The 57,126-nt window shown below is 62.3% G+C and carries 50 protein-coding genes (1 of these 50 only partly in view); 22 read left to right on the top strand and 28 right to left on the bottom strand.

The genetic code is table 11. From position 1 onward, the window contains the following. Nucleotides 1-164: 164 nt before the first annotated feature. Nucleotides 165-1,205, bottom strand: a complete 1,041-nt coding sequence (locus ACQ66J_RS10000; RefSeq protein ID WP_430431516.1) for a P1 family peptidase — start codon at nt 1,203-1,205, stop codon at nt 165-167. Nucleotides 1,206-1,356: 151 nt separating this feature from the next. Continuing rightward, the gene (locus ACQ66J_RS09995) at nt 1,357-3,777 is read right to left on the bottom strand and encodes a TonB-dependent receptor plug domain-containing protein (protein ID WP_430431515.1); all 2,421 of its coding nucleotides are present in this window, start codon (nt 3,775-3,777) and stop codon (nt 1,357-1,359) included. A gap of 170 nt (nt 3,778-3,947) precedes the next feature. Between ACQ66J_RS09995 and ACQ66J_RS09990 the strand changes: the two genes are divergently transcribed. Together ACQ66J_RS09990 and ggt are read left to right on the top strand one after the other, a co-directional pair. Continuing rightward, nucleotides 3,948-4,898, top strand: coding sequence for a LysR substrate-binding domain-containing protein (locus ACQ66J_RS09990; protein WP_430431514.1), 951 nt, complete (start codon nt 3,948-3,950; stop codon nt 4,896-4,898). A 48-nt stretch (nt 4,899-4,946) separates the two neighbouring features. Then, nucleotides 4,947-6,689 carry a gamma-glutamyltransferase gene (gene ggt, locus ACQ66J_RS09985; protein WP_430431513.1) on the top strand — a complete coding sequence of 581 codons (1,743 nt, stop codon included), beginning with the start codon at nt 4,947-4,949 and terminating at the stop codon, nt 6,687-6,689. 57 nt (nt 6,690-6,746) lie between these two features. Here the strand turns inward: ggt and ACQ66J_RS09980 are convergent, their stop codons facing one another. Genes ACQ66J_RS09980 through ACQ66J_RS09970 form a run of 3 tightly spaced genes read right to left on the bottom strand, consistent with a single transcriptional unit; the run spans nt 6,747 to nt 10,416 of the window. Then, nucleotides 6,747-8,213 (bottom strand): ATP-binding protein, encoded by a 1,467-nt coding sequence (locus tag ACQ66J_RS09980; RefSeq protein ID WP_430431512.1) that lies wholly within the window; start codon nt 8,211-8,213, stop codon nt 6,747-6,749. A 26-nt stretch (nt 8,214-8,239) separates the two neighbouring features. Next, nucleotides 8,240-9,661 carry a dihydrolipoyl dehydrogenase family protein gene (locus ACQ66J_RS09975; protein ID WP_430431511.1) on the bottom strand — a complete coding sequence of 474 codons (1,422 nt, stop codon included), beginning with the start codon at nt 9,659-9,661 and terminating at the stop codon, nt 8,240-8,242. Further along, on the bottom strand, nt 9,658-10,416 hold the full coding sequence (locus tag ACQ66J_RS09970) for a TVP38/TMEM64 family protein (RefSeq protein WP_430431510.1): 759 nt from the start codon (nt 10,414-10,416) through the stop codon (nt 9,658-9,660). The genes ACQ66J_RS09975 and ACQ66J_RS09970 overlap by 4 nt, the downstream gene beginning before the upstream one ends. A 371-nt stretch (nt 10,417-10,787) precedes the next feature. Between ACQ66J_RS09970 and rpmH the strand changes: the two genes are divergently transcribed. The 10 genes from rpmH to ACQ66J_RS09920 all read left to right on the top strand — a co-directional run bounded on the left by rpmH (nt 10,788) and on the right by ACQ66J_RS09920 (nt 20,261). Next, on the top strand, nt 10,788-10,922 hold the full coding sequence (gene rpmH, locus ACQ66J_RS09965) for a 50S ribosomal protein L34 (RefSeq protein WP_022701434.1): 135 nt from the start codon (nt 10,788-10,790) through the stop codon (nt 10,920-10,922). A gap of 23 nt (nt 10,923-10,945) precedes the next feature. Continuing rightward, the gene (rnpA, locus tag ACQ66J_RS09960) at nt 10,946-11,341 is read left to right on the top strand and encodes a ribonuclease P protein component (protein WP_133723932.1); all 396 of its coding nucleotides are present in this window, start codon (nt 10,946-10,948) and stop codon (nt 11,339-11,341) included. A gap of 15 nt (nt 11,342-11,356) precedes the next feature. Further along, entirely contained in the window at nt 11,357-13,378 is a 2,022-nt protein-coding gene (gene yidC, locus ACQ66J_RS09955) for a membrane protein insertase YidC (RefSeq protein ID WP_430431509.1), read from the top strand. Nucleotides 13,379-13,474: 96 nt separating this feature from the next. After that, nucleotides 13,475-14,041, top strand: coding sequence for a ribosome biogenesis GTP-binding protein YihA/YsxC (gene yihA, locus ACQ66J_RS09950; protein ID WP_430431508.1), 567 nt, complete (start codon nt 13,475-13,477; stop codon nt 14,039-14,041). Nucleotides 14,042-14,104: 63 nt separating this feature from the next. Then, entirely contained in the window at nt 14,105-15,082 is a 978-nt protein-coding gene (locus tag ACQ66J_RS09945) for a DUF1036 domain-containing protein (RefSeq protein ID WP_430431507.1), read from the top strand. Next, nucleotides 15,079-15,798: a pyrimidine 5'-nucleotidase gene (locus ACQ66J_RS09940; protein WP_430431506.1), complete on the top strand. Its 720-nt coding sequence runs from the start codon at nt 15,079-15,081 to the stop codon at nt 15,796-15,798. The genes ACQ66J_RS09945 and ACQ66J_RS09940 overlap by 4 nt, the downstream gene beginning before the upstream one ends. Further along, nucleotides 15,795-16,625 carry a 2,3,4,5-tetrahydropyridine-2,6-dicarboxylate N-succinyltransferase gene (gene dapD, locus ACQ66J_RS09935; RefSeq protein WP_430431505.1) on the top strand — a complete coding sequence of 277 codons (831 nt, stop codon included), beginning with the start codon at nt 15,795-15,797 and terminating at the stop codon, nt 16,623-16,625. Before ACQ66J_RS09940 ends, dapD begins: the two co-directional genes overlap by 4 nt. A 146-nt stretch (nt 16,626-16,771) precedes the next feature. Further along, entirely contained in the window at nt 16,772-17,935 is a 1,164-nt protein-coding gene (gene dapE, locus ACQ66J_RS09930; protein ID WP_430431504.1) for a succinyl-diaminopimelate desuccinylase, read from the top strand. Then, a complete protein-coding gene (locus ACQ66J_RS09925) occupies nt 17,932-18,507 on the top strand; it encodes a hypothetical protein (protein WP_375549919.1) in 576 nt (191 codons plus the stop codon). The genes dapE and ACQ66J_RS09925 overlap by 4 nt, the downstream gene beginning before the upstream one ends. A 50-nt stretch (nt 18,508-18,557) precedes the next feature. After that, a complete protein-coding gene (locus ACQ66J_RS09920) occupies nt 18,558-20,261 on the top strand; it encodes an amidohydrolase (RefSeq protein ID WP_430431503.1) in 1,704 nt (567 codons plus the stop codon). 2 nt (nt 20,262-20,263) lie between these two features. Here the strand turns inward: ACQ66J_RS09920 and ACQ66J_RS09915 are convergent, their stop codons facing one another. Further along, a complete protein-coding gene (locus ACQ66J_RS09915; protein WP_430431502.1) occupies nt 20,264-21,076 on the bottom strand; it encodes a glucose 1-dehydrogenase in 813 nt (270 codons plus the stop codon). A 99-nt stretch (nt 21,077-21,175) separates the two neighbouring features. Then, complete coding sequence (locus ACQ66J_RS09910) at nt 21,176-21,550, bottom strand: Kazal-type serine protease inhibitor family protein (protein ID WP_430431501.1); 375 nt, start codon at nt 21,548-21,550, stop codon at nt 21,176-21,178. Nucleotides 21,551-21,694: 144 nt separating this feature from the next. Here ACQ66J_RS09910 and ACQ66J_RS09905 point away from each other — a divergent pair, with 144 nt between their 5' ends. The 3 genes from ACQ66J_RS09905 to truA all read left to right on the top strand — a co-directional run bounded on the left by ACQ66J_RS09905 (nt 21,695) and on the right by truA (nt 24,411). After that, nucleotides 21,695-22,654, top strand: a complete 960-nt coding sequence (locus ACQ66J_RS09905) for an SDR family NAD(P)-dependent oxidoreductase (protein WP_430431500.1) — start codon at nt 21,695-21,697, stop codon at nt 22,652-22,654. 66 nt (nt 22,655-22,720) lie between these two features. Further along, entirely contained in the window at nt 22,721-23,653 is a 933-nt protein-coding gene (gene fmt, locus ACQ66J_RS09900; RefSeq protein ID WP_430431499.1) for a methionyl-tRNA formyltransferase, read from the top strand. A 2-nt stretch (nt 23,654-23,655) separates the two neighbouring features. Continuing rightward, nucleotides 23,656-24,411: a tRNA pseudouridine(38-40) synthase TruA gene (truA, locus tag ACQ66J_RS09895; protein ID WP_430431498.1), complete on the top strand. Its 756-nt coding sequence runs from the start codon at nt 23,656-23,658 to the stop codon at nt 24,409-24,411. 48 nt (nt 24,412-24,459) lie between these two features. On the opposite strand, the gene ACQ66J_RS09890 is transcribed toward truA, so the two are convergent. From ACQ66J_RS09890 to rmuC, 3 genes are all read right to left on the bottom strand, one after another. After that, nucleotides 24,460-25,041: a hypothetical protein gene (locus ACQ66J_RS09890; RefSeq protein WP_430431497.1), complete on the bottom strand. Its 582-nt coding sequence runs from the start codon at nt 25,039-25,041 to the stop codon at nt 24,460-24,462. Beyond that, nucleotides 25,038-25,565, bottom strand: coding sequence for a peptide deformylase (def, locus tag ACQ66J_RS09885; protein WP_430431496.1), 528 nt, complete (start codon nt 25,563-25,565; stop codon nt 25,038-25,040). Before def ends, ACQ66J_RS09890 begins: the two co-directional genes overlap by 4 nt. Before the next feature lie 61 nt (nt 25,566-25,626). Continuing rightward, nucleotides 25,627-27,114 carry a DNA recombination protein RmuC gene (gene rmuC / locus ACQ66J_RS09880; RefSeq protein WP_430431495.1) on the bottom strand — a complete coding sequence of 496 codons (1,488 nt, stop codon included), beginning with the start codon at nt 27,112-27,114 and terminating at the stop codon, nt 25,627-25,629. A gap of 102 nt (nt 27,115-27,216) precedes the next feature. Between rmuC and ACQ66J_RS09875 the strand changes: the two genes are divergently transcribed. Then, nucleotides 27,217-28,347 carry a GNAT family N-acetyltransferase gene (locus tag ACQ66J_RS09875; RefSeq protein WP_430431494.1) on the top strand — a complete coding sequence of 377 codons (1,131 nt, stop codon included), beginning with the start codon at nt 27,217-27,219 and terminating at the stop codon, nt 28,345-28,347. 76 nt (nt 28,348-28,423) lie between these two features. After that, nucleotides 28,424-29,551 carry a PQQ-dependent sugar dehydrogenase gene (locus ACQ66J_RS09870; RefSeq protein ID WP_430431493.1) on the top strand — a complete coding sequence of 376 codons (1,128 nt, stop codon included), beginning with the start codon at nt 28,424-28,426 and terminating at the stop codon, nt 29,549-29,551. A gap of 90 nt (nt 29,552-29,641) precedes the next feature. Here the strand turns inward: ACQ66J_RS09870 and ACQ66J_RS09865 are convergent, their stop codons facing one another. The 4 genes from ACQ66J_RS09865 to ACQ66J_RS09850 all read right to left on the bottom strand — a co-directional run bounded on the left by ACQ66J_RS09865 (nt 29,642) and on the right by ACQ66J_RS09850 (nt 36,121). Further along, nucleotides 29,642-32,290, bottom strand: coding sequence for a TonB-dependent receptor (locus ACQ66J_RS09865; protein WP_430431492.1), 2,649 nt, complete (start codon nt 32,288-32,290; stop codon nt 29,642-29,644). Between the two features lie 306 nt (nt 32,291-32,596). Further along, nucleotides 32,597-33,556: a zinc transporter ZntB gene (locus tag ACQ66J_RS09860; RefSeq protein ID WP_430431491.1), complete on the bottom strand. Its 960-nt coding sequence runs from the start codon at nt 33,554-33,556 to the stop codon at nt 32,597-32,599. A 140-nt stretch (nt 33,557-33,696) separates the two neighbouring features. Continuing rightward, complete coding sequence (gene ctrA / locus ACQ66J_RS09855; protein ID WP_022701410.1) at nt 33,697-34,398, bottom strand: response regulator transcription factor CtrA; 702 nt, start codon at nt 34,396-34,398, stop codon at nt 33,697-33,699. A gap of 277 nt (nt 34,399-34,675) precedes the next feature. After that, complete coding sequence (locus ACQ66J_RS09850) at nt 34,676-36,121, bottom strand: KamA family radical SAM protein (protein ID WP_430431490.1); 1,446 nt, start codon at nt 36,119-36,121, stop codon at nt 34,676-34,678. Between the two features lie 351 nt (nt 36,122-36,472). On the opposite strand from ACQ66J_RS09850, the gene fliI reads away from it, so the two are divergent. The 3 genes from fliI (at nt 36,473) to ACQ66J_RS09835 (ending at nt 39,007) form a co-directional block, all read left to right on the top strand. Then, nucleotides 36,473-37,783 (top strand): flagellar protein export ATPase FliI, encoded by a 1,311-nt coding sequence (fliI, locus tag ACQ66J_RS09845; protein WP_375549935.1) that lies wholly within the window; start codon nt 36,473-36,475, stop codon nt 37,781-37,783. A gap of 9 nt (nt 37,784-37,792) precedes the next feature. After that, nucleotides 37,793-38,212, top strand: a complete 420-nt coding sequence (gene fliJ, locus ACQ66J_RS09840) for a flagellar export protein FliJ (protein ID WP_430431489.1) — start codon at nt 37,793-37,795, stop codon at nt 38,210-38,212. 126 nt (nt 38,213-38,338) lie between these two features. Further along, nucleotides 38,339-39,007, top strand: a complete 669-nt coding sequence (locus ACQ66J_RS09835) for a hypothetical protein (RefSeq protein WP_430431488.1) — start codon at nt 38,339-38,341, stop codon at nt 39,005-39,007. Nucleotides 39,008-39,014: 7 nt separating this feature from the next. Here ACQ66J_RS09835 and ACQ66J_RS09830 read toward each other — a convergent pair whose 3' ends face one another. The 7 genes from ACQ66J_RS09830 to ACQ66J_RS09800 all read right to left on the bottom strand — a co-directional run bounded on the left by ACQ66J_RS09830 (nt 39,015) and on the right by ACQ66J_RS09800 (nt 45,634). Then, complete coding sequence (locus tag ACQ66J_RS09830; protein WP_375549937.1) at nt 39,015-39,845, bottom strand: CheR family methyltransferase; 831 nt, start codon at nt 39,843-39,845, stop codon at nt 39,015-39,017. After that, a complete protein-coding gene (locus ACQ66J_RS09825) occupies nt 39,842-40,918 on the bottom strand; it encodes a protein-glutamate methylesterase/protein-glutamine glutaminase (protein ID WP_430431487.1) in 1,077 nt (358 codons plus the stop codon). The genes ACQ66J_RS09830 and ACQ66J_RS09825 overlap by 4 nt, the downstream gene beginning before the upstream one ends. Nucleotides 40,919-40,931: 13 nt before the next feature. Next, nucleotides 40,932-41,297, bottom strand: a complete 366-nt coding sequence (locus tag ACQ66J_RS09820) for a response regulator (RefSeq protein WP_375549939.1) — start codon at nt 41,295-41,297, stop codon at nt 40,932-40,934. A 15-nt stretch (nt 41,298-41,312) separates the two neighbouring features. Next, nucleotides 41,313-41,762, bottom strand: a complete 450-nt coding sequence (locus ACQ66J_RS09815) for a chemotaxis protein CheW (RefSeq protein ID WP_375549940.1) — start codon at nt 41,760-41,762, stop codon at nt 41,313-41,315. 12 nt (nt 41,763-41,774) lie between these two features. Continuing rightward, entirely contained in the window at nt 41,775-44,549 is a 2,775-nt protein-coding gene (locus tag ACQ66J_RS09810; protein WP_430431486.1) for a chemotaxis protein CheW, read from the bottom strand. 102 nt (nt 44,550-44,651) lie between these two features. Next, nucleotides 44,652-45,329: a histidine phosphotransferase family protein gene (locus tag ACQ66J_RS09805; protein ID WP_430431485.1), complete on the bottom strand. Its 678-nt coding sequence runs from the start codon at nt 45,327-45,329 to the stop codon at nt 44,652-44,654. Nucleotides 45,330-45,394: 65 nt separating this feature from the next. Next, a complete protein-coding gene (locus ACQ66J_RS09800) occupies nt 45,395-45,634 on the bottom strand; it encodes a hypothetical protein (RefSeq protein WP_430431484.1) in 240 nt (79 codons plus the stop codon). Between the two features lie 228 nt (nt 45,635-45,862). Here ACQ66J_RS09800 and ACQ66J_RS09795 point away from each other — a divergent pair, with 228 nt between their 5' ends. Then, a complete protein-coding gene (locus ACQ66J_RS09795; RefSeq protein ID WP_430431483.1) occupies nt 45,863-47,353 on the top strand; it encodes a peptidoglycan DD-metalloendopeptidase family protein in 1,491 nt (496 codons plus the stop codon). 6 nt (nt 47,354-47,359) lie between these two features. On the opposite strand, the gene ACQ66J_RS09790 is transcribed toward ACQ66J_RS09795, so the two are convergent. Further along, nucleotides 47,360-48,199 carry a dienelactone hydrolase family protein gene (locus tag ACQ66J_RS09790; protein ID WP_430431482.1) on the bottom strand — a complete coding sequence of 280 codons (840 nt, stop codon included), beginning with the start codon at nt 48,197-48,199 and terminating at the stop codon, nt 47,360-47,362. Nucleotides 48,200-48,486: 287 nt separating this feature from the next. Between ACQ66J_RS09790 and ACQ66J_RS09785 the strand changes: the two genes are divergently transcribed. After that, nucleotides 48,487-48,921, top strand: a complete 435-nt coding sequence (locus ACQ66J_RS09785) for a glyoxalase superfamily protein (RefSeq protein WP_430431481.1) — start codon at nt 48,487-48,489, stop codon at nt 48,919-48,921. Nucleotides 48,922-48,957: 36 nt separating this feature from the next. On the opposite strand, the gene ACQ66J_RS09780 is transcribed toward ACQ66J_RS09785, so the two are convergent. From ACQ66J_RS09780 to ACQ66J_RS09755, 6 genes are all read right to left on the bottom strand, one after another. Beyond that, a complete protein-coding gene (locus ACQ66J_RS09780) occupies nt 48,958-50,745 on the bottom strand; it encodes a PAS domain S-box protein (protein ID WP_430431480.1) in 1,788 nt (595 codons plus the stop codon). 154 nt (nt 50,746-50,899) lie between these two features. Then, entirely contained in the window at nt 50,900-53,521 is a 2,622-nt protein-coding gene (gene clpB / locus ACQ66J_RS09775) for an ATP-dependent chaperone ClpB (RefSeq protein ID WP_430431479.1), read from the bottom strand. A gap of 208 nt (nt 53,522-53,729) precedes the next feature. After that, nucleotides 53,730-54,617: a polyamine aminopropyltransferase gene (gene speE, locus ACQ66J_RS09770; RefSeq protein WP_430431478.1), complete on the bottom strand. Its 888-nt coding sequence runs from the start codon at nt 54,615-54,617 to the stop codon at nt 53,730-53,732. Nucleotides 54,618-54,773: 156 nt separating this feature from the next. Further along, a complete protein-coding gene (gene speD, locus ACQ66J_RS09765) occupies nt 54,774-55,223 on the bottom strand; it encodes an adenosylmethionine decarboxylase (RefSeq protein ID WP_430431477.1) in 450 nt (149 codons plus the stop codon). A 56-nt stretch (nt 55,224-55,279) separates the two neighbouring features. After that, nucleotides 55,280-56,335, bottom strand: coding sequence for a 1,9-bis(guanidino)-5-aza-nonane synthase (locus tag ACQ66J_RS09760; RefSeq protein ID WP_430431476.1), 1,056 nt, complete (start codon nt 56,333-56,335; stop codon nt 55,280-55,282). A 2-nt stretch (nt 56,336-56,337) separates the two neighbouring features. Beyond that, a protein-coding gene (locus ACQ66J_RS09755) for a type III PLP-dependent enzyme (RefSeq protein ID WP_430431475.1) crosses the window boundary here: on the bottom strand, nt 56,338-57,126 show its 3' portion. It continues 465 nt past the right edge of the window; only the last 789 of its 1,254 coding nucleotides appear in the window; the start codon falls outside the window, past its right edge — the gene reads right to left on this strand; the stop codon is at nt 56,338-56,340.

Raw genomic sequence — 57,126 nt, 5'->3', positions numbered from 1 at the left:
CACCCCAACAAAGTATAGTGAACCTATTCATTGCAGGGATGGAGCAAAGCGGTGAACAGCCTCTTAATCGAGTGCTCCCCACACAGGGGAAATGGGGTAAAAACTATTAAAAAACAGACGCATATAATTATGTTTTTTTATTTGGAGAGTTATTGTCGCATTCATCAAGGTCGTGCTTGATGCACCGCACGCGCGATTGAACGCGTTAAGCAATCGGCCGCGAGATTCCCGAGACGCGTCAGTGTGATCGGTCGCGGCGACTCAATTTCTCGTGCACCGCTTGCAAGACCGAACACCACATCGCCATCAACGGGAGCGTGTACCGGCCGAATCGCCCGCGCCAGTCCATCTTGCGCCATGACTGTCAAACGCCGCGTTTCGTCACGGGTCAGGGCCGCGTCCGTCGCCACCACAGCCAGTGTTGTTTGCGTCCGCAGTCCGGGATTGAGTTTGGCGGCGCCCCAGTCTTCAAGATCAGCCAGCTGGCTGACATCCGGACGCCGTCCGCCAAATTCATCGCCGACCTCGAACGGCCAGGCCCAGTACACATCGTCCTGGCCGGGCATGGTGACCGAGCCGAAACAGTTCACGGCGACCAGGGCCGCTACGGTGATTCCATCCTCTCCGCGCCAGCTGGCGGAGCCGACCGCCCCCGGCAAGGTTCCCGCGCTTGCGCCATACCCCGCGCCATGAGCGCCGATCATGACGGGACCGCCCCGATGCGCGTCTTCAAGCGCAGCAAAGCCCAGATCACGATAAGGCGGCGTGCGTCCCCAGTCTTTCCCGCCTCCATTAGCGAGATCATACAAGCAGGCCGCCGGGACGATCGGTGACGCCGGAACGCCCGGCATGTCAAACAGGGCGTATCCGCGACCGCTGTCACCCAGCGCAGCGGTGACCGCATCCGCCGCCGCCAGACCATAGACAGAGCCCCCCGACAGCACGATGGCGTCGACGGTCTCCACAAGCCCGCCCGGGTTCATCACATCGGTCTCACGCGTGCAGGCGCCGCCGCCGCGCACATCGACCGCCGCAGTGAAAGGCTGGTCACAGAGCACGACGCTGACCCCGGTCTTCACGCTGGCGCTTTCGGCCCGCCCCACGCGCAATCCTTGAATGTCGGTGATATCGTTTCGGCTGGCCGGTCCGCCCATGGCGCTGGCTCCTGTCGTAGCGACGCACGCCAGGGTCGGCGCAAGCATCATGAAAGAACGTCGATCCAAATGCGGCACAGGCTCCCCCAGAGCGCTCGGTTCGCAATCTGGACACGGTATCCCAGCTTGCCCGGAAGACCGACAAAAAAAGACCCCCGCCGGAGCGATCCGGCGGGGGTCGATGCTTCACAATCGCATCAGCTTACCAGGCGTAGCGAATACGTCCGTAGACATAACGCCCCGAGAAGCCGAACGGGCTGAACCCCGAGAACGGGAAGATGTCGGAGAACGTCCCCGCCAGATTGGGATCGAGCGACGTGGCGTCAGGGTACTCGTCAAACAGATTGTTCGCGCCGAAGGACACGGTCAGCCCTTCAAACACATCAGCGGAGACTTCCGCGTCCACAATGGTCTTGGGATCCAGCACTTCATCGCCGGAGCCGTCCGCCGCCGAGCCCGGATCGACCGTCTCGCCAAAGCGGGTGGCGCGCAGCACGCCGCCAAAGGCGCCGCGGGTCCAGTTGACCGAGCCGATCAGCTTGTCGTCCGGCTGGCCTTCTTCAAAGCGGGCGATCTCGCGGCGCGCGAACAAGGTGACGCCCGGAAGCACTTCAGAGCTGGGCGCCTGAGTGACTTCGGTCTCGTTGCGATTATAGCCCAGGGTGAAATTGAAATCGCCGTAGCGGTCGGTGTCCACGCCATAGGTCGCGACGATGTCGACGCCCCGCGTTTCAGTCTCGACCCCGTTGATGAAGAAGCGCGCGCGGGTCACCCCGTTGACGCCCGCCGCCTGCAGGAGGCTCTCCACTGTCGCGCCCGAGAGGTTCTCGGACAGGACGATGCGGTTATCGATATCAATGGCGTAAGCATCCACGGTCAGGCTGAACGCGCCTTGAGTGAAGACGACGCCGCCCGAATAGTTCATCGACTCTTCAGCATCGAGCGGCTCACCGCCCAGCGCCGCGGCGACGGCGCTGTCAGCGGGGAAGGTGCCCACTTCAACAGGCGTGGGCGGCGTACCAACAAAGACAGTGGATGTGGAGGTGAAATAGGCCTGCTGCAGCGACGGCGCCCGGAAGCCATTGGAGATCGCCCCACGCAGGGCGACACTCTCGCTCAGCTCATAGCGCGCAGACACCCGGCCCGTTACGGTTTCGCCGAAGTCGGAATAGCTCTCCGCCCGCACAGCGCCTGTCAGCAAGAGCCGATCCGTGACATCGGCTTCCAGGTCGAGATAGACGCCGATGGAATCGCGGTCTTCATCAACCGCATTGCCCGGCTGGAAGCCCGGGAACACTTGGCTGCCGCCGGCTTTGGTGGGATCGCCCGTGATATAGCTGGCTTCCTCACCCGCTTTGATTTCATACCCTTCAAGGCGGTATTCAGCGCCAAACGCCACAGAAAGCGGGCCGGCGAACCCATCAAGATCATAAGAGCGCACGAAATCGAGATTACCGGTGATCTGGTCATAGATCAGTGAACCGGCGTCAAACGATGTCGGGCTGGCCGCCCCCAGAGACGTGTTGAGCGAGTTCTCCACGCCATAGGCCAGCTCGTTGCGGCCATAGCCGAGGGACGCGTCCCAATCCCAGCCGCCAATCACGCCGCGGGCGCCGCCAACCGCGGAGAAATCCTCAATGTCGGTGGTGATCAACGGCAGGAAGCCGTCCGGATAGATCGCCAATACATTGCGGCTGTCCTGAGCGCGGCGATAAAAGCCGGCCGCTTCACCCTCGCGGGTTTGATAGCCCGCCCAGCCGTAAAGCTCGGTGGTCGCGTTGATCGGCAGGCCCGCATTCGCGAAGAAGGAGAACGCTTCCGCATCCGCCAGGCCAAACCGGTGATTGATGCGATCAAAGGTCTGCTCACGCGGATCCAACCCGCCGCCGGACAGGCTGGGATATTGCTGGCGCGGATCGGGACCGGCCCGGTTGGTGGGCGCGCGATCAAGATATTCCGCCGACAAGGTCAGGAACCCGTCTGCGCCCAGCGGCAGCCCCACCCAACCGGACAGGTTGACGGTTTCGCCGTCGCTGGCTGTGCGCTCGCCGGTGGTCAGCGGGATGTCGGTGGCGTAGCGGCCATAAGTGGCGCTGACCTGTCCGCCTTCGCTGGCCTCACGCAATTGAACATCGATCACGCCGGCGATGGCGTCCGAGCCATATTGCGCCGAAGCGCCGTCGCGCAGCACCTGCACCTGACCGATCGCGGCGGTCGGGATGGTGTTGAGGTCCACAGCGGCGGAGCCGCGCCCGACGGAACCGCCCAGATTGACCAGAGCGGAGGCATGACGGCGGCGCGAATTCACCAGCACCAGCGTCTGGTCCGGCCCCAGGCCGCGCAAGGTCGCCGGGCGCACATGGTCGGTGCCGTCGGTGATCGAGGGGCTGGGAAAGTTGAACGAGGGCAAGGTGTAAGCAAGCGCCGCGTTGAGCTCGGTGATGCCGGTGTTTTCTAGCGCGCTGACATCGACAACATCGACGGGAGCGGTGGTTTGAAGCGCGGTCCGACCCTCGGACCGGGTTCCCACCACCACGATGGTGTCTTCGGTATCAGCGGATTGTGCGTAAGCCGTCGCAGCCGTCAGTGCAGCTAATGATACGGCGCCCAAAATCTTCTTCATTGTGTCACACCCTTTTGCTCAAAAGACACAAAACCAGTGCACCCCTCAATGCACGCACGACTTCGTCATAATTTATACCTGCTATATCAAATGGCAGATTTCCATACGACGATATGTCGAGCGAAACGCTGAACGATGTCGCAGCGCAACACAATTGAGCAACACTGAAGATGGATTTAGAAAATCTAACCCCTAGCCATTCACCGCCCTTGCCGCTCAACGCCTTGAGAGCGTTTGAGTGCGTCGCCCGTCATGGCAGCGTGACCCAGGCGGCTGCGGAATTGGGGGTGACAAGCGGCGCGGTGTCTCAACAGATCCGGCTGCTAGAAGAGCTGATCGGAACGAAACTCACGGTGCGCGCCGGGCGCGGCATGGCGCTGACCGCTCAGGGACGCGCCACAGCCGAAATGGTCCATGACGCATTTCAGCGACTGCGCGAAGCCAGCATCCGGTTGAGCGCGCATCATGACCCCGGACTGATCCGGCTGGGCGCGCCCGGAGCGTTCGCCGCCCGCTGGCTGTCCTCGCGCATCAACCGCTTTGAAGCCGAACATCGCGACTACCGTGTGCAATTGGTCACCGATCCTGCGCCCGAAAGCCTGCACCGGTTCCAGCTGGACCTTGAAATCCGCTTCTCGGATACGCCCCCGACCGGCGTGCAGTCGCTGGAATTGTTGAGCGAAAGCCTGACGCCTGCGGTCTCCCCGGCGCTTCTGGGATCCAAGCCCGATCTCGTGAACTGGCGCACCGCCGTTGAGACCTTGCCGCTGGTCCATCATGAACGCACGGGCGGCGAACCGGTAGGGCCCAGCTGGGCGCAATGGCTGGCCCAACGCGGCGTGAAACGCACCGACACGCTGAGCGGTGACCGCTATAATCGCCACGACCATGTGCTGGAGGCCGCCGCCCACCAGCGCGGCCTGGTGCTGGCGCGACGCAGCCTGGCGGAACCCGATATCGCCGCCGGTCGACTGGTGTTCTTGATCGGCTCTGGCGTGACCCCACTTGGCTGGGGATATCATATCGTCTGGCCGGAAGGCCGGGCGCTTCATAGCGCTGCTCGGCGATTGAAAGATGACTTGATGGACGAGGCCCGTCCGTTTGAAACTCCCGGCCTGTAAACCGGCCCAGACGCGAAACCGGCCTCCAAAGGGCTGTGAAAGGACTCCATGACCCGCTTCACCCTGCTGACCGCCGCCTCCGCCTTTGCTCTGATGGGCTGCAATGCGCCGTCTGACACCGAGGCCGCGCCCGCACCGGAAACACAGGCGCCAGCCGCCGCGGCGCCAGCCTCAGGCATGGTCGCCGCCGCAAACCAGGACGCGGTCGAAGCCGGGCTCGCCGCCCTGCGCGCCGGAGGAGACGCGGTCGACGCCGCGATCGCGGTTCAGACCGTGCTCAGCCTTGTGGAACCGCAAAGTTCCGGCATTGGCGGCGGCGCCTTCATGGTCCATTACGAGGCGGATACGGGCGAGGTCAGCGTCTATAATGGTCGTGAGCGCGCGCCGATGAGCGCAGACGAAGACCTGTTCATCAATCCCGAAACCGGCTCGCCTTATCCTTATGTGCAAGCTTGGCGCTCAGGTCTGTCCACGGGCGCGCCCGGCGCCATCGCCATGCTGCACATGGCCCATTCAGACCATGGCGCGCTGGACTGGGCGGAGAATTTCACGTTCGCCATCAACCTCGCCGACCAAGGGTTCGAGGTCGCCCCGCGCCTGAGCAATATTTCCCAGCGCATGGCCGGTTTCACGGACATGGAAGAGTCTGGCGCGGCCGCGAGCTATCTGTTTGACGCCAATGGCGAGGCTTGGCCGGTCGGTCATGTGCTGACCAATCCCGACTATGCCGACAGCCTGCGCCTGATCGCGCAGGACTGGCGCAATTTCTATGAAGGCGATCTCGCCCAGGCCATCGTCGCCACCGTCAATGAAGCGCCGCGCCCCGGTTATCTGACCGAAGACGACCTGGCGAACTATGAGCCTGAAAAGGTCAGCGCGTTGTGCTCGCCCTATCGCAGCTATCAGATCTGCTCGGCCCCGCCGCCCGCCTCGGGCGGCATCGCGGTCGGCGCCATTCTGGGCATGCTTGAAACCTTCGACATGAGCGCGCACGGCCCCGAAACGCCGGACGGCTGGGCGTTGTTTATCGAGGCCAGCCGCCTCGCCTATGCCGATCGCGATCATTATGTGGGCGATACGGCGTTTGTGGACGTGCCGGTCGAGGGACTTCTGGATCGCGACTATCTCGCGGCGCGCGCCGGGCTGATTGATCCGGCCCAGGCCATTCCCGCCGTCACCCACGGCACGCCGCCGGGCGCCGACGAGCAGCCCGAAGACGCCACGAACGACCAGCCGGGCACCAGCCATTTCGTGATCATGGACGCAGATGGCGATGTGGTCTCGATGACCACCACGGTGGAAAGCCCGTTCGGCTCGGGCCGCATGGTGGGCGGCTTCTTCCTCAACAATCAGCTGACCGACTTCTCCTTTGTGGCGCGTGACGAGGACGGCCGGTTGCGGCCTAACGCCGTCCAGCCGGGCAAGCGCCCGCGCTCGTCCATGTCGCCCACCATTGTGCTCGATTCAGACGGCGCGTTCGAACTGGCCACCGGGTCGCCGGGCGGTAATTCGATCATCGCCTACACGGCCAAATCCCTGGTGGGCATGCTCGACTGGGGTTTGAACCCTGCAGACGCCGCCGCCCTGCCCAATGTGGTCGCGCGTGGCGATACGGTGAATATCGAAGAGGGCTTTGATGAGACCCTGATGGCCGAACTGCGCGCCCGCGGCTTCACCATCCAAGGCGGACGCGGGGAGAATTCCGGCATCCATATCATCCGCGCGCTGGAAGACGGCACGCTGATCGGCGCCGCTGATCCGCGCCGCGACGGCATCGCCGCCCAACCCTGAGCGCTGACACAAACCTCAAGATGAAAAGGGTCGCGCAGTGCGCGGCCCTTTTTGTGTCTAGCCACCCATGGCCGGAAGGCGCACTTCAAACACGGCGCCGGGTTCGGAGCGGGTCTTGAGATAGACATCGCCACCCATGACCCGCGCCAGCTCGCGCACGATAGACAGACCGAGTCCGGACCCGCCCTTGGACCCCGTCCGTCCGAACGGCTCAAACAGGGTTTCTGCAATCCGGTCCGGCACGCCTGGCCCGGCATCACAGACCTCGACCAGAACATGCTCGCCCTCCCGAGACAGGCGCGCGCGGACCTGGATTAGAGGCGAGTCAGATTTCTCCATGGCCTGCAACGCATTGCGAAACAGGTTGAGGAAAATGCGGTGCAGATGGTCCGGATCCGCCTGGACCTGCAGACTCTCTTCGATTTCATTGCGCCAGTCCGCTGCGCCCGTGGCTGCAAAGGCGTCGCCCGCCGCGTCATCCAGCGCCGCGCGCAGCCAGACCGGTTGCAGCTCAGGCGGACGCTCTTCTGAGCGGCCATATTGCAGCGTGTCCTCGCACAGCCGGATGCCGCGATCGACCGCGCGGACCAGGCGCGCGCCCATGGCCGCCACCCGGTCATCGGCGTTCGTGGCCAAGCGGTCGGAGATCAGCTGAGCGCTGGTCAGCACATTTCGCAAATCGTGATTGATGCGGGCCACCGCCCCGCCCAGCGCCGCCAGACGTTCACGCTGACGAAAAGCGGTGCGCACTTCGTCCTGCATCGCCGCCAGCGCGCTTTCCGCTTCGCCGATCTCGTCAGAGCGATGCGACACCGACACCGTGCAAGCGGGATTGCCGGGGTCTTGCTGGAACTGGGTCATCGCCTGGGCCAGCTTGCGCATGGGCCGCACGAACATGAACATCAGGCACAGATAGATCAGACCGCCCGTCATCATCGCGATGAAGATCGACAGCCAGAGCACCCGCCCCGAATACTCCAGAAGATCAGCCTTCAGACCCGCTTCCGGCACCACCACGCTGACCAGACCCACATCGCCCGCCATGGGTTCGTCGATGATCAGCAGATACCGCCCTTCCGGCGCCAGAAACACACCGATGGTGTTGAAAATGCGCTCAAAGAGGTTTTCCTCCGCCAGCATCACCTCCCTCACCGGCGCCGCGCCGATGCCGCCGGGGCGCGCCAGCAAGGGCACGTTCATGCCGTCATACACCCGGCCGACGATCACCGCGTCCGCGCTGGTGAGAAGATTGGCGATCATCTCATCGCCCAGCCCCATTTCATCCGCGGTCTCAACGGCGAGGGAGGCGAGATAGGCGTCATCGGTGCGCTCGATCAGCCAATCCGAGCGGTAATTGGCGGCGGAGGGGAAGAAGATCAGGATTTCCGCCAGCATCACAAAGCCGATGGACAGGCCCAGCAATTTGCCCGGCATGGACAGGACCGCCTTGCGCACGGCCTTGATCGCCTGGATCGCAGCGGCCTGGCGCGCGGCGCCGTGCTGGTTGTTGACCCTGATCTCCACGCCGCCTCCCCAGCCGGTTTCGAGCTTTAGTGAAAGGCGCTGAGCACGCGGGCGAGCAGTTTCGCCATCGCGCCGAACACCACCGGTTCATAATAGGATCCCGCCGCACGCTTGAAGATTTCGCCGCGGGTCGGGTATGGCGCCACCGGGCTGGTGAGATCGCGCACCGTGCCGCCGCGCGCCATCACGCCGCCTGCAATCTGGATCAGATCATCAGCGCGGGCGCCGGCCGCATGCGCGCCCAGCACCTTGCCGCCCTTGCCCAGGATCAGCTTGACGCCGCCGCGCACATCGGATTCGGCGATGGCGCGGTCGTTATCGTCAAACCCCCAGCTCGCGATTTTGATTGTATCGCCATGCTCGGCCCGCGCCTGCGCTTCGGTCAATCCGACCTGGGCGATGGGCGGATCGGTATAGACCGCGCCAGGAATGGGCTGAGAGGACTGGGCGGTGCTGAGGCCATAATAGAGATTGCGCAAGATCACGCTGCCATGCCAGCCCGCCAGATGCGTGAGCCCGCCCTTGCCCGCGATGTCGCCCGCCGCCAGCACGCGCTTGTTCGAGGTGCGCAGACGATCGTCGCAGACAATGCCGCGCGCATCGGTTTCAACACCGGCGGCCTCCAGATTGAGCCCGTCGAGCACCGGCTTGCGACCCGTCGCGACCAGGATATGGCTGCCAGTGACGCTCTGGCCGTCAGACAGGTTCACCGTGACGCCCTTATCGTCATGGCTGACCTTTGTGGCGCTGAGGCCTGCATGCAGGGTGACTTCGTCGCTCATCAGGGCGTCGGTCACCAAAGCCGCGTGTTCGGGTTCGAACCGGGCCAGCGGAACCCCCGCCTCGATGATCGTGACGTCAGAGCCCAGACGCCGGAACGCCTGTCCAAGCTCTGCGCCGATCGGCCCTGCGCCCAGAACGATCAGATGCGCGGGCAAGGTCTCGAGCGACCAGATGGTTTCATTGGTCAGATAGGGCGCGCCGGACAGGCCCTCGATCGGCGGAATGAAAGCGCGCGTGCCGGTGGCGACGACGATGCGTTTGGCTTTCACTTCGACGCTGTCTGAAACGAGGGTGTCCTCGTTTTCAAAGCGCGCGTATTCGCGCACCACTTTGACGCCGAAGCCTTCAAACCGCTCCTGGCTGTCATTGGGTTCGATGGTGGTGATGGCGGTCTGGATCGTCTCGCGCACCTTCGCGAAATCCACGCTGGGTTCGCCGACGCTGATTCCATACTTCGACGCTTCACGTATGGCGTGGACCTTGTGTGCAGCGGTCAGGATCGCCTTGGACGGCACGCAGCCGTAATTGAGGCAGTCGCCGCCCATCTCGCCCGCTTCAAACAATACGACCTTGCGGCCCAGCTGCGCGGCGCCCGAGGCGGTGACGAGACCCGCCGCGCCTGCGCCGATAATGGCGAGATCGGCCTTGATGCGTTCGCGGCTCATGCGGCGTCTCCCTTGGACTGGGTCATCCGGCGATAGACCACCGGCAGCACCGCCAGAACGGCGAACGCCACCATGGCGAAAATCAGTTCAGGCGTCAGAAGCGACCCGAAGGACGGCACCCCGGTGTCCGCGGCCCGTTTGATGGTCGCGCCGACCGTCGCATACACATAGGCGCCGGGAATGACGCCCACCAGCGTGCCCAGCGCATAGGCGCGCACGGGAACGTTGAGCAAAGCGGTGGCGATATTGATGCCGAAGAAGGGCAAGACCGGAATCAGGCGCAAGATCACAACATAGGTGAAGGCGTCGCGTGAGAACCCGTCCTGCAGCTTCTTCACATAGCCGGGAAATTTCTCTCGCACCCAGTCTGCGAAGGCGTATCGGGCGGCGAGGAAGATGATCGTCGCGCCTGCGGTCGCCCCGAATACGGCGACGCCGGTGCCCAGATAGGGGCCGAACAGGAAGCCTGACCCGATGGTGAACCACAGCGCGCCCGGCACCGAAATGGCGACTGCAAGCGCGTAGAAAATCAGGTACGCTGCAAGCGCCAGCATCAGGTTCTCCTGAACCCAGCCGTCCACGCTGCGCAAAACGCCCTGTGCGCGCTCCGCATCCAGATATTGCGGCCCGCCCAGAGCAAAAAAGGCGACCAGACCCGCAATCAGAACGACCAGCGGCGCCAACCGACGCCAGAGCGGCTTGGCGGGCTTCGCCGCAGTCGGCGCGGCTTCAGAGGTGTGCGACTCAGTTTCCATGGGGAAACCCCTTTTCTCATCTCAGCTGTGAGACCGCATATAGACTGACGTGTCGAGTAGGGGAAAACCACATCCCCATGAGCAAGCATCACCTTGGTGTGAAAGTTTATTTCAAAATCACGCGCTTATGGCGCCCTGTCTGTATTTCTACGGGGTGAGGCAAGGCGATAGCGTGCGTCCTTTGAATGCGTCCGCACTGAAAGTGCGCTGACAATGTGCGCACAGGCACGATAAATATGCTAAAACAACAGCACATGGCCGCCCTCAAAGGCGGTGGGGCGCTTGACTCAAGGTCCTACCTCCCGTATCCACCGCGGCTCGAATTTTGAAGCGCCGGGGGCCCGGCCGCTGATCCCAATGGGAGCCGAACCGTGAAACGTACATTCCAGCCGTCCAATCTGGTCCGCAAGCGCCGCCACGGCTTCCGTGCCCGCGCCGCCACCAAAGCCGGTCGTCAGGTTCTGGCGCGTCGCCGCGCCAAGGGCCGCAAGCGTCTGTCCGCCTAATTCAGGCGACAGTCGACACGACGATGTATCCAGATCGCGCCGCACGGATCACCGAGCGGCGCGATTTTTTACGCGCGCGTGACGCGCCGCGGATCGCCAGGCCGTCTGTTGTCATTCAGATGCTTGCGCGCAAGGATGACCCTGACGGGCTGACCCGCGCGGGGTTCACCGCGACCAAGAAAATCGGCAACGCCGTGGCGCGCAATCGCGCCAAGCGCCGGTTGCGCGCAGCAGCGCGCCTGTTACTGCCCCTCCACGGGCGGCCCGGAACCGACTATGTGTTCATTGCGCGCGCTCAAACGGCGAACCGGTCCTGGCCGGCCTTGCTTGACGATGTCAAAGCCGCGTTGATAAGCCTCGCGCGGCGTGAGCGTGGATCGACGGGCGATCTGCGGGATCACACGCCCTCAAAGACGTAAGGGATCGTTCCTCCCATGGGTGAGAACCGCAACTTCCTGCTCGCAGCCGTCATCGCGATCGGCATCCTGCTGCTGTATCAGGTGTTCGTGCTGGATCCGATGGCGCGCGACCGGGAGGCCGCTGAAGCGGCCAGAGTCGCCAGCCAGGCTGAAACCACAAACCCCGATGACGCGCCCCAGGCCGAGCCCAGCGCGTTTGCGCCCGGCAGCGGCGAGAACGGTCTCAGCCGGGAAGACGCGCTGGCCCGCTCCCAGCGCATCGAAATCCGCACCGAGGCGGTGTCTGGCTCGCTCTCGCTCTCCGGCGCGCGACTCGATGACCTGCAATTGCTGCGCTACGACACCGAAGTGGATTCCGGCGAGCCTGTCACAGTACTAAGCCCGGAAGGCTTTGACGGGTATCAGTTCGCCGCCTCCGGCTGGCTGGGCGACGCCAATGCGCCCCAGGGTCTTCCGGGCCTGAGCACGCAGTGGAGCCTGGCTGAAGGCGATGTGCTGACGCCGGACACCCCCGTGGTCCTCGAACACCAGGCGGGCGACCTGACCTTCCGCCGCACCATCTCTGTGGACGATAATTACCTGTTCACCGTGTCTGACCGAGTCGTGAACAACGGCTCCGCCGCCGTGTCGCTGCGTCCGTATTCGCTGGTGCGCCAGCATGGGGTGCCGCAAGATCTTCAGAATTTCTTCGTTCTGCATGAAGGGGCTGTCGGCGTCGTGGACGGCACGCACTTCTCGCGCAAGTTCAAGAAATGGGAAGATGAAGGCCTGATCGAGCGCTCCGGCCCTGGCGGCTGGATGGGCATCACCTCCAAATACTGGCTCGCCGCCGTCGCCCCGCAGGACCAGGGCAATGTGCGCGCCCAGTTCCGCGTCGTCTCACGCCCTGACCGTCCCGTCTTTGAAGCCAATTATCTCAGCGATGCGCAGACCCTCGCGCCGGGCGCCAGCCTGGAAGCGTCGAGCTATGTGTTCGCCGGCGCCAAAGCGCAGCCCATCCTGGCCGCCTATGAAAACGAGCTGGGCATAGACCGGCTGACCATGGCCATCGACTGGGGCATGTTCTGGTTCATGACCCGGCCCTTCTTCGCCGCCCTGCACTTCTTCTACGGGCTTCTGGGCAATTACGGCCTGGCGATCATGGTCGTGACCTTGTTGATCAAGCTGGTGCTGTTCCCGCTGAACAACCGCGCCTTCGCGTCCATGGCCAAGATGCGCTCCGCCGCGCCGAAGATGAAAGAAATCCGCGAGCGCCATAAAGACGACCCGCAGGCCCAGCAAAAGGCCATGATGGAGCTCTATCGCAAGGAGCGGATCAATCCGGTGGCGGGCTGTCTGCCCATCCTGCCGCAAATTCCGATCTTCTTCGCGCTTTACAAGACGGTGTTCATCTCGCTGGACGCGCGTCATGCGCCCTTCTTTGGCTGGATCCAGGACATGTCGGCGCCCGATCCGACCATGTTCGGCAATCTGTTTGGCCTGTTGCCCTACGATCCGTCCGGCATACCGCTGATCGGTCAGATTCTGGCGATCGGCATCTGGCCGCTGCTGATGGGTGTGACCATGTGGGCGCAGCAATCGCTAAACCCGCCGCCGCCGGACAAGATCCAGCGCCAGATCTTCGCCTTCATGCCGATCATCTTCACCATCATCATGGCGCCCTTCCCGGCGGCCCTGATCATCTACTGGTCGTGGAACAACACGCTGACCATCGCCCAGCAATACCTCATCATGCGCCGTCAGGGCGTGGTGACCGAGCTGGACCGCAACTTCTTCAAGGTCCGCGCCAAGCTGACCGGCTCGGCCGTACCCGCCAAATATCAAGGTGAGGACACCCCGACCGCCACCAATCAGGTGATCGAGGGCAAGGTTGAAGAAGCGGTCGGAGAGCTGGCCGAGGACGCCAACGCCGACGCTGCGATCACAGACGGCGAAACCCCGGCCAACCCCGAGACGCCGGCCAAGCCCGCAACCCCGGGTCGCCGGGTCAGCTCCAACCCCGCGGCCAAAAAGCCGCGCGGCGGCAAGAAGAAATAGGAGGCGGCCCTGACCGAGCCCTCTCCAGACGCCCAGGCTGAAAATGCGGCCCGCCTTGCAGCGGGCCGCAAGCTGTTCTCCGGTGAGATCGACTTCATGCTGGGCGTGGTGTCCTTGGACACGCTGCCGGACTCAGACGTGCCCGAAATTGCGTTTGCAGGCCGCTCGAATGTGGGCAAATCCTCGCTGATCAACGCCCTGACCGGCCGCAAACAGCTCGCCCGCGCCTCGACCGAACCGGGCCGGACGCGGGAGCTGAACTTCTTTGACATGCAAGGCCGGCTGCGGATCGTCGACCTGCCGGGTTATGGCTTCGCCAAAGCTCCCAAGGAGGTCGCTGCGCGCTGGACGCGCCTGACGCAGAACTATCTGCGCGGACGGGTCAATCTCAAGCGGGTCTTCTTGCTGATCGACTCCCGGCACGGCATCAAGCCCTCTGACGAAGCGATCATGAAGGTTCTTGATAGCGCCGCCGTAGTGTACCAGATCGTTCTGACCAAGACTGACAAGCTCAAGCCCAATGAAGCGCAAAAGCGCCTTGAGGAGACCTCGCAGAAAATCGCCCGGCGGCCTGCCGCCTTCCCGGTGATTTCCGCGACTTCAAGCGCCAAACGCGACGGGCTGGACGAGCTGCGCGGGGAAATCTCCACCCTGGCTCTGTAGCGGACCGGGGCCACGCCCTATTATGTAAGTGAAACGGGCGTGTGGAGCGACGGGAGCCTTGAGATGCTGAACCGGATCATTCTGGCCCTGGTGATGGTGTTGGGCCTGGGCGGCGCCGCCCAGGCGGGCCAAGTCTGCAATGAGACCAGCTTCATGGTGGAGGCCGCCAAGGCCTGGCGCACGCCGACCGGGCTGGCGGTGGAAGGCTGGGCGCGGATCGCGCCGGGCGGCTGCGCCGAGATCGGCCCGGCCACCGACACCGAGCAGTATCTCTATGCGCGCACGACCCGCGCCTATCTGGGCGGCGTGCGCGAATGGCGCGGCAGCCTGGACATCTGCGTGGATGAGGCGGATTTCTCGTTCGAAGGCGTCGCTGATTGCGACTTGCTGGGGCTTGAAACCCGAAAATTCCGGCAATTGAGCGACGCGGAACGCGAGAGCGCCGTGCTGGTTGAGGTCGCCGATTTTGGCGACCGGGCCGAAGAAGCGGGGCTCCAGCGCCTTTTGCAATCCGCCGGATACGACATCAATGTCATTGATGGATATGCCGGACGCCGCACCCGCCGTCAGGTCACAGCCTTTGAATCAGATCTGGGCCGCAGCTTTGGCGCAGAGCGGAGCGAGCTGATCGAAGCACTGCATCAGCGAGCGCTGGAACGCAATTCCGGACTGGGACTTCAGGTCTGTAACGACGCCAATCTGCCGGTCGGGGTCGCGGTGGCGCGGGCGGTTGGAGACGGGTTTGAAACCCGCGGCTGGTGGCGCATTGCGCCGGGCGGCTGCGCCCAGACGCTGTCCGCCCAACTGACCGGAGACGAAACCTATATCTACGCCCAGCTGATCGACGGCGACGCGCTGCGCCCGCTGGCGTCCGGCACGGAAGCGTTTTGCATCACGCCCGCGCGGTTCACCAGCCAGGCGCGCGGGGAGTGTGAGACGTCCGGCTTTCAACCCGCTTTGTTCCGCGCCGCGCCCGCCGCAGAGAATGGCGGCAGCCTGATGCGGCTTGATCTTGATGACTTTGAGGAACCCCTTCCGTGATCCAAACCCCTGACCTGCACCATGTGGACACCTGGGTGTTCGATCTGGATGAAACGCTCTACCCCGCCGACGCGGCGGTGATGAGCCAAGTGATCGAGAAGATGACGGACTGGGTGCAGCGCGAATTCTCGATGACGCGCGAAGAAGCCCACGCCCTGCAGCAGCACTATTACACCACCCACGGCACCACGCTGAACGGGCTGCTCGTCAACAATCAGGTGCGCGATCTCGCCGCGTTTCTCGATTTTGTTCACGACGTGGATCACTCCGTGATCACGCCCGACCCTGAACTGGCCGACCATGTGGCCGCGCTTGACGGTCGACGCATCGTCTACACCAACGGCTCGCGCAAGCATGCCGAGAAGGTCATCGACCGTCTGGGGCTCAACGGCCTGTTTGAAGACCTTTATGATATCGAGGCCGCAGACTTTACGCCCAAACCGCACCGCGCCGGATTTGAGCGCTTCACCGGGCATTTCTCGATCACGCCGACAAGCACGGTGATGTTTGAGGATTCCGTCAAAAACCTGCAAACCGCTCATGAGATCGGCTTCACCACGGTTCTGGTGCACCCGCCGGTCGAAGCGCTGGCGGATGGCGCGACGCCGGAACCGCTGATCCATCCCGATCATATTCACTACGCCGTGGACTGCCTGCGCACCTTTCTGGGCGACTGGCATGGTGCTGCGGACACAGCAAAGAAGACGACGCCATGAATCCTGATGCGCTGAAATCGGTTATCGACGCCGCCTGGGACATCCGCGACCAGCTCACCCCCCAGACCCAGGGCGAGATCCGCGATGCGGTCAATACCGCCCTCAACCAGCTCGACAGCGGCGAAGCCCGCGTCGCCAGCAAGGGCGAAAACGGCGACTGGGTGGTGCATGAATGGCTGAAGAAGGCGGTTCTTCTGTCTTTCCGCCTCAACCCCAACCGGATCATTCCCGGCGGCGCTGATCATGGCCCGTGGTGGGACAAGGTCGCCTCGAAATTTGAAGGCTGGGACGCCGCCGAGTTTGAACGCGCCGGCTTTCGCGCCGTACCGCCCGCCGCCGTGCGCCGCGGCGCCTTCATCGGCAAGGGCGTGGTGCTGATGCCGTCCTACGTCAATATCGGCGCCTATGTGGATGAAGGCACCATGGTGGACACCTGGGCCACCGTCGGCTCCTGCGCCCAGATCGGCAAGAATGTGCATATCTCCGGCGGCGCCGGCATTGGCGGCGTTCTCGAGCCGCTGCAGGCTAATCCGGTGATCATCGAGGACAATTGCTTCATCGGCGCCCGCGCCGAGGTCGCCGAGGGCGTGATCGTACGCGAGGGTGCGGTGCTGGCCATGGGCGTCTATCTCAGCGGCTCCACCAAGATCATCGACCGGGCGACCGGCGAGATGTTCCGCGGCGAGGTCCCGCCCTATGCCGTGGTGGTGCCGGGCAATCTGCCGGGCGAAGACGGCAAGCCGGGGCTGTACTGCGCCGTCATCGTCAAACGCGTGGACGCCCAGACCCGCGCCAAAACCTCGATCAACGCGCTGCTGCGCGAATAGGGTTTAGCGCTTCCTCCCCTCTCCCCCTTGAACAAGGGGGAGAGGTTGGGTGAGGGGGTGCGCTGGACCGGGGTTTCAACACTTGGAACTCACCTCAGACAGACTTCCCCATGGCAAGCGCGGTGAAAACGCCCTAAATCTGCGCCATGCTTGATCTGTCTTCGCTTTCCGACCCTATCCCGCTCGCTCGCCGCCTGATCCAGGCGCCGTCCGTGACCCCCAAGGACGCAGGCGCGCTCGACGTGTTGTCAGAGGCGCTTGAAGCGCTCGGCTTCGTCTGCCAGCGGTTCAAGTTTGAAGAGGTCGATAATCTCTACGCAAGGCTCGGAAGCGCCGCGCCGGTGTTCTGCTTTGCGGGCCATACCGATGTCGTGCCAGCGGGCGATGACGCCGCCTGGAGCCGCGGTCCGTTCGAAGCGGAAATCGCCGATGACGTTCTGTGGGGGCGCGGCGCCGCAGACATGAAAGGCGCCATCGCCGCCATGGTCGCGGGCGTCGCCCGGCACCTGCAAAGCCAGGGCGCGCCTGCAGGCTCAGTCGCCTTTCTGATCACGGGCGATGAAGAAGGCCCGGCGATCAACGGCACCAAGAAACTGCTCAAGGCGATCACCGACAAAGGTGAACAGCTCGACCATTGCCTGGTCGGCGAGCCGACCAATCCGCATGTGCTGGGCGATACGATCAAGGTGGGCCGTCGCGGCTCGCTGAACGGGGTGATCACCGTCACGGGTCAGCAAGGCCATGTGGCCTACCCCGAAAAAGCCGAGAACCCGATCCCGGTCCTGATCGATCTGTTGAACCGGCTGACCACGCGCACGCTCGATGAGGGCGCGCCGCATTTTCAGCCGTCAAACCTTGAAGTCACGACCATGGATGTGGGCAACGCCCCCCATAATGTGATCCCGGCCAAGGCGAGCGCAAAGTTCAATATCCGGTTCAACACCGCCCAGTCCGGTGATGATCTGAAACAGTGGATACGCGAAGAAGCCGCCGCCGCCGAAACCGGCACATTCTGCGAGATTGATCTCGATCTCACCGTCACCGGCGATGCGTTTCTGACCAAGACCGGCCCGTTCACCAGCTTGCTCCGTGACGCGGTCAAGGCCTATACGGGGCGCGAACCGGCCCTGACCACGGGCGGCGGCACGTCCGACGCCCGCTTCATCAAGGATTACTGCCCGGTGGCCGAATTTGGCCTGGTGGGCGAAACCATGCACCAGGTGGATGAGCGCGTGCCCGTCAGCGATGTGACCGGGCTCGCCGCGATCTACGCAGACGTGCTCGACCGGTATTTCAAGACGTTTCCATGATGAACCAAGCCCTCAAGGATATGCGCGCGGGCGTCGACGGCGTGTTTGCGCTGTTGATGTTCAAACCCGACTGGCGCAAGCATTTCGACATGAGCGTGACCGGCGTCGGCCGGTCCTTCATCGGCGTTTTTCTGGGTCTGCCCGCCTTTATCTTCCTGATCTACGGCATCAATTACTTCATCGCCGATAACGCCAGCTATTTCGAAGCAGACGCGAGCTATTCGCTTTTGGACGCGATGCTGAGCTGGGCGCGATTCTGGCTGGTCTTCCCAGTGGTCGCCATGGGCATGGTGATCGTACTTGGGGTGAAGGACCGATACGCCAGCTGGCTTGTGACCCATAACTGGACCGTCTTGCTGCTGGTGCATGTTCAGGCGCTGATGCTGGCGCTCTACCCGGCCGGGCTGGCGGACGCCGGCGCCATGGGGCAAGTCACCTCGCTTTATAATTTCGTGCGTCTGTTCGTGCACTGGCGCGTGGCGCATGGCGCTTTGGGTCTGCCGCCCCTGCTGGCGGCGGCGGCGGCAGGCGTGCCTTTGATCATCGACTGGATGATCATGACCGTGACCTGAGGCCCGCACCGCGCTAGTTTCCCCGTCACATCGTCCTGGGGAGGGATTTCATGATCCGCACGTTTTCACTGGCCGCGCTGTCCTTAAGCGTTTGCACGCTGGCGCTCGGCGCCTGTTCTCAGCCGCTCGACCCGCAAGTTGCGGGAGCTGACGCCGCTGACCGGGTGTTCACCGGCGGGATGATCTATACCGGCGTCGAGGCGAGCCCCAATGCCGAGCTGGTGGCGGTTGATGACGGACGGATCGTCTTTGTCGGCAGCGCTGCGGACGGCGCGGCGTACATTGGCGAAGACACCCAGACCGTGGACCTGGCGGGCGCCACGCTGTTTCCCGGCTTCACCGACGCCCACGCCCATGTCATCGGCGTCGGCGAGCGCGAGCGCTCATTGAACCTTGAAGGGACCGCCTCCATCACTGACCTGCAGGAGCGCGTGGCCGAGGCCGCTTCGGACGCCAGCGCTTCGATCATCTCCGGCCGGGGCTGGATTGAAACCCATTGGCCCGAAGAGCGCTTCCCTAGCGCCGCCGATCTGGATGCGGTCGAAGCCGAGCGCCCCGTCATTCTGGTGCGCGCGGACGGTCATGCCCTGGTCGCCAACACCGCCGCCATTGAAGCGGCGGGCATCACCGCCGAAACCCCTGATCCTGAGGGCGGCGCCATCCTCAAGGACGACAGCGGCCAGCCCAACGGCATGTTCATCGACACCGCCATGGCGCCTTTCGCGGCGCTGGCGGGCGAACCGGACGCCGCTGAGCGTGAGACGCTCTATCGTCTGGGCGCGGAAGTGATGGCGTCTCAGGGCTGGACCAGCGTGCATGATATGAGCGTGCCCTATGCGGATGTGGACATCATGGCGCGCCTCGCCGAGGACGGCGCCTTCCCGATCCGCGTGTCGGTCTACGCCAATCCCGAAGACTATGACGCCGTCGCCGCTCAGGCGCCGCGCATCGAGGGGAATGGCCGGGTCGTCGCGCGCGGCGTGAAATTCTACATGGACGGCGCGCTCGGCTCTCGCGGGGCGGCTTTGCTCGCGCCCTATGACGATGCGCCCGACACCACCGGCCTGTTCCTGTCTGAAGAAGAGCGCGCGGAAGCGATGATGCAGCGCGCGCTCAATGACGGCGTCCAGCTCGCCATTCACGCGATCGGGGATGCGGGCAATCGCGAAGTGCTCAACTGGATGGAGGACAGCTTTGAGGCTGTCCCCGCCGAGGATCGCGCCGTGGCCGAACCGCGCTGGCGGGTGGAGCACGCCCAGGTGCTGCACCCCAATGACATTCCGCGCTTTGGCGAGATGGAAGTGATCGCCTCCATGCAGCCCAGCCACGCCATTGGCGACCTGCACTTCGCCGCCAGCCGCATCGGCCTGAACCGGCTGGAGGGCGCCTATGCCTGGCGCACGCTGGTTGAGGATGGCGCGATGATCGCGGGCGGCTCTGACGCCCCGGTGGAGCGGGGCGAAGCGCGGATCGAGTTCTACGCCGCCGCCGTGCGCCGCGATCTCAGCGGCTTTGCCGACGCGCACTGGAATCTCGATCAGGCGCTGGATCGCGAAACCGCGCTGAAGCTGTTCACGATCTGGCCAGCCTACGCCACCTTCCGCGAGGATGAGCTGGGCACGATCGAAGTGGGCAAGATCGCAGACTTCTCCGTCTTTGACCGCGATCTGATGACCGTGCCCGACGCCGATCTGGTCGACGCCCGCCCGGTAATGACGGTAGTCGACGGCGAAGTGGTCTGGCGCGCGGAGTAAGCTTAGTCCTCAGCCCGGCGCGGTGAGGACGCCGCGCCGGCGAGGATGCCGCCATCCAGATGCAGATCCGTGCCGGTCATGTAGCTGGAGGCGCTAGACGCGAGAAAGAGCGCCGCATCCGCCACTTCGTCCGGGCGACCGAACCGGCCCATGGGAATGCCGGCCTCCACCTCCGCGATCGCCTGGTCGCGCGCTTCGCCCTCGCCCAGCATGTCGTCCCACATGGGGGTCAGCACGGCGGCGGGCAGGATGGCGTTGCAGCGAATGTCATAGCCCGCCTGCGCGCAATACAGCGCCACCGTGCGGGTATGGTTCAGAACCGCCGCCTTTGACGCCGCATAAGCCGCAGCCGCGGGAATGCCCACCACGCCCGAGCGTGACGACAGGTTGATGATCGAGCCGCCCTTGCGCGCCTTCATCAGCTTGATCGCCCATTGGCAGCCCAGCATGACGCCATCGGTATTGACCCGATGCACGGCGCGCCAGTCCTCCAGCGTCACATGCTCGGGGTCGTGAAGGCCCTGCCCCGCCGCGCCGAACCCGGTGATCCCGGCGTTATTGACCAGAATATCAAGCCCGCCCCAGCTTTGCTCGATCCAGTCCGCCGCCGCCGCCCAATCGGCTGGCTCACCGACATCGAGCGTCCGGGCGTGCGCTCGCTCGCCCAGTCGTGCGGCCAGCGTCTCGACGCCGGCGCCGTCGACATCCGTAAGCAGCACCTGAGCGCCCTCTGCGACGAACAGCTCTGCGATCGCGGCGCCGATACCGCGCGCAGCGCCGGTGATCAAAGCGGTTTTGCCAGTCAATTTCGCCATGAGAAGCCTCCTGATTTCAGTCAGGCTGCTTACCCGGTTCCGCTTGGTCGTGGAACCGGGATTCCGGCACAAAACACGCCGTGCCCGCCTGCATCGCGCTTACTGACGCGAGGAACACGCGCCTTCATGTACGATGCTGACGCCAGCGGACGCAGCCGTACAGGCATTGCCATAGGTTTCGCCATCACACCCACAGACCGGGCGATATTCACGCGTACACATCTGCGGACGCGCGGTGCAAACCCCCATCTGGTCGGCCGCCCCGCATTGGGCCGTGGGCGCATAGGCGCAATAATTGGCTCCGGCGTCTGCGCCTTCGCATCTGACGCCCGCCATGCCGCCGCAGGCTTCGCCCAAGCCGACGACACGCCAATCGCCGCCATCAGGGCCGCCATTGACAGGGCCCGCATCCGGCGTCGCCGCGCTACAGGCGCCCAGCACCAGAACCGCCATTAAAATCAGAATACTGCGCATGGTCGTCCCCTTTTGAAAAAGCTCTGCCTGCGCCAGCCTAGCACGGCTTGCTGACCCGCGCCTGAAGGGCGCGCCATCAGAAAGCTGGCGTCTCGTGATGCGACGCGCGACACTGAAACGCACAATGAGAGGATAGGTTCGATTATGACCGATGATCGCCAGCAGCCCGTCGACAGCCCGTTTCACATGCGCTCCACCGTGGCCGAGGTCGCCAAAGCGGCCGACCTGGCCGGTAAGAGTGTTGTCATCACGGGCGGTTATTCCGGCATCGGGCTTGAGGCCACCCGCGCGCTGACAGACGCTGGCGCCCGCGTCATCGTCACCGTCAGAACGCCAGAGAAGGCCCGATCCGCTCTTGACGGACTGCCCGTCGAGACTGTGACGCTCGACCTGATGGAGCCCGACAGCGTCACGTCAGGCGCGCGCGACATTCACGCCCTGACGCCCGACGGCATCGACATCCTGATCAATAATGCCGGGATCATGGCGACGCCCTTGCGGCGCAACTCCAAGGGCTGGGAGAGCCAGTTCGCCACCAATCAGCTGGGCCATTTCGCCCTGTTCGCGCATCTGTCGGACTTGCTGCTCAAGCGCCTTGGTGCGCGCGTCGTGGCGCTGTCCTCGCTGGCGCACCGGATCAGTGATGTGAACCTTGAAGACTGGAACTGGGAGGCCGGCGCGTATGAGAAATGGGCCGCCTATGGCCGCTCGAAAAGCGCCAACGCCCTGTTCGCGCTGGAGCTGAACCGCCGTTATGAGGATCGGGGGCTGAAAGCCTATTCGGTCCATCCTGGCGGCATCATGACCGAGCTACAGCGTGACCTCGCCGAGGAAGAGATGCGCGCCATGGGCTGGTTTAACGAGGACGGCTCGCCCAAGGACGTCTTCAAGACGGTCGAACAAGGCGCCTCCACCACGCTGTGGGCGGCGACATCGCCCCTGCTGGACGATCGCGGCGGGGTCTATTGCGAGGATTGCAATATCGGCGCGCTGAACCCGCCCGAAGGCGCGTTTTATGGCGTTCAACCTCATATCCGCGATGCCCAGACCGCGCAAAAACTCTGGACGCTGAGTGAAGAGATTACAGGGCTGAAGGCGGTGTAAGGCTTTTACTCCGCCGCACTTCGGTCTAGGTGCAGGCCCGTAACCTGACAGCATTGATTTAGAGCCATGACCTTACGCCTCGCCTTTATGGGCACACCTGAATTCGCCGCCGCCTCGCTCGCCGAAATCGTCGGCGCCGGTCATGACGTGGTCGCGGTCTACACCCAGCCCGCTCGCCGGCGCGGACGCGGTCAGGCGACAGTGAAAACGCCCGTGCATCAGCTCGCCGAGCTGTTCGGCCTGACCGTCCATACACCCGAAAGCTTCCGCGACCCCGAAGTCATCGCTCAGTTCGAGAGCCTCGATCTCGATGCGGCGTGCGTCGTCGCCTATGGCCAGATCCTGCCGCAGCAAGCGCTCGATGCGCCGCGCCTGGGCTGTCTCAATCTGCATGGCTCGCTGCTGCCGCGCTGGCGCGGAGCGGCGCCGATCCAGCGCGCGATCATGGCGGGTGACGAGGTCACGGGCGTCCAGATCATGCAGATGGAGGCGGGGCTCGATACGGGCCCTGTGCTGATGAGCGAAGTGGTCCCGATCGCCGAGACCGAAACCGCGTCCACCTTGCATGACCGGCTGATGAGCACAGGCGCCCAGCTCTGGCCGCGCACCCTCGCCGCGCTGGAGCGTGGCTCGCTGAGCGCAACGCCGCAAAGCGAAGACGGCGTCACCTACGCCAAGAAGATCACCCGCGAGGACGCGCGCATCGATTGGACCAAGCCCGCCAGCGAAGTCGCCGACCAGATCCGCGGCCTGTCGCCTGTCCCCGGCGCGTATTTCGAGCTGGAGAGCGAGACCAAGCCCGTGCGTGTGAAAGTCCATTTCGCTCAGCCCGGAAAAGGCGATGGCGAGCCCGGTGAGGTGCTGGACGACGCCCTGCTGATCGCTTGCGGGCGCGGCGCGGTGCGTCTGACCCGGCTGCAGCGTGAAGGCAAGGGCGTGATGGACGCGAAGGCGTTCCTGAATGGTACGGACGTGTCCGCCGGGACGGTTCTTGCCTAGTCATGCCGCGCTATAAGCTCACTCTTGAATATGACGGCGGCCCGTTTGTGGGCTGGCAACGCCAGAAAAATGGGCCGTCGGTGCAGGGCGCGCTGGAGCGGGCGGCGGAAAAGCTTGATGGCGCGCCGCGTGAGATTTATGGCGCGGGCCGCACGGATTCCGGTGTGCATGCCTTGGGTCAGGTCGCTCATGTGGATCTGGACAAGAATCTGCCCGCCGACAAGGTCCGCGATGCGCTGAACCATCATCTCAAACCGCATCCCATCGCGGTGGTGGAGGCCCAGCGTGTCAGTGATGCGTTTCACGCCCGGTTCAAGGCAAACCGGCGCGGCTATATCTATCGCCTGCAGGCGCGCCGGGCGCCGTTGACCCTGACCCGCGGTCAGGTCTGGCGAGTCTCACAAGCGCTGGACGTTAAGGCCATGCACGCCGCCGCCCAGCATCTTGTGGGCACGCATGACTTTACGACATTTCGCGATTCCCAGTGCCAGGCGGACAGCCCCGTCAAATCACTCGATCAGATCGCCGTGTTTCAATCGGGCGCGGAAATCCATGTGACGGTGGACGCGATCAGCTTCCTGCACCGTCAGGTGCGCTCGATCGTGGGGTCTTTGGTGGAAGTCGGCTTCGGCAAATGGACGCCTGAAGATTTCAAGGCGGCGCTGGATGCAGCCGACCGCACGCGCTGCGGCCCGGTCGCCCCGCCGGACGGGCTCTATCTGGCGTTCGTGCAATATCCAGGCGGGTTTGAGCTCTAACTTCCTCTTTCCCGGCGCAGGCCGGGAAAGAGTATGGGGTGTCAGCCCCTATTCCTCAGCGCCCCAGGGCGCCGGCGGGGTATTGACCGGCTCGGTGAGATCAAACGCCACCGCGAAGTGCCGGTCCGGGCGATCCAGCGCGTAGATAAAGCTGTCTTCAGACAGCGTGATTGACCAAACATTGGCCATGGAGACCGGAATGCCTTCGCGCTCAAACAAGGCTTGGCTTTCCGCATCCGCGGGAAAATCAGCGCGGATGACGCCGGCCGGGCCAACGGTATCGCCGCCATATTGGGTCAGCACGTCTTCAGAGCCGTCTTCATGACGGTGATCATGCTTGAGGCGCAATCCGCCTTCAGCCAGACGCGTGATCACCCAGGTGCGTGACCGGTCCTCGCCCACATGAAACGGCACGCGCAGCTCGGTCTCGCCGCACTCACGCACATGCATGACAAGGCGCTCAGACGCAAAGTCCGCATCGCGTTCATCTTCGGACGTGACTTCGCCTTCAAAAGCCTGACCGCAATAGGCGCTGAGCCGGTCAAACAAATCCGGGTCTGACTGAGCGGCGGGCGCACAGGCGGCGAGCATGAGCGGCGCAGCCGCGATCAGGGCGCTAAGGCGGATCATTCCGCCGCCTCGGCAGGGTCGCCGCGCTGCTTGACGAGTTTCTGGACTTTCTTGACCGCACGCTCGCGCTTGAGCCGCGACAGATAATCAATGAACACCACGCCTTCGAGATGGTCCATCTCGTGCTGGATGCACACCGCGAACAGGTCCTCAGCGATCAGTTCGCGCTTTTCTCCGTCATAGTCGAGGAACTCGACCTTGACCTTTTTGGGCCGCTCCACGCTGTCATAAACATCGGGAACGGACAGGCAGCCCTCCTGATAGGGTTTGAGGTCTTCGGTCAGGGGCGTGATCAGCGGATTGACGAAGAAGCTCGGCGTGGTGCGCTCATCGGTCAAATCCATGACGATGACGCGCTTGTCCACGCCCACCTGGATCGCAGCGAGGCCAATGCCGTCCGCCGCATACATGGTCTCGACCATGTCATCCATCAGGTCGCGAAGTTCATCATCCACCGCGTCGACCGGTTTGGACACCAGCTTCAGGCGCGGATCAGGAACAGTGAGGATTTCTCGAATAGCCATAGCCGTTAGGTAATCGTGCAAAAGGTTAGGTTCAAGTTTGTCTCGCTGTCGCTGCGCCCGGTCAACCCTGATCGGTCTCCGGCGCAGACAGAAGACGCGGGGATTCATCGACCTGGGCGGGCGGCTCCACCAGCTTCATCTGTCCGTTGAGCTGGGCCATGTCGCGCGCCTTGGGCAGGACGCGGCTGTCAAACGAGCCCACGGCCTTGTTGTAATTGAGCGTCGCCGTCTTCAGGCCTGCGCCCACACGGCCCAGATGGTCAGTGAAGGTGGTCAGGCGGCTATACAGCTCATCCCCCAGCGCCGCGACTTTCTGGGCGTTGTGTTCAAGCTTTTCCTGGCGAAATCCGTAGGCCACAGCTTTCGCCAGCGCCAGCAAGGTGGCGGGCGTGGTGATGATCACATTGGCCTTGATGGCGTCGTCAAACAGGCCCGGATCTTCCTCGATGGCGGCGGAATAAAAGCTCTCGCCGGGGATGAACAGCGCCACAAAGTCGATCGCGCCGTCCACGCTGGCGGCGTATTCCTTCTTGGCGAGCTGTTTGACGTGGGTTTTCACCTGAGCGGCATGGCGACGCAAGGCGTCGCGGCGGGTCGCTTCGTCCTCGGCCTCCACCGCATCGAGATAGGCGGTCAGCGCCACTTTTGAGTCCACGACAAACCGGCCGCCGCCCGGCAGCTTGATCACAAAGTCCGGCCGTAACGCCGCGCCGTCCGTATCGCGGGTCTGGTGCTGGGCGTCGTAATCAATGTTCTTGGTCAGGCCCGCCAGTTCGAGAATATTTTCTACCGTCCGCTCGCCCCATTGGCCGCGCGTCGTGGACTTGCGCTGCAAGGCGTTCACCAGCTTGGAGGTTTCCTTGTGCTGGTCATTCAGACCTTGGCTCAGCTTGGTGATCTGCTCGGCGATCGCGCCGGAATTCTGGATCCGGTCACGCTCAAGCTTCTCCACCTGCTGACGGAACTGGCCCAATTGCTCCCGGATCGGATCCACAAGCGTCTTCACGCCGCCTTCCGCCTTTTCGTGCTGGGCCTTGAAGCTTTGCTGGGCCTGTTCCAGCAGTTTCTTGGAGGACGCATCCAGAGCCTCGCCCGCCAGCGTCTTGAAGCGATCCTGCATCTCCTGGCTCAGCGCCGTCAGACGATCACGCTCGGCTTTCACCGCCGCTTCGCGTTCTTCGAGACGTTCTTTCAACGCCCGGAGTTCTGACGACGCCCGGGTCTCCGCCTGGCGGGTCGCTTCAAGCTGCTCTTCCAGTCCGTCCACGCGCGACGCAGTGGTTCGCGCCTCCGCCAGGGCCTTCTCGGCGGCGTCGCGCATGGCGCGTTCGCTTGAGAGTTCCGCTTTCAGCTCATCCACCCGCCGCGCTTCGGTCTGGGCTTCGCGCAACTCCAGCTGGGACTCAGACAACGCGTTCTGAGCGTCGCCTAATTGAACCCGCAAGCCATCCGCCTCGCACCAGGCCTTGCGCAAAACCAAAGCGCCCGCGATTCCCAAAACAAGACAGGCGCCGCCCAGGGCGATCAGGGCGATTGAAACGGGATCCATGGCGTACCTCGGCGTCAGAACGGAACGAAACAGGACCATACATGAGTCCCGTTCGGCGCGCGCCTTGCATTTTCACCTGAAAGAAGACTTCAGGGGATGAACATGCGTCTGTTTGATACGCCTTTGTCAGCACTGGGTGTCCGCGATCTCGACCTATGGCGCGATCTCGCGCGGCCTGACGGCCGACTGACCAGCCCCTATCTCCTGCCAGATTTCGCCCACGAGGTGGACGCCCAGCGGCACGACGTGCATGTCATCATCGCCGAAGAGAACAGCGCCCCGATCGGCTATTTCGCCTATCACGCCCCCCAGGGCGGCATTGCGCGCCCCGTCGGCGCGCCCTTGTCAGACTATCAAGGCTTCGCCGCCATTCCCGGCTTCAAGGTCTGTGAGAAAGCCCTATTGTCCGCCATGGGCGCGGACGTTCTGGTGTATGACAACTGGCAAGGCGAGGCGCTGGGCAAGGTGCGCAGCCAGACCCGCTCTTCCATCATTGATCTCAGCGAAGGCGTCACCACCTGGATGGCGCGCAAAGAGCAGACCCAGCACAAGCATTTCAAGAAGCTGCGCCAGCGCCAGCGTAAAGCCGAGCGCGAGTTCGGTCCGATCCGCATCGAGTTTGGCGACCCGCTGGGCGAACGCTTTGAAACCCTGCGCGCCTGGAAAAGCGCTCAATACCGGCAGACCGGACTTCTGGACCTGTTTGATATCCAATGGGTGGACGCACTGATCCGCAATTGCGCCTCGCGCAGTTTTGGCCCGTTCCGGGGCCTGGTCGCGTCTCTGTATCTGGGCGATCAGCTGGTCGCGGTGGAAATGGGGATCGTCGCCGGCGACATCTATCATTCCTGGATGCCGGCCTATGACCCGGCTTTCCGCGCCGTCTCTCCTGGCCATCTTCTGTTGCAAGGCATCATAGAAGCCGCGCCCAATATGCGCATCAACCGCATCGATCTGGGCGGCGGCGAGTACGCTTATAAAGACGCCTACACCGATTATGAGACCGTGCTGCAAGGCGGGCGCGCCATGAAACCCAGCGCCGCCATGGCGAGCCTTAAGGCTTGGGACAGCGCTGAAGCAGCATGCAAAATCCTGCCCGGCCCGCTGTCGAAAGCGCCGCTGAAGCTGCGTCGCCGCTGGGCGCATACAGCGGCGGCGGAGCCTGTGCTGACCCAACGCGTCAAGCGCATGGGCGCGGCTTTTCTCAAGGCGCCTCAGCGACTGACCGCCTGATCCCGCGCGCCGATTGCGTGTTTCATTTGGCGTCTGATCGCCTATCTTTCCCTCAAGCCAATTAGGGGAGAGCGCCATGATCCGTTTCGCCGCCGCCAGCCTGAGCGTGCTGGCCATGTCCTGTGCAGCCCATGCTCAGGATGTCATTGAAAGCGAACAAGCCGACTTCATCATCGAAACCGTTGCAGGCGGGCTGGAATATCCCTGGTCCATCGCCTTCCTGCCCTCGGGCGAGTATCTGGTGACCGAGCGCGAGGGTCGGTTGCGGGTCATTGATGAAAACGGTCTGCGCGAGGCGCCAGTGACCGGCCTGCCCGAAGACCTGCTGGTGGAACGCCAGGGCGGCCTGCTGGACGTGGCGCTGGCGCCGGATTTCGCCGACAGCCGCACGATCTATTTCAGCTATGCCGAAGGGACCGCGGAGGCGAACAACACCGCCCTCGCCCGCGCTCAGCTGAGCGCAGACCTGACCGCGCTGGAAAACGTCGAAGACATCTTCCACGTGAATTTTGAAAAGGCGCGCGGCTTTCACTTTGGCGGCCGCATCCTGTTTAACCCTGACGGCACGCTGTTTCTGACTTTGGGTGATGGCGGCAATTACCAGGATGAAGCCCAGAACCCGGAGAACCATCTGGGGGCGGTGGTTCGCCTCAATCTCGACGGCTCCATTCCGGGCGACAATCCGGTGATCGAAAACGGCGCGCCAGGCGTCTACAGCTTCGGCCACCGCAACGCCCAGGGCATCGCCCGTAATCCCGCCACCGGCTCGGTCTGGGAGCTGGAGCATGGCGCGCGCGGCGGAGACGAGATCAATATCCTGGCCGCTGGCGACAATTATGGCTGGCCGGTGATCACCTACGGCATCAATTACGACGGCACCATCATCACCGAAGAGCGTGAACGCGACGGGCTGACCCAGCCGATCTGGTACTGGAACCCCTCGATTGCGCCGTCCGGCATGGATTTTTACACCGGCGACGCCTTTGAGCACTGGCAAGGCGATCTGTTCGTCTCCGCCCTGGCGGGCAGTACGGTCGAGCGTCTGGAAATTGACGGCGACCGGGTGATCAGCGTCGAGCCGCTTTTGGCGGATATGGGCCAGCGTTTCCGCGATGTACGCACCGGCCCGGATGGCGCGCTCTACGTGCTGACCGATGATTTTGAAGGCTCTGTCCTGCGTCTGGTTCCTGCCGAGGCTGACTAGGTCCTTTTGCCTGTCCTCAAATCAGGCACGGATAAAAGAAAACCCCGCCGGTCAAACCGGCGGGGTTTTTTCGTCTGCTCTGACCTTGGCTTAGAACTGCTTGCGCAGCGTCACGCCATAGGTCCGAGGCTGGTTCGGATAGCCCGAGAAGGAGCCGGACTGCAGCGTCGTCGGGAAGCCCGAGGTGTAGTACTCGTCTTCGTTGAGGTTCCGCCCCCACAAGAGCGCTTCCAGACCGTTATTGAGATTCACACCGACCGCTGCGTTCAACGTTCCGACCTGACGCGTGATGGTGTCAGGCAGGTTTTCGAGCAGTCGGACTTCTGACTCGTACTGGTAATCGGCGCGGATAAACGCCTCACCAGCAGAGAATTCACGCATATAGGTGAAGCCGAAAGATCCGGCGAATTCAGGAATCCCCGCCACAGACTGGCCGGAAAGATCGCCGCGACCATCCGCAACGCCATCCGCCAGATCAACCTGGCTGCCAGTCACCACAGGCGCGCCCGGATAGCTGTCATATTCAGCGTTCATCCAGATGCCTGACAGGGTCAGGGTCAGGCCGGGAATGGCCGGCGGATTGATGGTGCTGTCAAACTCCAAGCCCTGGCTGGACTGTTCACCGGCGTTGATGACCGCAAAGCCAGCGCCCTGGAACACAGAAGACTGGAAGTCTTCAATGGTCTGATCAAAGAGCGCCACATCCAGAGAGCCCCAGGAGAAGCGGGTCTTGAAGCCGACTTCCAGCGTGGTCGTGATCTCGGGGCGTGCAAAGCGCTGATTGCCTGCAACGCCAAGCGCTTCAGCCGTGTTGACCACGGTCGGCAGGCCCAGCGCATTGTCCGCAGCCAGCTCCCCAGCCGCGCGCAGCGCCGCTACGTCAGCCGTATCGGGGCGGGTGTCCGGCGTCAGGTTCCAAGACGAGGCTTTAAAACCGCGCGCGTAGGAGACATAGACATTGGTGCGGTCCGTTGCGTCATACGCCAGTCGGAAGGTGTAGGGCACGTCATTGTCGCTGGTTTCACCAGACTCCACAGAGTTCGGGAACGGCGTCAGCGCGCCCAAAGGCTGCAGGCCCTGCTGGAAGAAGTCCAGAAGCGGGTTGGCCAAAGGCAGGCCGGTCAACGGATCAACGACCACACCGTTCACCAGCACGCCGCCATTGCTCAGAGCGACAGAGTTGAACGTGGACGACGCGTTGACAAAGGCGCCGAAGACGCTGGGCTGAGCGGCCGCGAATGCACCCACTTGCGCGGGATCATTGGGATTGATGCCGGCGCTCTGCAAGAAGCTGCCCAGACCCAGTTCAACAAAGTTCAGGTCCGAGAAGGGGTTCGTGCGGATGACATTGGTGAAGTCAACTTCCTTGTTGGTCTCGAAATACGCCAGCCCCGCGGTCAGAACCAGACGTTCAGTCAGGTTAAAATCCACCTGCCCGAAGATCTGAAACTGTTCGTCCGATTGCTCGGCCGTAAACCGCGTACCGCCGCCTTCGGCGTAGAAGGTGTTGGGCGCAAAGCCGAGCGGGGTTTCAAACGCCGCCAGCGCACCGCCGGTGAGAATGTCCACATAGGCGCGCGCGTCGGCGCCATAGATGCGCGCGTCCTCGACCGTCATGTTTTCGTCGGAATAGAACGCGCCGAGCAAGAAGAAGGCGCGATTGTTCCAATCCCCGGTCAGGCGGAATTCCTGGGTGAAGGTGTCCACATCCAGACCGCGGATATTGGTGCCCAGAATATCAAGATCGGTGAAGTCGCCTTCATAATCGACGAAATCTTCATACTGCCGGAAGGCGGTGATGGAGCTGAAAGTCAGATTGTCGCTGAGCTCCCAGTCCGCCTGCAAGGAAATGCCCGAGTTCTCAATCTGGTTCTGGTTCGCCCGATCCGTCGCGATCAAATACTCAAAATCCGGACCCCCAGAGGTCTGGCCGCCCAGGAGTCCCCGGATGGCCGGTCCCGCCGCGCCATCTGTGATCCGGTCGGTCCCGCAGCACTTCTCATCGATTTCGTCGTAATCGACGATCAAGCGCAGCTCCAAATTATCAGTCGGCAGCATCAACAGCTGGCCGCGGACCGCATAGCGGTCGCGATCATTATAATCACCGCCCGTGCCGACATTGTCATAATAGCCGTCGCGCTGGTTCATGCTGCCAGACAGCGAGAAGGCGACATTTTCCGACAAAGGCCCGGTCACAGAGCCCTTGAAAATGGACTGGCCGTAATTGCCGAACGTCACTTCGCCCTGGCCGCCCCATTCAAACGATGGCTGCTCGGTGACGATGCTGACCACGCCGGCGGTGGCGTTCTTGCCGAAAAGTGTGGATTGCGGCCCCCGCAAGACTTCAACGCGCTCGATCCCCATCAGGTCAGACAGAACGGACCCTGCACGCGGGCGGAACACACCATCGATATACACAGCGACGGACGGCTCGATGCCGGGATTGTTGGCGCCATTGCCTTGCCCGCGAATAATAAAGGTCGCGTTCGAGCTGCGCTCCAGCTGGCTGACGCGCAAGGACGGCACGACAGATTGCAGGTCAATCGCGTCGATGATCTGTGCGTTCTGGATGGTTTCAGCCTGCACGACGGACACCGCGATCGGCACTTCCTGCAATGTCTGTTCGCGCTTTTGCGCGGTCACTGTAATGACATCAGGCTGCTGAGCTTGAGCGATGCCGGTCAAACCGGCGGCGAGAGCGGTTGCGCCAAGCGCGACCGACCTGATCGAGTGCTTCATAATGTCCTCCCCGTCGCCCGGCAGCTTTGGTGCTGCACACTTTGTTTTGGCGATAGTAAGGGCAGGATAGTAATATCATCATTACGTTAGCAAGCAGGGGGCCCCATAAAAGCTCAATTTTAGTGTCAGTGCGCTATTGATGCCTCAGCAGCAGGTGCAGCAAAAAAACTATGCTTAATCTCAGTATCGATTGAAAATACAGAGAGAAACAGCACTTCGCACTGCACGATCCGATGACGCTGGCATGGACCACCACTCAGACATATCGAGCGTCCCGGCGCGCTTATTCACGCCCAAAGCGGCTCCCTAGAGCCAGCCCTTGCGGCGAAACCACCAGATCAGACCGCCCGCCAGCCCCAGGCATGCAGCGCACACCAGCGCGAAAGCATAGGGCCAGGACGCGCCGGGCAGGCCGCCCACATTGATTCCCAAAAGACCCGTCAGGAAGCCCAGCGGCAGGAAGACCGCGGCGACGACGCTCAAGAGCAACATGGCGGCGTTCATCTCTTCGGCGCGCGCATCCACCATCTGATCATTAAGGATGGAGCTACGCTCGCGGACCATGTCGAGCTCTTCCACCAGTCGCGCGATGCGGTCGGCGGTTTCACGCAAGGTCACCCGCACATGAGGGTGATGCAAAGGCCCCACATCCTCAAGCGACAGGCGCGCCAGAATATCGCGCTGCGGCGCCAGATACCGTCTAAGCGCAATGGTGCTCCGCCTGATGTCAGCCAATTCGCCGCGCAGTCGTAACGCCCGGTCTACGCTGCGCTCTTCAAGATCGTCGATCTCATCCACCAGCGCCTCCAGCACCGGCTCCATCCGTATCGTCAATCCTTGAGACAGCGCACACACCAGATCGGCGGGGGTGGCGGGACCTGAGCCCTGCGCCATTTGATCGGCGATCTCAGACACCGCCATCAATCGACGCATCCGGGTGGTGATCACCAGCCGGTCCGTCACCCACAGCCGAAGCGACACCATGTCCTCGGGATCAGAATTGGGGTTCAGATTGACCCCGCGCATGATCAAGATCAGCCCGTCAGCGTGTTCGGCCATACGCGGACGCGTATCCGCGCGCATCAGCGCGCCCGCCACGACAGGGTCGGATTGCTGTGCAATCCAGGCGAAAGCTGCTGGATCACTTAAATCCAGATGCACCCAGCGATAGCCGCCCTCTGGCGACGCCGTGTCCAGATCGCTGACGGCGACAGCGGCGCCGTTGTCAGACATCTCATAGGCGTAAATGGGCGTGGGAGCGATCATCAGACATCCTGCCGGGTTATGGACATGAAGCGCTTGGGCTGCGCGGCGCCCTCAAAGCCCAGATCCTCGCAAATGCAGCGCGCACGAAAAACCCCGAGCCATTAAGGGCCCGGGGCTTTTCAATCAGACATGCTCAAGATCTAGGCGCTGGCGGCGCTGATCTCGTCAGCCGGGTCGCGCAGCACATAGCCGCGGCCCCAGACCGTTTCGATATGGTGGTCGCCATTGGTGGCCGAAGCGAGCTTCTTGCGGAGTTTGCAGATGAAGACGTCGATGATCTTCAGCTCCGGCTCGTCCATGCCGCCATACAGATGGTTGAGGAACATTTCTTTGGTGAGCGTCGTGCCCTTGCGCAGGGAGAGCAGCTCCAGCATCTGGTATTCCTTGCCGGTCAGATGCACGCGCTGGCTGTTCACTTCGACGGTCTTGGCGTCGAGGTTCACAGCGATGTCGCCCGTCTTGATGATCGACTGGGAATGACCTTTGGAGCGGCGCACCACAGCGTGGATGCGGGCGATCAGCTCTTCCTTGTGGAAGGGCTTGGTCATGTAGTCATCAGCGCCCGAGCCGAGGCCGCGCACCTTGTTGTCGATGTCGGCGTTGCCGGACAGGATCAGGATCGGCGTATCCACCTTGGCCACGCGCAGGGTTTTGAGCACGTCAAACCCCGGCATGTCCGGAAGATTCAGATCCAGAAGAATGATGTCATAGTCATAGAGTTTGCCGAGATCGACACCCTCTTCGCCAAGGTCCGTCACATACGTGTTGAAGCCCTCGGACTTCAACATCAGCTCGATACCTTGCGCTGTCGCGCGATCATCTTCGATCAGCAGAACCCGCATCGGTTCCCTCCCATGTCCGACGCACGAATCACCGCCTTCGTACGACGCCACAACCGTTAACCTTGTTCGCTATCAGAGGCGAGAAACCCTTATGGGAAGTTAACGACTGTTTGACTCGGGGAATGGAATCGAGTCCTGCAGAACGAGTCGCGCTATAAATCCTATTTTAATCATGAGCTTGGTTTTTTCTGCAAAAACTCACGAATCGTAAAAAAGCGCCCGCGAGGAGCCCCGCAGGCGCTTTTCAAAATCGTGGAAAACTCGGAAAAGTTCAGCCCTATTCCGCCGCCTGCAAAAGCGCCGGAGCGAGGGCCGCCAGCAAGGGCGCCCATTTGTCGCCGGCGTCACGAACGCGGCCGTCATAGAGGATGCGATCCTCGTATCCGCTGATCCACAAAGCGTCCGGATTGCGCCGCGCGATGACGATATCGCTCTGACGATCCGAGTACGGCGTGCGGTGCAGGCGGAAGATCACAAGTCCGTCCGCCAGCGCCTCGCCCAGCTCGCCGCCCAGGGCGCGCAGACGCTCATCGCCATCGATGACGGAGACCATCTCCATCTTGCCCGCTTCGGTGGACAGGGCGAAGCGCGAGCGCTCGATCCCTGACAGGCCGTGCTGGCTTTCAGCGTGCAGCTTCCACGCTTTCTCCACCGGCACGGCGAAAGCGCGGAAGCCCTCGATCTCGCGGCACTGGAAGAAATAATGGTTGTTGACGCCCATGCGCTTGAGTTCGCGCTGCATCAGGCGCAGAGCGTCCGCATCGTCATTGACCCCGTCAATGATCGGCGTCTGGTTCTCAAGCGTCACGAAGGGGCGCGATTTGAGCCGGGTCGCCGCGCGCTCCACCAGCGGATTGCGCAGATAGCCGCCACGCTCATTGCGCACATACTCGCCCGCCTCGTTCAGGCGCAGGAATTCATCCGCGTGGGTGAAGTGGACCATGAAGGCGACCAGCACATTGGGGTGCACTTCATGAAACAGGTCCAGCATCTCAAAGAAATTGTCGTCAAAGCGCTCAGGGAAGAACGCCATCTCCTTGGTGCCGATACGGATGACCTCGACCCCGGCTTCCGCCAACCCATTCAGATAGTCAAAGAGATTCCGGTTCGACAAAACCATCGGATCGCCGCCCGACAACAGCACTTCGCGCACTTTGGGTTTGTCGGTGATCTCGCCAGTTTCGACCTTGGCGTTATGGGTCTCGATATAATCCTTCACCTCGTGGATCGAGGCGGTGTCCTTGCCGGTCTTCCCGGTCAGGAAATCGGACCGGTAGCAATACCGGCACCAGCTTGAACAGGTGCGCACCACATAAACGAGGCACAGCTCGTATTTGTGCAGCAGGCCGGGAATGGGGCTGTATTTGAGCTGGTTGGACGGATCCGCCTCGCCCGACAGATCATCCATTTCCTCGGGGCGCGCCTTGATGAGGTTCTTCACCGCATCCGAGCGCTTGGCGAGATCGAGATAATACCCCGTCGCGCGCGGCGGCAGGCGATCAGACACCCCCGCCTCTTCCAGCGCGTCCAGCTCGTCAGCGGAATAGATCGCCGCTCCGCCTTCGCTGAGATATGTACGATATCGCGGCAGATCATGGACGACGTAGCGATTGAATTTGCTCTCGTCGATGCGCGCATAAAGATTGTCTTTGTTTTGACGCGAAACGGCTTTTTTCTTCGGGCGCGATCCTGCGATGCGCACAGTCTTGGCGTTGAGCGACATGTGGCTTCCTCGTCGTCGAATACTCGGCGGCGGCGTTTGCGCCAGCGATGTGAACAAGTGAGGGCCACCGACTGGCGGCCTCTCGAACGCGCGCCAGAGCTTTTCGCAAAAGCCTAGATCAGCGGCGTAACAGCTGGCAATTGGGCGCGTGGTCGCATCAGCGCGTCACGTCGGCCCTTGCAGCCGAGGGGAACATAGCCGTTCACACTCAAAAGAAAACAGCGCTACGGTAGTTTCTTCCCGCTGCGGTTCGCGCATTTTCGCATCGACGTTTACGCGGCTGAAACCGCGTTTGGGTTAAGCAGGGGTTCAAGACGGGCAAAACGCCCGCAAGCTAACGCGAGAAGTGCGGTGGATAGCCTGATCGACCGGATCTCCAATCTGGAGACCCGAACGTTCAAAGGCCGCGTATCAGCGGTCAACGGCCTGTTGGTCGAGGCGGAGGGGCCGGCGATGGCGCTGACCCTGGGCGCACGCGCACATCTTGATGGTCCGGTGAAAGCCAGTTTCGAAGTGGTCGGCTTCCGCGGCGAGACCGCCTTGATGATGGCCTATGACGATCTGACGGGCGTTCGCCCTGGCGCAATCGCCACGCTGGATCCGCGCGGGGCCGCCATTCGCCCGCACAAGGCTTGGCTGGGCCGGGTCATGGACAGCTTTTGCCGCCCGCAAGACGGCTTGGGATTTTTGCCCGAGGGCGATGTCGAGTATGCGCTGAAGGGCCGTCCGCCCAGCGCACATACCCGCCAACGCCTGGGTGATCGCCTGGACCTGGGCGTGCGCGCTATGAATGTCTTCACGCCCATGCGGTTGGGACAGCGTCTCGGCGTGTTCGCAGGCTCGGGCGTCGGCAAGTCCGTGCTGATGTCCATGCTGGCGCGCGGCAGTGAAGCGGATGTCATCGTCATCGGCCTGATCGGCGAACGGGGTCGCGAAGCACGCGAATTCGTCGAGGATGTCCTGGGCCCGGAAGGCCGCGCCCGTTCGGTGGTGATCACCGAAACCTCTGACGCGCCTGCGCTGGCGCGGCGCCGGGCCTGCTACACGACCATGGCGGCGGCGGAGTATTTTCGCGATCAGGGCCTGAACGTTTTGTGCCTGATGGATTCAGTCACACGCTTCGCCCTGGCCCAGCGCGAGATCGGCCTGGCTGCGGGCGAGCCGCCGACCACGCGCGGTTACACGCCGTCTGTCTTCGCCGAACTGCCCGGGCTTCTGGAGCGCGCCGGCCCCGGCCCCAAGGGAACCGGCACGATCACCGGCCTGTTCACCGTGCTGGTGGATGGCGACGATCATAACGAACCCATTGCGGACGCCGTCCGCGGCATTCTGGACGGCCATATCGTGATGAGCCGCGCCATCGCCGAGCGCGGACGTTTCCCCGCGATCGACGTTTTGAAATCAATTTCTCGCTCTGCGCCCGAAGTTTATGCGCCCGAAGAGGCGCCGCTTGCGCGTGAAGCTCGAAAACTCCTGGCCGCGTATGCGGACATGGAGGAACTGATCCGACTGGGAGCCTATTCCAGCGGATCGAACCCGGAGGTGGACCGGGCGATTGCGGTCAATGAACCGCTTGAAGCATTCCTGGGTCAGGGCAAAGACGAAAACGCGTCCATTGACGAGAGTTTCGCGACCCTGGCCGGGATATTGGGTGATGGATAGGGATAAGACATGGCGACACGTTCTCACGCACCACTGATCCGGCTGGCCCGGTTCAAAGTGGAAGAACTGCAAAAGCAAATAGCCGAGATCGAACGCGCCCGCGCCTCGATCAACGACCAGATCGACCGGCTTGAGGAAAGCGTTCCCGAAGAGCAGGCGATCGCCGATGAAAACCGCGACGGCTATCTCGCTTATGGCAGCTATGCGCGCTCTGTGATCCAGCGCAAGGACAAGCTGCGCACTTCTCTGGGAGAAGTCGACGCTCAGGCGGACGAATTGCGCGGACGTTTGGAAGCGGCCTTCGCTGATCTCAAGAAATACGAATTGCTCGAAGAGCGGCGTTTGCTGCGCATCCAGGATGCGCTCAAGGCCGCAGAGCAAGCCGAGATGGACGAGATCGCAAGCCAGATGCGTCAGCGCGCCCAGTAGGCCCTCTCGCATTCGAGCTCACTTCTAGCTCTCAAAGGCTTAGCACGCCTGTGAGGAGAGTTTTAACTTGCCCCCATGTGTTACCGAGGTATTAATGCCTTGGGGATGTATGACTTGGGCAGGTCTATGACGGGGCGTCGCATACTGGAGCTGGGTTTGGCCGCCATGATTGGCGGCGGCGGACTATTTGCGGCTTTTGTTCCTGGGGCCGCACCCGAAACGCCCTTGCACGATCTCAGCCCGAACTTGACAGGTCACGCCCTGCCCGCACCCCGGCTTAACCCGGCCTTGCTGCGAAACCCTGATTTTTATCGCGATTTACGAATTTCCGACGCCTCGCGCCGGGTCGCCAATGCGATCATGGCGCCGTCATCCACCCCCCAGACTTTCACCAGCAGAACGAGAACAGACGCTCCAGAACTGTCCATGGAGGGGTTTGCGGTGTCGCCGCGCGCCCAGTCTGAATCCGGGGATGGCTGGTCAGCGACCGCGCTTGGCTTGCAGGTGCGTGTGACGCCGGACACCGGATCCGCCGAACCGCAATGGTGGATTGTCGGCGGCGCAGGCCGGGAAACCTATGCGGTCTCGCCCGGAAGCCTGCGCGAATACACGGTCGCGCCCTTCTCGTCTGAAACCGTGATCGGCGACACCCATCTGGGCGTCGCCGTCAAACTCTCAGACCGCGCCCACGCCAGTTTCGGCTATGTGCGCGAAAAGCGGGAATTTCACCTCGGCCGCGAAGACTGGGAGGAAGACGAACACTTCCTCGGCATCGGCCTGCACGCGCGTTGGTGACGAAACATCAAGCGGCCTTGGTCAGCTTCGCCGCCATCGCCGGCTTGGCGTACAGTCCGCGATGACCGCTGATCGGTCGCAGATTATCGGTCAGACCAACAACCGTTTCCGCGGCGCCGAGCAACAAGAAGCCGTCATCCGCCAAGAGAGACGCCAGCCGATCCAGGATTTTCGCCTTGGTCTGGATGTCGAAATAGATCAGCACATTCCGGCAGAAAATCACGTCCATGCGGCCAAAGCGGGAAAAATCATCCAGCAAGTTGGCCTGCTCAAAGCGCACTTTCTGGCGCAGCTGGGGTTTGATCCGCCAGGAATCGCCCACTTGATCAAAGTTCTTCACCAGACGCTGGATCGGCAAGCCGCGCTGCACTTCAAACTGAGTGTAGATGCCGGCCTTGGCCTTCTCCAGAACGGGCGCGCTCATATCGGTCGCCAGAATGTCTGCATTCAAGCCCGGAATTTCGTCCAGCAACATGCCCAGCGAATAAGGCTCTTGTCCGGAGGACGCCGCCGCACACCAGATTTTCAGGGACCGTCCCATACGGGCTGACTTCAGCGCCGGAGCAATGACGTTTTCAAACAGGTCAAAAGGCGTCTTGTCACGGAAGAAGAACGTCTCGTGCGTCGCCAGGGCTTCGCTGGCGGCCACGCAAATCCGGGTGTCGCCGCGCATCATGGCGTCAATCAACGCTTCGACAGACGCAAAGCCTTCCTTCCGCGCAAGCGGGCCGAGCCGACTATCGACCAGATAGGCTTTTTCCTGCCCCAGAACCAGGCCGGAACGCTTGCGGACATCCTGACAAAGAAAGTCAAACTTATTGGAAGGCAGAGCGCTCATAGCGATCCTTTCAGGCGCCGGGTCAGCTCCGGGCCAATGTCTTTCAGGCTTAAGATCTGGTCTGCGAGTCCCGCTTCGGCCACGGCGCCGGGCATGCCCCAGACCACGCTGGACGCCTGGTCCTGAGCGATCACCTGGCCGCCGGCTTCGCGGATGGTGCGCGCGCCGTCGCGTCCGTCGTGACCCATACCGGTCAACACGACAGCGAGCACGCCATTGCCTGCAACCTTGGCGCAGCTGTTAAACAGCGGATCCACGGCGGGACGGCAGAAATTCACGGGCGGGGATTGGTCAATATGGGCGCTGATCACCCCATTGGCCGACCGCAATGTCATGTGGAAATCACCCGGCGCCAGATAGATGCGCCCTGGACGCAGCGGCTCGCCTTCCTTGGCTTCAGCCGCGGGCATTCCAAGCTTGCTCAGGTGTTCAGCCAGGATGGCGGTGAACAGCTTGGGCATGTGCTGGGTGATGACGATGGGAACAGTGATGTCACGCGGCAGAGCCGCGATGACTTCGCGCAGCGCCTGTGGGCCGCCGGTCGACGACCCGATCGCGATCAGGCTGGGCTTGCGCGCAGGCGCGACGGGTCGCGGCGTCGCCGGACGCGCAGCCGCCGGACGCGGCGCGACGCTGGCCGAGCGCGGGCTGAGCGCGACCAGCTTGTCCAGCAATTCCTTGCGATAGGCTTCAGCCCCGGCCACGCGGCCGGCTTCAGGCTTGGGCGCATAATCCGCCGCCCCCAGCGACAGGGCGCGCATGGTGATCTCGCCGCCCTTCAAGGTCAGCGTCGACGCCATCACCACCTTGGCCTTCGGGCAAGCCTTGAGAATCTGAGGCAGGGCGGTCAATCCGTCCATGCGCGGCATCTCGATATCGAGCACCACGATGTCAGGCTGCAGTTCAGCCGCCTTGCGAACGCCGACTTCGCCGTCTGCGCACGTCGCCGCCACCTGCAATCTGGAATCGGCTTCAATCCAGCGCGAGACCAGACCGCGCACAACAGCGCTATCGTCAATGATCAGGACGCTGGGCAAACCGCTCCGGCCGGCTGGAGAAGGAGAAACGCTCACGCAAGCATCCGTTCTAGACCAGGCCGGTCTCAGCAAATTTGGATTCAATGATGTCGCCGTCAAACGGCTTCATGACGTATTCATCAGCACCTGCGCGCAGCGCCTGGGTGATGTGGGACATATCGTTCTCGGTGGTGCAGAACACCACGACCGGCTTCTTCCCATTCGGTTCTTCACGCAGTTTGATCAGGAAGTCGAGCCCGTTCATGACAGGCATGTTCCAGTCCAGAAGCACCGCGTCAGGCATGGTTTTCTTGCAGAAATCCAGAGCCTGCTGACCATCAGCCGCCTCTTCACAGGCAAAACCGAGATCCTCGACGATTTTCCGCGCCACTTTCCGGATCACCCGGCTGTCATCCACTACAAGGCAGGTCTTCATACCCATGCTCCTCGATTAAGCCGCAAGACCGGCTTGCCAGGCGATCAGCGCTCTGATGTCCAGAACCGCCAAAAGATCTTTTTCCAAGCGGTGCACCCCTTTGAGCAAGGCGCGCCATTGCGGGTCCAGGTGCGCAGGCGTCGGCTCGAGCGTATCGGGCTTCAGCCGCATCACTTCGCCAACCTGATCCACGAGAACGCCAAACAACTCGGTGCCTTCTTCAAGACCCAGCGCCATGGCCGGCGCATCCGGTTCACGCGGGGGCAAACCCAGACGATGGCGAGCATCCACGGCGGTGACGATACGACCGCGCAAATTCAAAAGACCGGCGATCTCGCCCGGAGCCCGGGGCACGGACGTGACATCCTGCGGAGAAAACACCTCCCGGATCTGCTTAACTTCGACGCCGAACAGCTGATCGCCGATCCGGACCGTGACGTATTCGAAGCTATCTTCGACAGACATGCCTGCTCTCCTTTAGGCCGCGCTGCGCGCTGCTTGGTCCAGCGCTGCAATCAGGCCGCCACGATCCCCTGCCGGCATGATGGCGACAAAACCATCACTCGGCGTCGCGTAATCGTGCTCACCCACGCCCAGTCTAGGCACATTGGTGTAAACGCCTTCTTCCTGAAGACGCGCAAGTGCAGACGGATCGCCGACCAGCACATCGTATTCCGCACCCATTGTCGCAGCATCGCGTGCTTCATGCAGACCGCCGGCGACCGTGACGTCATAGCCCGCCGCCGCCAGAAGCGGGGCCAGCATGCGCCGGGAGAAGGCGTCCGCCTCCACCAGCAGCACCGCGTTGCGACCCGTGCCGGTCCGGCCCTTGCGCTGCGGCGCGCCAGCCCAGGCGCGTTGCATGTGCCAGGCGATGTCGAGCACTTCAGTGGCTTTGCCCTTGATGATGGCGGAGCCGATCACGCCGGGACGTTCGGACCCCATTTCCAGGTCGAGACGCTCTTCCACCACATCGAGAATTTCGTCCACGGCCACGCCCGCAGAGCGACCGTCTTCGGCGAACACCAGCACCGGCTGGCGGCCCTCGGTCTTGAAGGTGTCCATGCCGCCAGCATGCGCGAGAGGCAACAAGCGACCGCGGTATTGCACCACGTAACGACCATCGGTCTGTTCGATGGTGTTGGATTCAAAGTCTTCGAGACGCGTGATGAGGCTGACGGGAACCGCTTTGGGTTCTTCACCGCCGGCACGCACCAGCAAGAGACGCTGTCGGCCATTGGCCGCTTCGGCGGCGGCTGCGTCTTCGCTTGCAGCTTCGCTTTTCTCTTCGTCTTCGGCGGACGAGGTTTCCTGAGCCAGGCCATTGGGATCCAGGATCATGATCACCGAACCATCGCCCAGAATGGTCGCGCCGGAGAACACATTGATGCTGCGCAGCGGCCCGGAGAGCGGTTTGACCACAATCTCTTCGGTATCCAGAACGTCATCGACCACAAGACCGATCTTGCGGCCCGCTGCTTCAAGCACGATCACATAGCCCGTCATTTCCTCAGCCGAGGTATGCGGCGCCGTGTTGAGCACTTCGGTCAGCGCGATGACCGGCAACAAGCGGTCCCGCAGGCGGATCATGTTGGCGCCGTTCAGGGTCTCGACCGCCACAGATGAACCTGCGCCGACGCGCACCAGCTCACGCACGGAGAGCTGAGGCGCTGCAAAGCGTTGCTCGCCCGATTTGACGATCAGAGCGGAGACGATCGCCAGCGTCAGCGGGATTTTGATCGTGAATGTGGTGCCTTTGCCCTGTTCGGAGAACAGATCGATGGACCCGCCGATCTGTTCGATATTCGTCCGCACCACGTCCATGCCGACGCCGCGGCCGGACAGATTGGTGACGGCGGCAGCCGTAGAAAAGCCCGGAGCGAAAATGAAGCGCTGGATTTGCGCTTCGCTCATGGTCTCAATTTCGGCTTCCGTGGCCAGGCCTTTTTCAAGAACCTTCTGCCGGATTTTCTCTGCGTTCAGGCCCCGGCCGTCATCAATGATCTTCATGATGATGGCGCCGCCTTCGTGATAGGCGGACAGCTTTACAGTGCCCATCTCGCTCTTGCCGGCGGCCACCCGTTCTTCGGGGGTCTCCAGGCCATGATCGCACGAATTGCGGATCATGTGGGTGAGCGGGTCACGGATCAGTTCAAGAACCTGACGGTCCAGTTCGGTGTCTTCGCCTTCCTGCACCAGGCGGATCTTCTTGCCGACTTCCTGGCTGACATCGCGCACAATGCGCGGCAGCTTGCGCCAGGCGTCGCCGACCGGCTGCATGCGGGTCTTCATCACCCCGTCTTGCAGCTCTGCAGTGACAGAGGACAAGCGCTGCAGCGGTGTTTTCAGGGCTGAATCGTCTGAATCACGAACGATCTGGTGCAGCTGGTTCCGCGCCAGAACCAGTTCGGACACCGTCGTCATCAGGTTTTCAAGCGTATCCACATTCACGCGGATCGTCGCCTGGGAGCGGTGCGAGGTTTGCTGTCCAGCGTCGTCGTTGGCAGGCGCCTTGGCCGCCGCAGCCGGGGCGGCCGCCGCTTTGGGCGCAGGTTCAGCTTCGGCTTTCACCTCAACCTCGGCCTCGTGCTCTTCCGCCTCAGAGTCATTTTCGGATTCGACTTCAGCGTCAGCTTCAGCCTCCGCATCAAACTCCGGTCCCGGCGTCGACATGAAGGCCGCTTCAAGATCAGCCAGAGACACTTCGCCGGGCCGCAGATCGCGTCCCAGATCAGCGTCAAAGCCCGTCGGCGGCTCTTCAGCAACCACTTCAGGCTCGGGTTCCGGCTCGGGTTCTGGTTCGGGCTGAACTTCCGGCACGGGCTCAGCTTCAGCGACCGGAGCGGCGGCGCCGCCAGCCTCTCCCGGATCGCCCTTGCCCATGGACAACGCTTCAAGGCGGTCGATCAGATCACGGTCTTCGCCCGCAGGTTCGACGCCGTTTTGCTCGAGGCCGTTCGTGATCTCTTTGATCCGGTCAAGCGATTTGAGGACGACGGTCACCGCCGTGGAGTCCGCAATCATGTCACCGTCGCGGAACTTGCCCAGCAGGGTTTCGCCTGCATGAGCAATGGCTTCCAGTCTTTCCAGACCCAGGAAGCCGCACGTCCCCTTGATGGTGTGCAAGAGCCGGAAAATATTATCCAGCGTTGCGCGATCCGTTGGATCCGCCTCAAATTTTACAAGCTCTTCGTCAATGACGTCGAGGCTTTCCGACGTCTCTGCGAGAAACTCGCCGATCAATTCATCCATGGTCAGCCCCGGTGTTACAAAGCGGCTTTGTCACCAAGACTGTCACGACCAGAGTTAACGCAAGGTTGGGAACCTGCGCATTCTGACAAAAGATGTAATCTTTTATTCAGCCGCCTGAATCTGACCGCCTTCAGGGCCGATTAAAGCCGCCAGTTCAACCCGGTCGCCGTCCAGCTGCGCTTCCGCCCGACCGCCGCTTTCACGGGCGATCAGTCCTGCATAATACGGCTGCACGGACCGACCGTCATACCCGTCTTCAGGACGCTCGCCACGGATGGCTTTCTGATAGGCCTCGTCCAGTCGCAAACGCGCGCCTTTGGCGATGACCCGCAAACGCGCGCCCCCGTCAGCACTGGCGGAGGTTTCGACAATCACCTCGCCGCCGCGCGGCAGGCTATCCACGCCGATCCAGATCAGGTTCAGCAGGACACGGGCTGCGGTCTTGCTGATCGCAGTGTTTTCTGATGGCCAGACAAGATCGGGGCGAGAATCCTCAAACATCGGGTTCGCAAGCGTTTTGATCTCAGACAGGGCGACTTCACCGCCCCGGGAGCCGGCGGCCCCAAAGCATACACGCGAATATTCCAGCTTGGCCCGGATCTGCTTGGCGCCTGTGCGCAACAACGCAATAGCGTCGTCGCGCATGTCCAGCGCACTGTCATCATCCAAAACGGACAAGGCTGCGCCCATGGCGCTGGTTGGCCCCGCTATGTCGTGACAGACGCGGGAGGACAGCAAGGCTGCGAGTTCGGCGGCGGTGGGGGCGATCTGAGTGCTCATAACGCTATGCTTAATGCGATTCTCGACGGAAAAAGGGTTAACGGCCTGCGTCAGGATCAGACGCCTCAGGCGCCGTCGTCCAGGTCGTCATGCCCGCTACGGCTGGAATGAAACACCAGGGCCATCAGTCCCACGCCCAGCCCGACAGTGAAGATGACGCCCAACCCCATGGCCAGCCAGCCATGCCAGCTGATGCTGAACGCAACATCGCCGCCATCCATGCTGGTCCAGATATAGACAGAGACCCAGACCGCGCCCGCAAGCAACACGCCCAATACGAGACTGAGGAGGATAATACTCTTCATGGACAAACCTTTCCTGCGACCCGGCGGGGTGTCGCGTGTTCACTATCTTTGCAACCTGTTAAGCGATGCGCCCTAAATGCGAAAGACAAAGCTAACTCTTTGTCACGTCTTTGCGCGTGCGCCATGCCGAACTGGAATGAAGATTGCAGCTTAAGGCACTTCCAGATGCGTTTCAGGCGCGCTAGCATCCCCAAGCTGCTGGGGAGCAATGAGGGATAATCTGCGTACATGTCCGGATTTGATGTGCACTTGGCTGACGCCCGGCGTTCCCGCTCGTTAATCTTTTTTGTCGCCGTCGGCGCAGCGCTTCTGCTGACTGTCGGCTTTCTGATCAGTCGCGATCAGTCTGACCCGCGTCTCTCCGCTCAGGCCCAGACCGACCGGGCCGAGCAGATCGAGACCGCCGCCGATACGGCGCAGCCTCCCCCCAGTTCCGAAGCGACGCCCGATGATCAGAGCCGTTTTGACACGCCGCAAGCGCAGGTGATGTCAGAACACGCCCTGTTCACGAACGCTGACGTTCGCCCCGAAGTTCAAAGTCGGGACGTCACCGTGCGCCGCGGTCAGACTTTCGCCAGCGTGCTGGCGGACGCTGGCGCAGATCGCATTGACGCTGCGCGAGCGATCAACGCGCTCGATCCGCTGTTCTCGGCCCGCCTGCTGCGCGCAGGTCAGGACCTGACCTTGTTTTTTGAAACGCCCACAGCCTCAGAACTGCACCTGGCCGCCGCAACCGATGCGCCTGTCGCTGAAACGCGTCTGGCGGGCTTCTCTTTCCGCCCTGACCAGGAACGCACGCTCACGGTCTCGCGCGACGGGGACGGCCAGTTTCACGCCCGCGAAGCCACAGCCAGCCTGCAGCGCGAAGTGGTCCGGGTCACCGGCGAAGTCAGCTCCAGCCTGTATCTGTCCGCCATCGAGCTGGGCGCGACAGACCGCGTGGTGTTTGAACTCGCTAACATTTTGGGCTTTGCCGTCGACTTCCGCACCGTGCAGCCTGGCGACCCGTTCGACGTGGTCTTCGAACGGTTTGTGAACAGCCGCGGCGAGACCGTGCGCACTGGCAATATCTTGTATGTGGTGTTCGACGGTCGCGGCGAGCCTCTGGAATATTTCCGCTATGAAATGGAAGACGGCGAAGTCGGCTATTACACCGGCGAGGGTGAAAGCGCGCAGCGCCTCTTGATGCGCATGCCCATCAACGGCGCACGCATCTCCTCCTCCTTCGGCATGCGGTTCCACCCGGTGCTGAACCGGAACCGCCCTCATAACGGCACGGACTTCGCCGCGCCGCGCGGCACCCCGGTGATGGCGGCGGGCGCCGGCATCATCGAGCGCGCCAACCGGTTCGGCTCTTTCGGGAATTATGTGCGCATCCGTCACAGCAATGGTTATGAGACGGCCTATGCGCACCTGAACGGTTTCGCCAGCGGCATTCGCTCGGGCAGCCGGGTCCAGCAAGGTCAGATCATCGCCTATGTGGGCACCACGGGGCGCTCGACCGGCCCTCACCTGCACTATGAAGTGCATCTGAACGGCAACCCGACCAATCCGATGAGCCTGGACCTGCCTACGGGCCGCCGACTGGAATCTGACGAACTCGCTGACTTCATGAGCGCACGCGATCAGCTGATCGAGATCCGCGACAGCGCCCCGCCTGCGCTGGACGCCACTGAGGCAGCGCCGTTTTTGACCGCTGATAACGCAGGCGACGCCTAGCAATCCCTAGCGCTGTCTCTGCAAACGATAGCTGAGAAACGCCAGCACATCGCGGGCGGCTTCATAGGTGGGTTGGCCATCCTCGGCGATCAGGTCCTTGGTCAGGACCGCGTGCGGGAAAGGATTGCCGTTCGGGTTTTTCGCTGCATCGGGCAGCACCCGCGTCTCCAGCTTGTCGCCCAGCACCTCTTGCAGCGCGTCGAAGCGCCCGGCCTTGCACGATGGGTCGCCGTCAAAGCGCAGGGCCATCACTTCCAAATCATCGCGCCCTGAGAGCGCCTGCGCCTCGTCCACGTCCAGATGTACGGAATGGGCGGCGTTGAACGGCAAGGCCGGCTCACCGGCCACCGCCGCAATTACGCTCGGCTCAACCGCCACCGACCAGGCGAAATTACCCGTCAGGCACAAGCCGATGGCGCCGACGCCAGGCCCGCCGCACTCTTCATGAATCTCGCGCGCCAACGTGCGCAGCCAGTCGGAAATGGGCGAGCCGCCCGTGCGTGCGAACAGACGGATTTCACGGCTGATGCAGGCGCGCGCCATGCCGCCGACCTTGCCATGCACTTGCACCAGCTCTTCATGCGGCGTGCCGGCCGGATCATAAAGCGCGGGCGCATAGACCCGGAAGCCCGCCGCGACCAGCCAGTGCGCCAGCCGCCAGAATTCCGGCACAAAGCCCGGCAATTCATGCATCAAGAGGACGCCGGGCCCCTCCCCCGCCACCAGCACGGGGTGGCTCATGCCCTGGGCTTCCCAGTCAAACGCTTCGGTGAAGGGCGTCCGGTCATCCAGGGCCAGCACGTCAGAAAACAGGGTATGGCTGAATAGGTCTTTCGCCTGCGACATCGGGCGGCCCCTCCTGATGGTGTTCACGCCGTGAGTTTGACCTCTTTCTGGAGCGACGGACAGAGCCGATCCGGGATCAGGCGCGTTTTGACCTTTATCTGAGCGCTTGACCCGGCGCCGCCCAAGGCGTAAATCCCCCGCCGGGCTGGAAGCGCCCGCCGTCCGCGAGACCTCTGGTCTTTGGTGAAGTCTTCTTTTTTTTCTTGTGCATGTCGTGCAGCTCATCAAGCGGCGCGGCGGCAATGCGGGCCCCGCCGAACAGGCCGCCTTGATGAAAGGCGCACACCATGACGACTCACATCCTGCCCGACCTCACCGAGCTGAAAGCTCAGGCCAAACGCCTGCGCGCGGCTTTGGAGACCGACGGCGATTTCATCACCCATTCCGAAGCGCTCGAGCTGATCGCCAGACAGTATGGCTGCCGGGACTGGAACACGCTCCACGCTCAGGTCGGCAACCGCCCCAGCGAGCCCTATCATATGGGAGGCCAATGGGCGGGAACCTATCTGGGACAGCCCTTCACCGGCGTCGTACACGCCCTGAAGAAACTCGATGACGGGGCGCACTACCAGATCAGTTTCGACTTTGACGAAGCGGTGGATGTGGTGAAATTCGACAGCTTTTCAGCCTATCGAAAACGCGTGACCGTGACGATGGATCGTCAGGGGCGCTCGGTGCAGAAAACCTCGGATGGCCAGCCCTATCTGGTGCTGACGCGGTGATTTCGCAAAAAAGAGGCGGAGCATGATGCTCCGCCTTTACCCTGCTAGCTGTTGCAAAGATTCGTTGAGCGCCCGAACTTGCGAGTCATTGCCGCTGACGACATCCGAAATCTTATTGGCGGTCACCGCAGCGCGTTGGGACAGTTCGCGCACTTCTGCTGCGACCACTGCGAACCCGCGTCCAGCGTCACCTGCACGACTGGCTTCGATCGTTGCGTTGAGTGATAGCAGGTTCGTCTGCTTGGCGATTGTGTCGATTTCCGCCACAAATTCACTGATTGAAACGCCAGACGTGATCACATCCGCCATGGCAGCGTCAGCTTTGGACAAAGCCTGGCGGCGCGTTGTGATGTCAACACCGAACATCAAGTATTTGATGATATGGCCGTTCATATCTCGAACGGCGGAGAAGACGGCGTCCAGAGCCAGCTCTCCTTCACCAAAAACCGTATCCTTGCGCACCAGATCACCACGCTCGAGCCGCGCCAAATCATTCTGGTCCAGGAAATGGGTCAATTGGGTCGCTGCGCCCGACGGACAATTGGTCCTGAGATATGGGTTCATCTCGGCGGAAAGGTGCGGCGCGCCCCATTCCGCGATCGCGCAGGTCTCGCTGATGGCGGACAAGCGGGTTTCAAACTCCAAGGCTTGTTGCTTGACCGCATTAATATTGGCCTGAATGGAGACATAGCGGACCACTTCGCCCTGCGCATTGCGCACAGGGTTTACGGCCAGGGAAATCCAGTACGGCTCACCACTCTTTGTATAGTTCAGGATTTCCTCATAAAATGGCTGCTCGTTCTTTAGATACTGCGAAATGCGCGACACGGTCTGGGGGTTGGTGCCGGGCCCTTGAAGCACGTCGCCCGGCTTTTTTCCCCTGACTTCTTCGAAGGTGAAATCAGTCATTTTTGTAAAGCCGGGATTGACGTATTCGATAAGCCCCTGCGCATTGGTGATGAGGACCGAATTGTCGGTTTCATTCGCCACAAGCGACAGAATAGCGATTTCTTCACGCTGCCTGACTTCCTCAGTCACGTCTCTCAAGAACGCTGTGTACAGCGTCTTTCCGCCGAGCTTCACCCTCGACAGAGACAGCGAAACCATCAGCTCATCGCCGCTTTTGGTTTCAAGATTGACTTCTCGGAAGGTGCCCACGATCTTGTCTTGGCCCGTCGTCCGGTTGGCGTTGACGTAATCATCGTGGCGAGGCTGGTGGATTTTCGGAACCAGCATCTTGACGTTGCGACCCAGCACTTCACTCCGGTCATAACCCCACAAACGCTCGGCCGCCGCATTCATGAAGGTGACGATATTGTTGTCGTCAATCGTCACGACAGCATCTAACGCCTGCTCCAAAGTCTGACTGATGATCTCGCGCTGTTCGCGTTCGGCTGTGATGTCACGCACGAAAGCGGCGTACCCGTGAGGTCGCCCCGGCTCTTCCACTTTTGAGAGCGCCAGCGATACGTAGCGGCGCTCGCCATTTGGCCGCACAATCTCAACTTCACGACTGGAGCCGACAATCTTGTCTTGTCCTGTCCGTCTGTGACTGTTGACGAAATCGTCGTGATTATCCCGATACTCTTCAGGTACGAGATATTTCACATTGCGCCCGACGACCTGAGCGGCCTCGACGCCCCAGAGCGTTTCCGCCGAGGGGTTGAAATAGGTCACAATATTCTGGCTGTCGATCCGAATGACGGCGTCTAGCGCCTGCTCCAATATCTGGTCGGCGATGCTGGCGGCGTTTTGGGCCCCTGACTCGCTGTGGTTGCCCATGTCAGCACCGACCATGCTCATGGTGTTATTGAAGAAGCCCATCGCAGAATCCTGAATTAATTAATTCAAGATCGAACTCTGCTCAGGGGGCGTTAACAGCTTATGAAAATTTTCCTATGGATGAATCGCATCATAAATATTTAATGATAGAGATGCGCTGCCCGGACCGGTCGCCCGGTCAGGACAGCACATAGACTTACTGGATAACAGCCGCCTTGGGCGGCTGGGCGTTTCGGCTCACAGCCTTGCCGTTCACCGTCAGCGCATCGCCTTCGGTTGAGACGGTCAAGGTCTCGCCGTCATGCAGGCTGCCTTCGAGAATAAGCCGGGCCAGCGGGTCCTGCAGCTCTTTCTGGATCACCCGCTTCAGCGGCCGCGCGCCATAAGCCGGGTCATAGCCTTTGGCCGCCAGCCATTGCCGGGCGCCGTCATCAAGCTCCAGCACCATGCGGCGATCTTCCAGCAGCGCTTCCAGACGCTTGAGCTGAATGCCGACAATGGCGCCCATATGCTCCTCGGCCAGACGACGGAACAGGATGATCTCGTCGATCCGGTTGAGGAATTCGGGGCGGAACGCGCCGCGCACCACATCCATCACCTGATCGCGGGCATCCTCCACATCGCCGGACAGCAGGAATTCCGAGCCGAGATTGGAGGTCATGATCAGGATGGTGTTGCGGAAATCCACCGTCCGGCCCTGACCATCGGTCAGGCGTCCGTCATCAAGAACCTGCAAGAGCACGTTGAAGACGTCCGGATGGGCTTTCTCCACCTCGTCAAACAGCACCACCTGATAGGGCCGACGTCGCACGCTTTCAGTCAGCGCGCCGCCTTCTTCATAGCCGACATAGCCCGGAGGCGCGCCGATCAGGCGGGCGACGGAATGTTTCTCCATATATTCCGACATATCCATCCGCGTGATCGCGGTTTCGTCGTCAAACAGGAACTCCGCCAACGCCTTGGTCAGCTCGGTCTTGCCCACGCCCGTAGGGCCCAGGAACAGGAAGGAGCCGATGGGCCGGCTTGGGTCTTTCAGGCCCGCGCGCGAGCGGCGCACGGCGTCAGAAACCGCTTGCAGCGCCTCTTCCTGACCCACAACGCGCTTGCGCAGCCCGTCTTCCATGGCCAGCAGCTTCTCGCGCTCGCCTTCAAGCATCTTGTCCACCGGCACGCCAGTCCAGCGGCTGACCACGGCGGCGATCTGCTCTTCGTCCACCACTTCTTTGACAAGGCTTGAGTCATTGGCGGCGCCGTCGGCCGCGTCCTCAGCGTCCTTGAGCTGTTTTTCCAGCTGCGGGATCTGGCCGTATTTTAGCTCGGACGCACGGCCCAGATCACCCCGGCGCTCCGCGTCGGCGAGTTCAGCGCGCAGGCGGTCCAACCGCTCCTTGATCTCGGTGGAAGAGGCCAGCTTGTCCTTCTCCGCGCGCCAGGCGGCGGTCAGCTCGGCGGACCGGCCTTCCAGTTCGGACAATTCCTTGTGCAGCGTTTCAAGGCGCTGTTTGGAGGCGTCGTCGCCTTCCTTCTTCAGCGCTTCGGCCTCGATCTTCAGCTGTATGATCCGGCGATCGAGCTCATCCAGCTCTTCCGGCTTTGAATCCACCTGCATGCGCAAACGCGCCGAGGCCTCGTCCATCAAGTCGATCGCCTTGTCGGGCAGGAAGCGGTCGGTGATATAGCGGTTGGACAGGGTCGCCGCCGCCACGATCGCGCCGTCCGCGATGCGCACGCCGTGGTGCACTTCGTATTTTTCCTTCAGCCCGCGCAGAATGGAGACGGTGTCCTCTACGCTCGGCTCTTCCACGAAGACCGGCTGGAAGCGCCGCGCCAGCGCCGCGTCCTTCTCCACATGCTTGCGGTATTCATCCAGCGTCGTCGCGCCCACGCAATGCAGCTGACCGCGGGCCAGGGCGGGCTTGAGAAGGTTGGACGCATCCATCGCGCCATCGGTCTTGCCGGCGCCCACCAGCGTATGCATCTCGTCGATGAACAGGATGATCTGGCCGTTCGCGGATTCCACCTCGTTGAGCACCGATTTCAGGCGCTCCTCAAACTCGCCGCGATATTTCGCGCCGGCGATCAGGGAGCCCATATCAAGCGCCAGAAGCTTCTTGTCCTTCAGGCTCTCAGGCACATCGCCATTGACGATGCGCAGGGCCAGGCCCTCGGCGATGGCGGTCTTGCCCACGCCCGGCTCGCCGATAAGCACCGGATTGTTCTTGGTGCGGCGCGACAGCACCTGAATGGCGCGGCGGATTTCCTCATCGCGGCCAATGACCGGATCAAGCTTGCCCTCGCGCGCCACTTCAGTGAGGTCGCGAGCGTATTTCTTCAGCGCTTCATACGTGTCTTCCGCCGACTGGCTGTCCGCAGTGCGGCCCTGGCGCAGATCATTGACGGCGGCGTTGAGCGCCTGGGGCGTCACGCCAGCCTGTTTGAGGATTTCCTCGGCCTTGTGCCCTTTGACCAGGCTCAGCCCCTGCAAGATGCGCTCGGCGGTCACATACTGATCGCCCGCTTTCTTGGCGGCGTCCTCGGCGCTTGAAAACACTTCGGCGGTCTTGGGAGCCAGGTAAATCTGCCCGGTCGCGCTCTCCACCTTGGGAAGCGCGCCCAATGCGCGTTCGGTCAGATCCGCAGCCACTTCGGGACGACCGCCTGACGCCTTGATCAGATTGATCGCCAGCTGCTGGTCGTCATCCAGCAGCGCCTTGAGGAGGTGTTCAGGCGCGAAATGCTGGTTCTTGTTCTTGAGGGCGAGCCCTTGAGCCGCTTGCAAGACGCTACGGGCCCGGTCGGTGAATTTTTCAAAGTCCATAATCATGTCTCCTGAGTGTCAGCGAGACAGGCGGGGCCGGTGACCTTCTTGGAAGCATCCCCACACCGCCCTGTCACCTCTCGAAGTAGGTGTTGCATATCCGGCACACAAGAGGCTGGCCTGGGAAAAGACGAACCGTAGCAGGCAGGCACGAAAAGGGCGGCACCATGCGGCGCCGCCCTCGTCCATTTCCAGCCAAGCTCCACCCTTATGCAATCTTTTCCGCGATATAGGGCGGCAGGGCGAAGCTGCCCTTGTGGATTTCGGGGCTGAAATACTTCGTCTTGATGTCGAGCGCCGCAAAGCGTTCGCGGATCGTCTCGATATCGCGATCAAACGTCGCGCCCTCATTGGTGGCGAAACCCAGCGCCATGAAGCCGCCCGAGAAGGCCGGCACGCAGATCAGGTAAAAGCCAGAGTGCTTGAACAGCGATTTGAAGCTGTCGGAGGTGGATTTCACCGGCTCGGGATGGATCGCGGCAAGACCGGACTGGGTGACGATGACGCCGCCATCGCTGAGCAGTTTTGAACAAGCCGTGTAGAACTCACGCGTGAACAGCACCGCGCTCGGCCCGACCGGGTCAGAAGAGTCGATCAGGATGAGGTCGAATTTATCCGTGGTCTCCTCGACATATTTCGAGCCATCCGCGATCACCACATTGACGCGCGGGTCCTCAAACGAGCCCTGGGACACGTCGGGGAACCATTTCTTCGAGAACTCGATCACGTCCGGGTCGATCTCCACCAGGGTGATCGACTCCACGCCCTTGTGCTTGAGCATTTCGCGCATGGCGCCGCCATCGCCGCCGCCCACAATCAGCACGCGTTTCACCGCGCCGTGCGACAAGAGCGGCACATGGCTGACCATCTCGTGGTAGATGAACTCGTCCGCCATAGAGACCTGGACCAGGCCGTCAATCGCCAGCACGCGGCCGTTCTCGTCGTTCTCAAACACGATCAGGTCCTGAACGTCCGACGCTTCGGCGTAGAGAAGTTTGTCGATGCGCAGGCCGTTGCCGATGCCCGCGCTCAGCGATTCCCGGAACCACAGATCGCCATTGGCGTCGCGATAGGTGTGCTTGGGAGTGTCGGTCATGATCGTCTCCTGAAAAAGCGTGCAGGACAGGCGGACGCGCCGCCTTGAAGGGATGGCGCGTTGCTTCGCGCCCCCGGCGTGCAAAGGCAAGAAAAAAGGAAAGGGAGCGGCTCGTGAGAACCGCTCCCGTGTGTCAGCCCATCGGGCGGAAAGCGCTTACGCGCCCTCGCCGCGCAGGATTTCAGTGACGCGCACCTCGGCGGCCTCAAAGGCCTCCTTGAGGATCGCCACGGCCTTGATTGGCTGGGCGTCGCCGCACATGAACACGTCGAACGCCGCATAGTCGCGCTCGGGCCAGGTGTGGGTCGAGATATGGCTTTCCGCCAGCACCGCCACGCCCGACACGCCGCCATTGGGCTCAAACACGTGGGTGTGGATGTGCAACAGCGTCGCGCCGCAGGCGGTCACGCAATCGCGGAACGCCTGCTGGATGCGGTCTTCATCGGTCAAATGACGCGCGCCCATCAGATCGATGATCAGATGGCGACCGGCCACCTGTTTGCCGTCGACCATGATGAAGTGATCAAGATCGTCTTTGGCGTTCGTATCGACCGGTTCGAAGTCGGTGTTGTACTGGGGGCTGTCCGCCAGGGTCAGTCCGTCCATGAGAAGGTCCCTTCCATGTGGGAACGCGGCGCGTCGGCCGCGCTCAGTCCCGTGTTCTAAAAAGCGTCGTTGAAAAGGTCGGCGAACCGACGGCGGGGGCGCTGTTTCCAGGCGCCGCGGTGATAGACGTCCGAGACGATGACCGGCGCCACTGTGGTGGCTTCGGCGAACACCATCTGCTCCAGCGCTACATCCACCTTGCCCCAGGAACACGCTTCCTTGAGGGTCGAGGACGAACAGGCGCCGTCGCGAACGTCGGCCACGGTGATTTGCACCGCGTATTTGTGCATTTCCACGTCGTCATGGCCGAGGATTTCTGCGCAGACGACCGTGTCTTGCGCAAAGTTCTTCGGCACGCCGCCGCCCACCATGAACAGGCCGGTCGAGCCCGCCTTGATCTTGATGTCGGTCAGCTCGCGGAAATCGGCGACGGAATCGATGGACACATAGCCCTCGCCCGCCTTGATCCGATTCACCTGATGTTTGACGAGACCAAACCCGGCCGAGCAATCGGAGAACGCCGGCACAAAGATCGGCACGCCATGGCGATAGCACTCTTCAATCAAAGAGCCTTCTTTCTTGGCGTTGCCGTCCGCGAGCCATTGGCCCATAGCCTTGATGAAGGCGCGCGAGCTGATCGGACCCTTGGGCAGGCTGTCGGCGATATCGCCGATGATATGGTCGCATGCCTGCAGGTCTTCCTCGTCGATATAGGTGTCGTAAATGCGGTCGATATAGAGGTCGCGCAGCACCCGGTCGTCTGGAATGTCCCTGGCCTGGTAGTGTTTGAAGCCCACCGCCTCGAAGAAATCCATGTCCACAATGGACGCGCCCGTGGCGACCACAGCGTCGACCATGTTGTTGCGGATCATGTCGCGCCACACATGCATGCAGCCGCCCGCAGACGTGGAGCCCGCCAAGGTCAGGATCACAGAACAGTCGGGATCTTCCTGAGCCGCTTGCAAGATGCGCGCAGCCCGCGCCGCATCGCGGGAGGTGAAGCTCATCTTCTCCCAGGCGTCGATGATCACGCGGCCGTCAAAGCTCGCAATGTCGATATGTTCGACCGGGCTCGAGAGCAGCTCTTCCTTGCGGTTTGAGGTGTCAGCCATCCTCAACGCCTTTTCATGATGCGGTTGCGGCGGCGCCGGTTCAGGCGCGGAAAGGAGACCACACGGTCGTTCTCGTCTTCGTGACCCGAGGCGACATCCGCCACAGGCCGGTCATAGACGGAGACCCAAGGGAAGTCGGACACCGTTACGGTCTCCACCTCGCCAAAGCCGTTGAACCGTGTCGCCATGGCGACGCCGTAAGCGCCCATGAGCGCAAACTCGATCACATCACCCTCGGACAAATCCGCCGGCAGCTCGATCGGCGCCGCAACAGCGTCGATGGCGTCGCAGGTCGGCCCGTACAGACGGAAGGCCGCGGTCTGAGCGCTCGGCTCGCCTTTCGGACGGTGCACACGGATCGGATAGGGCCATTTCATATGGACCAGATCGAACAGCGTGCCGTAGGCGCCGTCATTGAGGTAGACCTGATCGCCCTTGACCAGCTCGACGCGGGTGAGGATCGATGTGGATTCCGCGCACAGCGCCCGGCCCGGCTCGCACCACAGATCGGCGTTCTCGAGAACCATCATCTCTTCAAACGCGTTTTCGATCGCGGCCACATACTCAGACAATGGCGGCGGAGTCATGCCCGGATAGGCGACAGGAAAGCCGCCGCCCACATCCACGATGTCCACGGTGACGGCCGCGCGCTTGATCAGGCGCGAGACGTCCAGCATGGCCGCACGATAGGCGCTCGGCGCCATGCACTGGCTGCCCACGTGAAAGCTCACGCCCAGCTCGTCGGCATAGGTCCGCACGCGCTGGATCAAATCCACCGCATCATCTTCGGA

This window comes from Oceanicaulis sp., assembly GCF_965284345.1.
In the GTDB taxonomy this organism is placed as follows: Bacteria; Pseudomonadota; Alphaproteobacteria; order Caulobacterales; family Maricaulaceae; genus Oceanicaulis; species Oceanicaulis alexandrii_A.
This window is presented reverse-complemented; position numbering and strand designations above follow the sequence as displayed.

Bases quoted from the DNA above. Each gene is read 5' to 3' on its own strand.
- ACQ66J_RS10000 (WP_430431516.1), bottom strand. From the start codon at position 1,205: ATGATGCTTGCGCCGACCCTGGCGTGCGTCGCTACGACAGGAGCCAGC.
- ACQ66J_RS09995 (WP_430431515.1), bottom strand. From the start codon at position 3,777: ATGAAGAAGATTTTGGGCGCCGTATCATTAGCTGCACTGACGGCTGCG.
- ACQ66J_RS09990 (WP_430431514.1), top strand. From the start codon at position 3,948: ATGGATTTAGAAAATCTAACCCCTAGCCATTCACCGCCCTTGCCGCTC.
- ggt (WP_430431513.1), top strand. From the start codon at position 4,947: ATGACCCGCTTCACCCTGCTGACCGCCGCCTCCGCCTTTGCTCTGATG.
- ACQ66J_RS09975 (WP_430431511.1), bottom strand. From the start codon at position 9,661: ATGAGCCGCGAACGCATCAAGGCCGATCTCGCCATTATCGGCGCAGGC.
- ACQ66J_RS09970 (WP_430431510.1), bottom strand. From the start codon at position 10,416: ATGGAAACTGAGTCGCACACCTCTGAAGCCGCGCCGACTGCGGCGAAG.
- rnpA (WP_133723932.1), top strand. From the start codon at position 10,946: ATGTATCCAGATCGCGCCGCACGGATCACCGAGCGGCGCGATTTTTTA.
- yidC (WP_430431509.1), top strand. From the start codon at position 11,357: ATGGGTGAGAACCGCAACTTCCTGCTCGCAGCCGTCATCGCGATCGGC.
- yihA (WP_430431508.1), top strand. From the start codon at position 13,475: ATGCTGGGCGTGGTGTCCTTGGACACGCTGCCGGACTCAGACGTGCCC.
- ACQ66J_RS09945 (WP_430431507.1), top strand. From the start codon at position 14,105: ATGCTGAACCGGATCATTCTGGCCCTGGTGATGGTGTTGGGCCTGGGC.
- dapD (WP_430431505.1), top strand. From the start codon at position 15,795: ATGAATCCTGATGCGCTGAAATCGGTTATCGACGCCGCCTGGGACATC.
- dapE (WP_430431504.1), top strand. From the start codon at position 16,772: ATGCTTGATCTGTCTTCGCTTTCCGACCCTATCCCGCTCGCTCGCCGC.
- ACQ66J_RS09925 (WP_375549919.1), top strand. From the start codon at position 17,932: ATGATGAACCAAGCCCTCAAGGATATGCGCGCGGGCGTCGACGGCGTG.
- ACQ66J_RS09920 (WP_430431503.1), top strand. From the start codon at position 18,558: ATGATCCGCACGTTTTCACTGGCCGCGCTGTCCTTAAGCGTTTGCACG.
- ACQ66J_RS09915 (WP_430431502.1), bottom strand. From the start codon at position 21,076: ATGGCGAAATTGACTGGCAAAACCGCTTTGATCACCGGCGCTGCGCGC.
- ACQ66J_RS09910 (WP_430431501.1), bottom strand. From the start codon at position 21,550: ATGCGCAGTATTCTGATTTTAATGGCGGTTCTGGTGCTGGGCGCCTGT.
- ACQ66J_RS09905 (WP_430431500.1), top strand. From the start codon at position 21,695: ATGACCGATGATCGCCAGCAGCCCGTCGACAGCCCGTTTCACATGCGC.
- fmt (WP_430431499.1), top strand. From the start codon at position 22,721: ATGACCTTACGCCTCGCCTTTATGGGCACACCTGAATTCGCCGCCGCC.
- truA (WP_430431498.1), top strand. From the start codon at position 23,656: ATGCCGCGCTATAAGCTCACTCTTGAATATGACGGCGGCCCGTTTGTG.
- ACQ66J_RS09890 (WP_430431497.1), bottom strand. From the start codon at position 25,041: ATGATCCGCCTTAGCGCCCTGATCGCGGCTGCGCCGCTCATGCTCGCC.
- def (WP_430431496.1), bottom strand. From the start codon at position 25,565: ATGGCTATTCGAGAAATCCTCACTGTTCCTGATCCGCGCCTGAAGCTG.
- rmuC (WP_430431495.1), bottom strand. From the start codon at position 27,114: ATGGATCCCGTTTCAATCGCCCTGATCGCCCTGGGCGGCGCCTGTCTT.
- ACQ66J_RS09875 (WP_430431494.1), top strand. From the start codon at position 27,217: ATGCGTCTGTTTGATACGCCTTTGTCAGCACTGGGTGTCCGCGATCTC.
- ACQ66J_RS09870 (WP_430431493.1), top strand. From the start codon at position 28,424: ATGATCCGTTTCGCCGCCGCCAGCCTGAGCGTGCTGGCCATGTCCTGT.
- ACQ66J_RS09865 (WP_430431492.1), bottom strand. From the start codon at position 32,290: ATGAAGCACTCGATCAGGTCGGTCGCGCTTGGCGCAACCGCTCTCGCC.
- ACQ66J_RS09860 (WP_430431491.1), bottom strand. From the start codon at position 33,556: ATGATCGCTCCCACGCCCATTTACGCCTATGAGATGTCTGACAACGGC.
- ctrA (WP_022701410.1), bottom strand. From the start codon at position 34,398: ATGCGGGTTCTGCTGATCGAAGATGATCGCGCGACAGCGCAAGGTATC.
- ACQ66J_RS09850 (WP_430431490.1), bottom strand. From the start codon at position 36,121: ATGTCGCTCAACGCCAAGACTGTGCGCATCGCAGGATCGCGCCCGAAG.
- fliJ (WP_430431489.1), top strand. From the start codon at position 37,793: ATGGCGACACGTTCTCACGCACCACTGATCCGGCTGGCCCGGTTCAAA.
- ACQ66J_RS09835 (WP_430431488.1), top strand. From the start codon at position 38,339: ATGACGGGGCGTCGCATACTGGAGCTGGGTTTGGCCGCCATGATTGGC.
- ACQ66J_RS09830 (WP_375549937.1), bottom strand. From the start codon at position 39,845: ATGAGCGCTCTGCCTTCCAATAAGTTTGACTTTCTTTGTCAGGATGTC.
- ACQ66J_RS09820 (WP_375549939.1), bottom strand. From the start codon at position 41,297: ATGAAGACCTGCCTTGTAGTGGATGACAGCCGGGTGATCCGGAAAGTG.
- ACQ66J_RS09815 (WP_375549940.1), bottom strand. From the start codon at position 41,762: ATGTCTGTCGAAGATAGCTTCGAATACGTCACGGTCCGGATCGGCGAT.
- ACQ66J_RS09810 (WP_430431486.1), bottom strand. From the start codon at position 44,549: ATGGATGAATTGATCGGCGAGTTTCTCGCAGAGACGTCGGAAAGCCTC.
- ACQ66J_RS09805 (WP_430431485.1), bottom strand. From the start codon at position 45,329: ATGAGCACTCAGATCGCCCCCACCGCCGCCGAACTCGCAGCCTTGCTG.
- ACQ66J_RS09800 (WP_430431484.1), bottom strand. From the start codon at position 45,634: ATGAAGAGTATTATCCTCCTCAGTCTCGTATTGGGCGTGTTGCTTGCG.
- ACQ66J_RS09795 (WP_430431483.1), top strand. From the start codon at position 45,863: ATGTCCGGATTTGATGTGCACTTGGCTGACGCCCGGCGTTCCCGCTCG.
- ACQ66J_RS09790 (WP_430431482.1), bottom strand. From the start codon at position 48,199: ATGTCGCAGGCGAAAGACCTATTCAGCCATACCCTGTTTTCTGACGTG.
- ACQ66J_RS09785 (WP_430431481.1), top strand. From the start codon at position 48,487: ATGACGACTCACATCCTGCCCGACCTCACCGAGCTGAAAGCTCAGGCC.
- ACQ66J_RS09780 (WP_430431480.1), bottom strand. From the start codon at position 50,745: ATGGGCTTCTTCAATAACACCATGAGCATGGTCGGTGCTGACATGGGC.
- clpB (WP_430431479.1), bottom strand. From the start codon at position 53,521: ATGGACTTTGAAAAATTCACCGACCGGGCCCGTAGCGTCTTGCAAGCG.
- speE (WP_430431478.1), bottom strand. From the start codon at position 54,617: ATGACCGACACTCCCAAGCACACCTATCGCGACGCCAATGGCGATCTG.
- speD (WP_430431477.1), bottom strand. From the start codon at position 55,223: ATGGACGGACTGACCCTGGCGGACAGCCCCCAGTACAACACCGACTTC.
- ACQ66J_RS09760 (WP_430431476.1), bottom strand. From the start codon at position 56,335: ATGGCTGACACCTCAAACCGCAAGGAAGAGCTGCTCTCGAGCCCGGTC.